Raw genomic sequence first — 53,831 nt, forward strand, 5'->3', positions numbered from 1 at the left:
CGATCATCGACCGGTAGTGCGGGGTGCCCAGGTAGTAGCGCAGCACGATGGGCCGCCACCGCTTGGCCATCTCGGAGACCAGCACCGAATTGCCGAGCGACTTGGACATCTTCTCGCCGCTCATGGTGACCCAGGCGTTGTGCACCCAGTAGCGGGCGAAGTCGTCGCCGTACGCCTTGGCCTGGGCGATCTCGTTCTCGTGGTGCGGGAAGATCAGGTCGATGCCGCCGCCGTGGATGTCGAAGGCGGAGCCCAGGTACTTGTGCGCCATGGCCGAGCACTCCAGGTGCCAGCCGGGGCGGCCGCGTCCCCAGGGCGTCTCCCAGTCGGGCTCGCCGGGCTTGGTGGCCTTCCACATGGCGAAGTCGCGCGGGTCGCGCTTGCCGGTGATGCCTTCCTCGGCGGGCTGGCGCAGGTCGTCGATGTCCTGGTTGGACAGCGACAGGTACTCGGGGAAGGAGCGGACGTCGAAGTAGACGCTGCCGTCGGCCTCGTAGGCGTGGCCGCGCTCGACGAGGCCGCGCATCATCTCGATCATCTCGGGGACGTGGCCGGTGGCGCGCGGCTCGTAGGTGGGCGGGAGGCAGCCGAGGGCCTCGTACCCGTCGTTGAACGCGCGCTCGTTCTCGTACCCGATCGACCACCAGGGGCGGCCCTGGTCGGCGGACTTGACGATGATCTTGTCGTCGATGTCCGTGACGTTGCGGATGAACGTCACGTCGTAGCCGCGGTACGCGAACCAGCGGCGCATGATGTCGAAGTTCAGCCCCGACCGGATGTGCCCGATGTGCGGGGCGGCCTGCACGGTGGCACCACACAGGTAGATCGAGACGCAGCCCGGCGTGAGCGGGATGAAGTCGCGGATCTGCCGGGCGCTGGTGTCGTACAGACGAATAGTCACCACTCCAGGGTAGTGGGCCGGTGCCAGTGCCCCGTGCCTCAGGTGGTACGGACGAGCAGTGCGGTGGCGATGGCGGCGAGGCCCTCCGCGCGGCCGGTCAGCCCGAGGCCGTCCGTCGTGGTGCCGGACACCGACACGGGTGCCCCGGCCGCCGCGCTCAGCACCTTCTGGGCCTCGTCGCGGCGCTTGCCGATCTTCGGGCGTACGCCGATGACCTGGACGGCGATGTTGCCGATCTCGAAGCCCTCGGCGCGGACGAGCCGGGCGGCCTCGGCCAGCAGCGTCACGCCGGAGGCGCCGGACCACTCGGGTCGCGAGGTCCCGAAGTGGGCGCCGAGGTCACCGATACCGGCGGCGGAGAACAGCGCGTCGCAGGCGGCGTGGGCGGCGACGTCACCGTCGGAGTGCCCGGCGAGGCCGTAGCCGTCGGAGTCCTCCCACAGCAGGCCGGCGCACCACAGCTCGCGGCCCTGCTCGAAGGCGTGGACGTCGGTGCCGATGCCGACGAGCGGGATGTTCACGGCGTCAGAAGCCATCGTTGGCCCTCCGGCGGGCGAGGACGGCCTCGGCGAGGACGAGGTCGAGCGGACGGGTCACCTTGAACGCCTCCTCGTGGCCGGGGACGACCACGACCGGCTCGCCGAGCTGCTCGACCATGCTCGCGTCGTCGGTGACGTTGTCGGTGACGGTGGCGTGGGCGCGGACCAGTGTGTCGCGGGCGAAGCCCTGCGGGGTCTGTACGGCGCGGAGGGTGGCGCGGTCGGGCGTGGCGAGGACCGGCTCGGGCTCGCCCTTCTCGCGCGGCTCCACCTGCTTGACGGTGTCGGCGAGGGGTACGGCGGGCACGACGGCGACGGCTCCGTCGCGGACGGCCTCGATGACCGCGTCGACGGTGTCGACGGGCACGAGCGGGCGGGCCGCGTCGTGGACGAGGACGGTGGTGATGTCGCCGGGCAGCGCGTCCAGGCCGAGGCGGACGGACTCCTGGCGGGTCTCGCCGCCGGGTACGACGAGGTAGTCCGTGCGCTCGGGGAGGGCGTGCGCGTCGAGGAGGTTCTTGACCTCGGGCGCGCCGTCGGGCGGTGCGACGACCACGACGAGGGAGACCGCGCGGGAGGCCGCCATGGCGCGGACCGCGTGGATGAGCATGGGCGTCCCGTTCAACGCGCGCAGCGCCTTGGGGGCGCCCGGGCCGAGCCGTACGCCCCGGCCGGCCGCGGGGATCACCGCGGCGGTGCGGACAGGGGGTGCTGCGTCAGACATCGGTTGCACTCCGGCAGGTTTGTTGACTCGGCCGATATGGGTATGGCCTCAGCGGGCGGGCGCAACGCCTTGACCGGACCCTTCCGTGACCACTGGTGGGGCGAGCTGCGCCGGCTGCCCGGGCAGAGCGTGCGTGGGCAGTTCCGGGAGCCGGACATGCCGCAGCGCCCGGCGACGAAGCTGTCTGTCACAGCATGTCAGCGGGCACCGCGGCATCGCTTCACATCAGCTACGCGTTACGCGTCAGGACGCGAGGACCTCGTCGAGCAGGGCCTCGGCCTTGTCTTCGTTGGTGTTCTCCGCGAGGGCGAGCTCGCTCACCAGGATCTGGCGCGCCTTGGCGAGCATGCGCTTCTCGCCGGCGGACAGACCGCGCTCGCGCTCGCGGCGCCACAGGTCACGCACCACTTCGGCGACCTTGATGACGTCGCCGGAGGCGAGCTTCTCGAGATTTGCCTTGTAGCGACGGGACCAGTTCGTCGGCTCCTCGGCATATGGTGCGCGAAGCACCTCGAAGACCCGGTCCAGTCCGTCCTGACCGACCACATCGCGCACGCCGACGAACTCCGCGTTGTCCGCTGGCACACGAACCGTCAAGTCGCCCTGGGCGACCTTGAGCACCAAGTAGGTCTTGTCCACGCCTTTGATCTGGCGAGTTTCGATGGCCTCGATCAGCGCGGCCCCGTGATGGGGATAGACCACGGTGTCGCCAACCTTGAACGTCATGTGACAGGTACCCCTTCCGTGGCTATCCAGGGTAACACGGATACGGCTTCTTCTGAATGGCGTTTTCGCAGGTCAGGGCATATCTCGGGGCTTGACAACAGTAACAGGAACGTGCTGCGGAGGGCTTCCGGAAGGGGGTATTCGCAGGTCGGAGCGGCTGCGCGGGCGGGCGGAAACACGCACGTCGCACCCCCCGACGAGCGACCCGAAGGGGCCGATTGTCCAGTTTTGCCGGGTTCCCGGAGGTGAACTTCCCGTACTCCGTTCGGACGCCGCTCACTCGTACGGACGCTCGCTCGGCCGATTCCCGGAATTGACCGGCCGCGGGTCGCGCGTTGCTCACGGAGTTTGTCCGAGCGGGGCTTTTCGGTAAGGAAATGCGGCACCGGGATGGAATTGATCAAGAGCGGTTATGTGAACGCGGTACGAAGTACGCGGTTCGGCGGGTGCGGGACGGGCGTGGGACGGTCGTACGGCGGACGCGCGGACCGGCGGTCGCCGGGAGCCCGACATGGGACTGGGGCGGGTCGGGTGCGGGGCGGCGAGGAGGGGTCGGTAACCTGAGCGCGCCGACTGATCCTTTGGCCCGTTCCCGGGGTCGGCCGGCCGCAAGCACCACCACGTACCACCCAGACCGTGCCCGTCCTTCCCTCCGTCCGTACGTCCTAGGAGTTGCCGCCGCCGTGAGCCGCAGCCTTCGACGCGGCGCCCTCGCCGCCACCGCCATCGTGTTCTCGATCGCCTCGCTCTCCGCCTGCGGTGCGGGCAACAACGCGCAGACCCTCGGCGTCAAGCCGGACAACGCCGCCACCTCGGTCGGCACCGTCAAGATCCAGAACGCCATGGTGATCACGCAGCCGAAGCCCGGTGCGGAGGGCCCCGCCGTCGTCTCGGCGATGCTCTTCAACAACGGCTCCAAGGCGGAGACGCTGGAGGCGATCGAGCTGCCCGGCACCGACGCCCAGGTCAAGCTCACCGCCGCGGGCGGCTCCGGCCCGATCACCGTCCCGGCGGGCGGCTCCGTCCTCATCGGCGGCCAGGGCAACGCCTCCGCGGTGATCGACAAGGGCCGTGAGGCCGCGCAGAACGGCGACGCGCAGGAAGTCGTCTTCAAGCTCAGCGAGACCGGCGACGTCGGGCTGGAGGCGTTCGTCATCCCGGCGACCAGCTACTTCGCGGGGTACGGCCCCACCGAGGTGCCGCAGCAGCCGGCCGAGCAGTCCCCGGCGTCCACCCCGCCCGCGCCGCCGTCGGGCGCGCCGACCGGCAGCCCCACCGGCTCCCCGGCCGCGCCGGACGCCCCCAACGAGGGCGACGAGGCGCCGGAGGCCCCGTCGGACTCCGCCTCGGCGTCGCACGACGCCGGTCACTGACGTACACGTACGGGAAGGGGCGCCCCACCAGCGGTGGGGCGCCCCTTCCCGTACGTACACCCGCGAGCCGGCGGGCGGGGGCCAGAGCTCTGGCTTGGCCCTCTCCCCCTCTCTGCGCCGGACTCCGTCCGGCGGGGGCCGGGCCTACGGCTCGAGCTTGACCGCCCCTTTGGCGCCCCTCGCACCGCTTCGCGGGCTTCGGAGCGCTGCGCCGGACTCCGTCCGGCGGGCGGGGCCTACGGCTCGAACTTGTAGCCCAGGCCCCGGACCGTGACGAGGTACCTGGGAGCGCCCGGGTCGGGTTCGATCTTGGCGCGGAGGCGCTTGACGTGGACGTCGAGGGTCTTGGTGTCGCCCACGTAGTCCGCGCCCCACACCCGGTCGATCAGCTGCATACGGGTCAGCACCCGGCCCGCGTTGCGCAGCAGCATCTCCAGCAGGTCGAACTCCTTCAGCGGCAGGTCGACCTTGCCGCCCGCGACCGTCACGACATGACGGTCCACGTCCATCCGGACCGGCCCGGCCTCCAGGGCCGCCGGGGCGACCTCCTCGGGCTCGCCGCGGCGGCGCAGCACCGCGCGGATGCGGGCGACCAGCTCGCGGGACGAGAAGGGCTTCGTGACGTAGTCGTCGGCTCCTATCTCCAGTCCGACGACCTTGTCGATCTCGCTGTCCTTGGCGGTCACCATGATGACCGGGACGTTCGACCGGCCGCGCAGCTGGCGGCAGACCTCGGTGCCGGGCAGACCGGGCAGCATGAGGTCGAGCAGGACGAGGTCGGCGCCATTGCGCTCGAATTCGTCCAGCCCCTCGGGCCCGGTGGTCGCCACGGCGACTTCGAAGCCTTCCTTGCGGAGCATGTAGGACAGGGCGTCGCTGAAGGATTCCTCATCCTCGACGACGAGCACTCGGGTCACGGAAGGACCTCCGGGGCTGTGAGCGGTTCGTGGGTGGTGTGGTCGTGGTGGGACCGGGAAGAGCGGTCCCTTACGGCGCCGGCCTCGGGGAGCCGGAGGGTGAAGGTGGAGCCCTGACCCTCGGTGCTCCACACGGTGACCTCCCCGCCGTGGGAGGCGGCCACGTGCTTGACGATGGCGAGGCCCAGCCCCGTACCGCCGGTGGCGCGGGAGCGGGCGGGGTCGACGCGGTAGAAGCGCTCGAAGATGCGCTCCTTGTCCTTGTCGGGGATCCCTATGCCCTGGTCGGTGACGGCTATCTCGATGAGGTCGCCGCCGGGCGCGGTGACGCGGCGGGCGGCGATGCCGACGCGGGTGTGGGCCGGGGAGTAGTTCACGGCGTTCTCGACGAGGTTGCCGAGGGCGGCGGCGAGCTGGCCGCGGTGTCCCCAGACGTGCAGGTCGGCGGTGCCGCCGGCGGCCATGGTGATCTGCTTGGTGGAGGCGGTGTGCCGGGAGCGGTCGACGGCCTCGGCGACCAGTTCGTCGACCCGCACCGGCTCGGCGTCCTCCAGCGGGTCGTCGTTCTGGACGCGGGAGAGGTCGATGAGCTCCTGGACGAGGTTGGTGAGCCGGGTGGCCTCTATCTGCATGCGCCCGGCGAAGCGCATGACGGCCTCGGGGTCGTCGGAGGCGTCCATGACGGCCTCGGAGAGCAGGGACAGGGCGCCGACGGGGGTCTTGAGCTCATGGCTGACGTTGGCGACGAAGTCGCGGCGTACGGCTTCGATACGGCGGGCCTCGGTGAGGTCCTCGACCAGGAGCAGGACGAGGCGGGAACCCAGCGGGGCGACGCGGGCGGAGACGGCGAGGGCCTCGCCTCGGCCGGTGCCGCGCCGGGGCAGGTCCAGCTCCACCTGCCGTATCTCGCCGTCGCGGCGGGTGTCGCGGGCCATGTGGAGCATCGGCTCGACGGCCAGTTTGCCGCCGCGGACGAGCCCGAGCGCGTACGCCGCGGAGCTGGCCTTGACGACGGAGTCGCTCTCGTCGAGGACGACGGCGGAGGAGCGCAGCACGGACAGGACCGTGTCCACACCGGGCGGCAGTACCGCGTCCGTGTGGAGGGAGGTCCGGGTGGGTCTGGCCTGGTCGCGCTCGCTCCAGCGGAACGCCAGCATGGCGATCACGCCGGTGCACGCTCCGGCGATCGCGGCCAATGCGGCGACCGCCGCGTTCACGTCCATGCATCCAGGTTATGCGTGGCCGCCGACACTCTCCCAGCCATCAGGGGCCGTGCTCGAACAGTCGTCGCCCAGAGTTCACCGAGGGGAAAGTGACGGTTCACTTGGGAGGGAGGCCCCGGACTTTTTGGACTCGGACCGTGGGAGCGTAGGGGGCCGAGCCCACCCGGCCCCCTGAGGTCGCACTGAGAGAGGGACATCCATGCGGGACGCGTACCACGAGGAACTGGACTCGATCGGCGAGGGCCTGGTCGAAATGACCCGGCTGGTCGGGTCGGCGGTCGGGCGCGCCACCACGGCGATGCTCGACGCGGATCTGAAGCTGGCGGAGGCCGTGATCGCGGCCGACCAGAAGGTCGACGACCTTCAGCACGAACTGGAGGCCCGGGCCATAGCCCTGCTGGCGCGCCAGCAGCCCGTCGCGACGGATCTGCGGATCGTGGTGACCTCGCTGCGGATGAGCGCGGACCTGGAGCGCTCCGGCGACCTGGCCCAGCACGTCGCCAAGCTGGCGCGGCTGCGCTTCCCGGACCACGCGGTGCCGCAGGACCTGCACGCCACGATCCTGGAGATGGGCCAGCTGGCGCAGCGCCTGATGGCGAAGGCGGCGGAGGTCATCATCACCAAGGACGTCGACCTGGCGCTGCAGCTGGAGCACGACGACGACGAGATGGACCGTCTGCACCGGACGCTGTTCCAGCACCTGATGGACGACCGCTGGAAGCACGGCATCGAGACGGCGGTCGACGTGACCCTGCTGGGCCGCTACTACGAGCGCTTCGCCGACCACGCGGTGTCGGTCGCCAAGCGGGTCGTCTACCTGGTGACGGGTGAGCACGCGGATGAGCTGCAGCAGGCGGAGGCGCCGGTGGAGGGCGCGTAGCCACGCGGTCGCACATCTGTGCGCCGTTGATGCGCCCTGCCGGGCGGGGATGCAATGGGGAGAGGCGACGTACGCCTTGGAACGTACGCCTTCGAGGAGGGACCCATGGCAGATACGCCCATGACCGACCCCGACCAGGAAGTGCCCGTCGAAGTGCTCCGCCTGCCCGTGCTGGGCGCCTGTGGCTGTGGCTCGGGCTGCGGCTGCGGCTGCCAGTCGGGCGCGCCGTGCCAGTGCGGCGGCTGCTGCGGCTGACCCGCCGGGCGTTTCGCGAAGGGCCCCGCCCGTGTCCTGGGCGGGGCCCTTTGGCGGAATATGGTGCGACCACTGTTGAGCGTGGCGCTCCGAGGAGCCGTGCCCGGTACTGGGGGCTGGTTCTGCACGCCATGCACTGCGTGGTGGACTGGCCGGTGGAGCCGACCGGCCGGGAACGCACCCGGACGGCGGTGGCATCCACCCACCCGGCGCCCAGGTTCTGACATTTCTCTGTCACCCGATCTGCAAGGCAGCTAGCCTCTCCGGCCATGGACCTGTCGCTCGGGCTGAATCTGCTGGCCGTGCTGGTCTCAGCCCTCGCCCTGGCAACGTCGCTAGCCGTGTCGCGCCGGCAACTACGACTGGCGCAGAACTCCAATGTGTTGCCGATGGTCACCCAGATGTTCAAGGAGACGCGTGAACCAGAGTTCTCCCAGGCGATCGAGTACATCAGCACCCGCCTCGCGGCTGAGCACTCACCGGAGAACGGGTACCGAAGGCTCCCCCCGGAGGCGAAGGGACACATACGCCGGATCAGTCTCTTCTACGACGACGTGGGAAAACTCGTCGCGCACGGCGTAGTGGAAGAACGTCTCATCATCGGTTCCTACGGCCTCAACATCGTCAACATGTGGGACGTCCTGGCGCCCTACGTCTACCGGGAGCGGATGCTCACTACGAAGGCGATGCTGTACTTCGAAGACCTGGCCGCCCGGGCCAAGGCTCGGCCGATGGCGGAGGTGCACGCTCAGATCGGCCTCTCCGAGTGTCCGCCCTGACGGAAGGCGGCCCACGGACGGGCCGAGGCACGAGAGAGCCCCCGACCGGGAAAACCGCCGATCGGGGGCTTGCTCGCGCTGAGGACTACTTCTTGCCCTGGTTCTTGACCGCCTCGATGGCCGCCTTCGCCGCCTCGGGGTCCAGGTAGGTGCCGCCCGGCTTGAGCGGCTTGAAGTCGGCGTCCAGCTCGTAGACCAGCGGGATGCCCGTGGGGATGTTCAGGCCCGCGATGGCCTCGTCGGAGATGCCGTCCAGGTGCTTGACCAGGGCGCGCAGGCTGTTGCCGTGGGCGGCGACCAGGACGACGCGGCCGGTCAGGAGGTCGGGGACGATGCCGTCGTACCAGTACGGCAGCATGCGGACGACGACGTCCTTGAGGCACTCGGTGCGCGGGCGCAGCTCCGGCGGGATGGTGGCGTACCGCGCGTCGTTGGCCTGCGAGAACTCGTTGTCGTCGGCGAGGACCGGCGGCGGGGTGTCGTAGGAGCGGCGCCACAGCATGAACTGCTCCTCGCCGAACTCGGCGAGCGTCTGCGCCTTGTCCTTGCCCTGCAGCGCGCCGTAGTGGCGCTCGTTCAGGCGCCAGGAGCGGTGGACCGGGATCCAGTGGCGGTCGGCGGCCTCGAGCGCGAGCTGCGCGGTGCGGATGGCGCGCTTCTGGAGGGAGGTGTGCAGCACGTCGGGGAGCAGACCGGCGTCCTTGAGCAGCTCACCGCCGCGGACCGCCTCCTTCTCGCCCTTCTCGGTGAGGTTGACGTCCACCCAGCCGGTGAACAGGTTCTTCGCGTTCCATTCGCTCTCGCCGTGGCGGAGGAGGATCAGCTTGTACGGTGCGTCGGCCATGCGTACGAGATTAATGGACGCCGATGACGCTTGACGGCCCCCGTCAATCGAGTAGGTCCCTGCGGCAGCGCCCTCGTAACGTCCGATCACCGGATCGGCCGCTTACGGGGGTACACATGTCCATCGCCACGCTCAGACGGGCGGCCAAGGAGAGCGTCTCGGGCCTGCCGCGGGCGTTCTGGTGGCTGTGGGCGAGCACCCTGATCAACCGGCTCGGCGCCTTCGTCGCCACCTTCACCGCCCTGTACCTGACCCTGGACCGTGGCTATTCGGCCTCGTACGCGGGTCTCGTGGCGTCCCTCCACGGGCTCGGCGGCGTCGTCTCGTCGCTCGGCGCGGGTGTGATGACCGACCGGCTCGGCCGGCGCCCCACGCTGCTGATCGCCCAGGTGTCGACGGCCGTCTCCGTCGCCGTCCTCGGCTTCATGCAGCACCCCGTCGCCATCGCCGCGGTCGCCTTCGTCGTCGGCGCCGCGTCGAACGCCTCGCGGCCCGCCGTGCAGGCGATGATGGCCGACATCGTGCGGCCCGAGGACCGTGTGCGGGCTTTCTCGCTCAACTACTGGGCGATCAACCTGGGCTTCGCCGTCTCCTCCGCGGGCGCCGGGTTCATCGCCGAGTACAGCTATCTCGCCGGCTTTCTCGGCGAGGCCGTCCTGACGCTGACCTGCGCGGTCCTCATCTACGCCAAGCTCCCGGAGTCCCGCCCCGCCCAGGTCCCGCTCGCCCCCGGCAAGACGGTGGCGCCGGGGACCGGCATGGGGACCGTGCTGCGCGACGGGCGGTTCATGGGGGTGGTGGGCCTCTCCTTCCTCATCTCGCTGATCTTCCAGCAGGGGTACGTGGGCCTCCCCGTCGCCATGGGCACGGACGGGTTCGGCGCGGCGGACTTCGGGCTGGCGATGGCGGTCAACGGTGTCCTCATCGTGACGCTCCAGATCCCGGTCACCCGGTACATCGAGCACCGCGACCCGCGCCGGCTGCTGATCGTCTCCTCGCTGCTGGCCGGGTACGGCTTCGGGCTCACCGCCTTCGCGGGTTCCGTCGCCGCCTACGCGCTGACCGTCTGCGTCTGGACGCTCGCCGAGATCGTCAACGCCCCGACCCAGACGGGACTGGCGGTGCGCCTCTCCCCGGTCCATGGGCGTGGCCGCTACCAGGGCGTGTACACGATGTCGTGGTCGGCCGCCGCGCTGGTCGCCCCGCTGATGTCCGGGTGGACGATCGACCGGTGGGGCGCGCAATGGCTGTGGGGCGCGTGCGCGGTGCTCGGGACGGTGGCCGGGCTCGGCTACTGGCTGCTGATGCGGGGCCTGCCGGCCCAGTCCCCGGAGACGGTCGCCCCGGCGCCGTCCCGCGAGGCGGTCACCGCCTGAGGGGCGCCGCGTGCGCCTCGGCCGGGTTCTGGGGCGTACGGCCACGGGGGTGCCGTACGCCCCGAACTCGCCTTCCTCGCCGGGGTCGTTGCGGGGCCGGGCCGCGAGGCCCCACACCGGCCGTCAGCCGTACGACGGCCCGATTGTCGTGGGGCTGCGCCCCCCACGCCCCCGTGACGCGGCAGCTTGGTGCCGCGCGGCCCGCACACGGGCCAGGCCGATTCGGTCGTCAGCCGTAGGACGGCCGGGGTGGGGCCGTGCAGGGTCGGCCCCGCAGAGGTTGGCGGCTCTGTTACGGCTCCCGACCCGGCGTACCCAAGGCCGCCGACCTCGAGGAGCCGAGCCCGGAGGGGCCACGCCCCCCACCCACCGGCAGGCGCCGAGCCGCACCGCGGCACCGGTGCAAGCGCCCCGCACCGGGCACCGCCCCATGGGGCACCGAGAAAAGGGCACCGCCCCAGTTCCGTTGTGCCCACCCGTTCCTCCCCCTAGGACTTCGTCCTGGGGGACCCCCAGCGGAACGACTGCCCACAACGAGTGGGGCGAGGGCCCGGGGTGGGGGCCCCGGGACGCCGGCCCGGTGGGGGCCGGAACCGGTGGGGTTACTTCTGCGGGCGGGTCAGGTGGGTGAACGCGTCCAGGTTGCGCGTGGATTCGCCGCGGGCGAGGCGCCACGCGTACTCCTTGCGGATCGCCGTCGCGAAGCCCAGCTCCAGGAGCGTGTTGAACGCCCCGTCCGCCGCCTCCAGGACCGAGCCCAGCACGCGGTCCAGTTCCTCCGGGGTGACCGCGGAGAGCGGCAGCTTGCCGGTCAGGTAGATGTCGCCGAGGCTGTCGACCGCGTACGCCACCCCGTACAGCCGGAGGTTCCGCTCCAGCAGCCAGCGGTGGACGCCCGGCTCGTTCTCGTCGGGGTGGCGGATGACGAACGCGTTCAGGGACAGCGAGTGGCGGCCCAGGCGCAGCGACAGCGTGGTGGACAGCTTGCGCGTACCGGGAAGGGTGACGACGTAGGAGCCGGGCTCCGGGGACTCCCAGGTCAGCTCGGCGTCGTTCAGCGCGGACTCGATGATCTTCCGGGCGTCAGCCATGACGCGAGCGTACGCCACGGCGGTGTTCGTGCATGGCCGCGGTGTACACGTCCGCCGTTCCCGCCGCCGCCGTGTCCCAGCCGAACGACCCGGCGTGCCGCGCCGCCGCCTCGCCCAGGCGGCCGGTCAGCGACGGGTCGTCGACGAACCGGCGCAGCGCGGCCGCGTAGTCCGCCGGGTGGTGGCCCTGCACCAGGAAGCCGGTCGAGCCGTCCCGGACCGCCACCGGCAGCCCGCCCACCGACGCGGCGACGACGGGCGTTCCGGCCGCCTGCGCCTCGATGGCGACGAGCCCGAAGGACTCGCTGTACGAGGGCATGACGAGCACGGACGCCGCCCGGAACCAGTCGGCGAGCGCGTCCTGCCGCACGGGCGGGTGGAAGCGTACGACGTCGCCGATGCCGAGGCGCGCGGCGAGTTTCTGCAGGCCCTCTGGCTTGGCGAGGCCGCTGCCGCTGGGCCCGCCGACGACCGGGACGAGCATCCGGGACCGCAGCGACGGGTCCTCGTCCAGCAGCAGCGCGGCGGCCCGCAGCAGGATGTCGGGGGCCTTCAGGGGCTGGATGCGCCCGGCGAACACGGGGATGAACGCGTCGGCCGGCAGCCCGAGCCGGGCGCGGGCGGCGGCCCGCCCGTCGGCCGGCCGGAACCGGTCGAGGTTCACGCCCGGGTGCACGACCGCGACCTTCGACGGCTCGGCCTCGTAGAAGCGGACGAGTTCGTCGGCCTCCTCCGCGGTGTTGGCGATCAGCCGGTCGGCGGCGCGCACGATCTGCGTCTCGCCGATGACCCGCGCCGCGGGCTCGGGGGTGTCGCCCGCCGCGAGGGCGGCGTTCTTGACCTTGGCCATGGTGTGCATGGCGTGCACGAGCGGGACGCCCCACCGCTCGGCGGCGAGCCAGCCGACGTGGCCGGAGAGCCAGTAGTGGGAGTGGACCAGGTCGTAGTGGCCGGGCCGGTGCCCCGCCCAGGCCCGCATCACGCCGTGGGTGAAGGCGCACAGCTGGGCGGGCAGCTCCTCCTTGGCGAGCCCTTCGTACGGGCCGGCGTCCACGTGCCGTACGAGGACGCCCGGGGCCAGCTCGACGGCCGGGGGCAGCCCGCCGGCGGTGGCCCGCGTGAATATCTCGACCTCGATGTTGATCGCGGCGAGGCGCTTGGCGAGCTCGACGATGTAGACGTTCATGCCGCCCGCGTCGCCCGTGCCGGGCTGATGCAGCGGGGAGGTGTGGACGCTGAGCATCGCGATCCGGCGCGGCACCCGCGCCCGGCCGGGCAGCCGCAGCCGGTGCGACCCGGCGGTCCGGTGCGGCCCGGCCAGGGTGCCGGCGAACCGGGACACGTACTGGCTCACGTCGGCGTCCTTCCGCTGTGCGGGCATGGCAAGCGGAGGACACGCGCGCGCCAGTGCGTACGGCCCTCCTGCCAGCCACAACAGCGGGCCGGGCCCCTTCATTTCCGCTTTGCCAATTCATTACACGCACGCGGGAGCCCTTACCCTCGTCCCCATGGCCCCGCGCACCACCCGCCCCGCCGGGACCCGCCCCGTCGGCACACCGACCCGCGGGACCACCAACCCCAACCGCCTGCGCCGTATGGACCGCTGGATCGCCGCCGTCCACGGCGCGGCGCTGCGCCGCGGCGAGCGGGTGCCCACGGCCGTGGATCTCGGGTACGGGGCCGCCCCGTGGACCGCCGTCGAGCTGCTGCACCGGCTGCGTGACGACGCCGACCCCCGCGCCCGGGTGGTGGGCATCGAGATCGACCCGGCCCGAGTGGCGGCCGCCCGGCCGTACGAGCGCGACGGGCTCACCTTCGTGCACGGCGGCTTCGAGATCCCCGTGGACGGCGCCCCGTCGCTGATCCGGGCGGCGAACGTGCTGCGCCAGTACGACGAGGACGAGGTCGCCGAGGTGTGGGCGCGGCTGTGCGCGCGGCTCGCGCCCGGCGGGCTGCTGGTGGAGGGGACGTGCGACGAGATCGGGCGGCGTCATGTGTGGGTGGCGCTGGGGCCGGAGGGGCCGCGGACGGTGACGTTCGCGACCCGGCTCGGCTCCCTGGGCCGCCCCTCCGATCTCGCGGAGCGCCTCCCGAAGGCGCTGATCCACCGGAACGTGCCGGGCGAGCCGGTGCACGCGTTCCTGCGGGACTTCGACCGGGCGTGGGCGGCGGCTGCTCCGTACGCCTCGCTGGGCGCGCGGCAGCGGTGGATCAGGACGGCGGCGGACCTGGCGGGCGACTGGCCGCTGGTGGACGGCCGACGGCGGTGGCGGCAGGGCGAAGTGACGGTCCGATGGGCGGCGCTGGCGCCCGGCTCGTACTGACCCCTCGCACTGAACCGCCCTGCGGGGAACGCACCTGAACGATCTTTCGTCCCCCATGGGTGGGTGTGACTCTGTCGTTTTCGCGAGCCTCATGGCACCATCTCGATCGGCAGCCCGAAGTTACTGACGGTAAATCAGATGGGGAGATGGGGAGTCCGTGAACCGACGCCGTTGCGCCACCGCCGCGATCACCGTGGTCTGCGCTCTGACCGTGCTGGCGTCACCGGTCCAGGCGGCGTACGCCGCGCCCACCCCGCCCCCGCCCCCCGTGACCAGCGCCTCCGGCAAGAGCCTGGAAGAGGTACGCCGCGAGATCGACACCCTCTACCGCCAGGCCGCCTCCGCCACCGACGCGTACAACCTCGCCGAGGAGCGGGCGAAGAAGCAGTCGGCCGAGATCGTGAAGCTGGCGCAGGCCATCGTGGACGGCCAGGCCCGTATCGAGGACCTGAAGATGCGGGCCGGCGCGGCCGCCCGCGCCCAGTACCGCAACGGCGGCATTCCCGACGAGGCGCGGCTGGTCCTCACGGACGACCCGCAGCTCTTCCTCAGTGGCGTCGGCCGGCTCCAGCAGGGCCAGAAGGCCACCAAGGACCTCCTCGCCGAACTGAAGCAGCGGCAGGCGGACTTGGAGGCGTACACCAAGGACGCCAGCGCGCACTGGACCAGGCTGGAGGCGAACCGGGTCCAGCAGGCCAGGACGAAGAAGCAGATCGAGACCAAGATCGCGGCGGCGAAGCGGCTGGAGTCGCAGCTGGAGTCCGAGGAGCGCGAGCGGCTGCTGCAGCTGGAGCGGGACGAGCAGGCCGAGGCACAGACGGCGTGGCTCGGCTCCGGCGTGCTGAAGGAGATCGGCGGCAACGCGAGCCCGCAGGGCAAGAAGGCGGTCGAGTTCGCGACGGCCCAGCTCGGCAAGCCGTACGTGTGGGGCGCGGAGGGCCCGGGGTCGTACGACTGCTCGGGGCTGACGTCGCAGGCGTGGGCGGCGGCCGGCACGGGCATCCCGCGCACGTCGCAGGAGCAGTGGCGGCTGCTGCCCCGGATCGACGTCAAGGACATGCGGCCGGGCGACCTGATCATCTACCACGCGGACGCCAGCCATGTCGGCCTGTACATCGGCGACGGGGCGATCATCCACGCGCCCCGGCCGGGACGGAACGTGACGGTGGCGGGCGCGGGCTCGATGGCGATCCTCGGAGTCGTACGCCCGGACAAGTGAGCCGCCCGTCCCGCTGTCGGATACGTCCCGGGATGTGACCGGGCCAACACGCGGCGCGTGACGTTCGTCATGACCCGGTGCCCAACTACCTCCCGCTGCGCGGCATATGCCATCGGCTCTTCGCTGATCACCATTCCGTTCGGCCACCGCGGACCGCTATGGTCCCCGTCGGGTGGTGTGTCGTCCGACGCGCCACCGTGCCCTCGGGGGGAGGGAAGGAAACCACACCGATGCCCGTACCCGTACCGCGACAGAGGGTGAACGCGGTCGCAGAGACCGCCGCCGTCGGCAGCACGGACCTCACCCTCCTGGTGATCGAGGACGACCCGGCGGGCACCTTCACCGTTCCGGAGCTGGTCGACGCGTCCGGCGGCCGGGTCCGTATCCGTACCGCCCGCAACCTCACCGAGGCGGAGCGGCTGCTCACCGACGACGTGCACTGCGTGCTCGTCGACCTCGCGCTGCCCGCCGGCCGGGCGGGCGACGACGACCGGCTGGCGCCGCTGCACCACGTACTGCGCCTCGCGCCGCGCCACGCCGTCCTGGCGCTGACCGCGCGGGGCGACACGGAGCTGGCGGCCGCGGCGGTACGCGCCGGGGCGCAGGACCACCTGTGCCGCGAGGAGCTGGACGGGCCGCTGCTGAGCCGCGCCATCCGGTACGCCGTGGAACGCAAGCGGGCCGACTCGGTCCAGGTCAAGCTGGCCGAGTCGCGGCTGCGGGCACAGGAGAACGCCCGCCTGGAGCGGGGCCTGCTGCCCACACCGCTGCTCCAGGGCTCCGACCTGCGCTTCGCCGCCCGCTACCGGCCGGGGCGCTCGCGGGCGCTGCTGGGCGGCGACTTCTACGACACTGTCCGCACGCCGGACGGGACCGTGCACGCCATGATCGGGGATGTGTGCGGGCACGGTCCGGACGAGGCGGCGCTCGGCGTGGAGCTGCGCATCGCGTGGCGGGCGCTGACGCTGGCGGGCCTGTGCGGCGACGAGCTCCTCTCGACGCTTCAGCAGGTGCTGGAGCACGAGCGGGAAAACGAGGAGATCTTCGCGACCCTGTGCACGGTGGACATCGCGCCGGACGGGCGCCGGGCCGGGCTGTGCCTGGCGGGCCACCCCTCGCCGCTGATAGCCCGGCACGGCCGGGCGGCGCAGCTCCTTCCGTACGAGGACGGCGGCCCCGCCCTGGGGCTGCTGCCGCGCGCCCGCTGGCCGCGCCGGCAGGTGGAGCTGGGCGGCTCGTGGAGCCTGATGATGTACACCGACGGGCTGATCGAGGGCCGCTCGGCGGGCCCGGGTTCGCCGCGGCTGGGCCAGGACGGCATGGTCGAGATGGTCAACCGCCTGCTGGCGCAGGGCCTGGGCGGCGAGGACCTGCTGGAGGCCGCGGTGGCCCAGGTGCGGGAGCTGAACGGCGGGGAGCTGACGGACGACGTGGCCGTGCTGCTGCTCGCCCGCGAACGCACCTCCCGCGACCGCGACCGGACGGCACCCGACCGGACCCCGTCCCGCCGCTGACGCCCGGCGCGGCGGATCGCGCCCTGCGCGCCGACCGCGTCCGACCCCGCGTCCGGAGCCGTTGGCGTCCGGCGCCGCGGATCGCCGTGCGCGCCGACCGGGCCGACCGCACCCGGCCCGGCCTCCGGCACCGCTGGCGTGCGGCGCCACTGGTGTCCACCGCCGGTGACGCCCACCGCCGCTAGCACCCAGCGCCGCCGACCGCGCCGACCGCGTCCGGCCCGGCTCCGCCCCGCCCGCGACCCGCCCCGGCCGTCGGCGTCCGGTCGAGGCCGGCCGCGTCGGCTAGCGTCCGCCGTTGTAGGGCCCGTACGGCCCGTCGCTGCTGGAGCCGCCGCCGCGGCGGCCGCCACGGCCACCGCCGGACACCTGCTGGAGGGCAGGCCGTACGTCGACCATGAAGACGATCGACGCGACGAGCCCGGCGATCTGCAGGAACAGCATCGGTACGAGCAGGTTCACCGCGACCGTGACGCCCAGGATGATCAGCCAGAACATCTTGGTCTGCTTGTCGGCGGCGCGGTAGGCGTCCTCGCGTGCCGTCGCCGCGATGAACAGGGCGACCACGGCGATCAGGAGCATGGCGAGGTTGAGCAGAAAGAGAAACGTGCTGAATCCTGCGAGCAACATGCTGAGCACCGCCTAGTCAGTGAGTGAAGCGCCTCGCGGCCAAGGTACCGGTACAACGCCCCGGCCACCCCGAACGTGCCCGCGCCCCGCCAGGGGGCCGACGCCCCTCCGCCCCGCCGGGAGCACGGCGCCGAGCGGCCGCGCGCGGGAGGAGAAGGGACCCGGCCCCTGGAACGGCCGGCGTTACTTGTCCGACGCCGTCGTCTTCTTCGCCGCCGGCTTGCGCGGCGCCGGGGCCTTCTTCTCCGGGGCGGCCCTCTTCGCGGCGGGCGCCTTGCTCTCCGCCTGCGCCGCCTTCGCCTCGCCGGTCTTCGACTCGCCCGCCTTCGGCTCCGGGTCCGGCTCGACGGCGATGGCGATCTCGTTGATCTCCTCGGCGGCCTCGCCGCGCCACTGCTTCACGGCATGCTCGCCGTGCTCGGCGACCTTCTCGTACGCCTCGCGTGCCTTGACCGCGTACTCGGCCGCCACGCCGACGCTCCGCAGCGCCAGGTGCTGGGCGTTCTCGCCCAGCTTCTTCAGGTCCGTGTCCAGGGAGCCGAGCACCTCGGTGACCTTGGCCTGCACGGTGGCCTGGGCCTCCTTGGCCTGGGCGCTCACCTTCTCCTGCACGGCCTTGGGGTCGGTGTTGCGCACCGCGTCGATGCGCGCGGGCGCCTCGGCGGCGATCTGCTCGATCAGGCCGGGAACCTTTTTGGCCTGCTGTACGGCGAGGTCGGCCGTACCGGCGGCGAAGTAGAGGGGCGTACGGAGTTCTTCGATGATGGCCACGACTGTGGTCCTCCCGGATCGCAGAGTCAGAGTTCGGGTGAGGTGCCGTCCTCGGTGGTGTATTCGGCACCTTTCGTCTCCGTATCGAGTCCGTTCTCCTTGCGGAACGAGTCGTAGATCTGGAGCAGCACCTGCTTCTGCCGCTCGTTGATCGACGGGTCCGCGAGGATGACGGCACGCGTCTCCAGCTCCTCGCGCTCCCGCTCGTCCAGGATCCCGGCCCGCACGTACAGCGTCTCGGCGGAGATCCGCAGCGCCTTGGCGACCTGCTGGAGCACCTCCGCGCTCGGCTTGCGCAGTCCGCGCTCGATCTGGCTCAGATACGGATTGGACACCCCGGCGGCTTCGGCGAGCTGACGCAGTGACAGCTGCGCGTTGCGCCGCTGCTCGCGCAGGTACTCCCCGAGATTGCCGACGTTGAGTGATGCCATGCCTCGATGGTGCACGCCATTGCTAACTTTTGCAAGCAGCCGCTTGCAAAAGTGTTCCACGCGGCGCGCCGGAACCCCCCTGAGCATCCCGAGCCAAAGTCTCCTTTCAGATAATCCGTTACGGATCCAATGGATACGCTGGCGACATGACCGCCATGTCACCCACCCGCACCAAACCCGACCTCTCCTTCCTCCTCGACCACACCAGCCACGTCCTGCGCACCCGGATGTCGGCCGCCCTCGCCGAGATCGGGCTCACGGCGCGCATGCACTGCGTGCTCGTCCACGCCCTGGAGGAGGAGCGCACCCAGATCCAGCTCGCCGAGATCGGCGACATGGACAAGACCACGATGGTGGTCACGGTCGACGCCCTGGAGAAGGCCGGGCTCGCCGAGCGCCGGCCCTCCAGCAGTGACCGGCGCGCGCGGATCATCGCGGTCACCGAGGAGGGCGCACGGGTCGCGCGACGGAGCCAGGAGATCGTCGACCGCGTACACGCGGAGGCGCTCGCCGCACTCCCCAAGGGTGACCGCGAGGTGTTCCTGCGGGCACTGAACCACTTGGTCGAGGGGCATTTGGCGACTCCGGTCGAGGGGCCGCGGCCGGCCCGGCGAGCCCGGCAGCGGGAGAAGTAGGACCCTGAAGAAAGGTCAGATCGTCTACAACAAAACTATCCGCTACGGTCTCTCCTGTCGGATCCTATGACAGGAGAGACCGCCATGTCCCTCGCTCCACGCACCCTCGCCCTCGGCGTCATCGCCACCGGAATGCTGATGACCGTCCTCGACGGCAGCACCGTGACCGTCGCCATGCCGTCCATCCAGAACGATCTGGGCTTCTCCCCCGCCGCCCTCAGCTGGGTCGTCAACGCGTACCGGATCGCGGGGCTCCTCGTCGCCGCCCTCGCCGTCGCGGCGACCGTGCTCCGCCAGGGAAGCGCCACACCGGCCGCCACCACCGGCGAGGCGCTCAAGCCCGCCGCAACGGTGTAGGCAGCGGCAGGCTGTGCAGCACGTCGAGGCGGGAGACCGCGCGGGTGAGGACCACGTACAGCCGGTTCAGCCCGCGTGGTTCGGCCGACACGATGGCGGCGGGCTCGGCGACGACGACGTGGTCGTACTCCAGGCCCTTGGCGAGCGTGGCGGGCAGCACCGTCACGCGCGGCCCGGCCAGGCCCGCCTCCTCCAGCGCGGCCCGCAGCGCGCCGGCCGCCCCGTCCGTGGCGATCACGCCGATGGAGCCCTCCCGAGTCAGCGCCGTGCGCACCGCGTCCACCACCGCCTCCCGCACGTCCCGCACCTCGCGGACCGTCACCTCGCCGTCCCGGCGCAGTGACCGGCCGGGGGGTACGTCCACGTCGAGGGCGTCCAGCAGCCGGTTGGCGAGCGCCACCACGCCCGCCGGGACGCGGAACCCGGTCGTCAGGGCGACCACGGGTACCGACTTCCGGCCCAGGTGAGCGAGTTGCTCCGCCCAGTCGCGGGCGGCCCACGGGGTGGTGCCCTGCGCGAGGTCGCCGAGGACCGTCAGGGAGCCGAAGTCCGCGCGGCGGGCGATCGCCCGGCACTGCATCGGGGAGAGGTCCTGGGCCTCGTCGATCACGATGTGCCCGTAGCCGGCGGGCCGTTCGACGAGCCCCGCGAGCTCGTCCAGCAGGAGCAGGTCGGCCGCACTCCACGTGGCGGACCGGTACGAGCGCGGCGGCTTCGGCCACCGGATCGCCTCCCGCTCCCGGTCGGTGAGCACGTCACCGAAGGGGTCCGGGTCGGCCAGCACCTCCGCGAGGACCTCCTCCGGCGTGACCTTCGGCCAGCACGCGCCCACGAACGCCGACACCGCCCGCGCCCGCGCGATCTTGTGCGTCCACGCCCCGCTCCTCGGCCCCGCCCGCCGCTCCGCCAGGAGCTGGACCGCCCGCACCGCCCGGCTGCGCACCCGCTCGCGCCCCACCGCGTAGGGCGGCGCCTCCGCCCGTACGTCCGCGACGATCCGCGCCAGCTCCTCCAGCGGCACCCGCCACCGGTAGGAGCCGTCCGGCACGGCCAGCGGCTCGGCGGGCGCGCCGACCCGTGCGTACAGAGCACGGTGCAGGACGTCGGCCATGCGGGCGTCGTGCTTGACCACCTCCGCCTCGGGCGAGTCGTACGCCCGCACCTGGTGGCCCCGGTCGGTCTCGTCCTCGACCGTCGACTGCCGGACGTCCGACTCCCCGAGCGCGGGCAGGACTTCGGAGACGTACGACAGGAACGTGCGGTTCGGGCCGAGGATCAGCAGGCCTCCGCGCCGGATGCGCTGCGGGTGGGTGTAGAGCAGGTACGCGGCCCGGTGCAGGCCGACGGCGGTCTTGCCGGTGCCGGGGGCGCCCTGGACGCAGAGGGATGCGGTGAGTCCGGCCCGTACGAGGTCGTCCTGCTCGGGCTGGATGGTGGCGGCGATGTCCCGCATGGGCCCCACGCGGGGGCGCTCGATCTCGCCGGTGACGATCGCGCTCGGCGCACCGGTCTCCCCGGCGGTCAGGTGCTCGTCCTCCAGCCCGGTCAGGTCCGCCGGGTCGCCGTCGCTGAACGGCGCCCAGCCGAACCGGCGCCGCACGAGGACGCCCTGCGGGTCGCGGGAGCTCGCCTGGTAGAAGGCGCGCGCGACGGGGGCGCGCCAGTCGACGACGAGCGGCGGGGCCGCCGGGTGTTCGGCGATGCGGCGGCGGCCGATGTGGTGGTGCCGGCCGTCCTCGTGGTCGAGGCGGCCGAAGAACAGCGGGCCGCGCGGCTCCTCGCGCAGCTCCTTGGCGCGGCTGCGCAGGTGGTGGCCGAGGGTTTCGGCGTCGGCGCCGGACGCCGAGACGTCCTCTCCGGTGACGACGTGGTGGGCGGCGCCCTCGACCATGCGGTTCAGGGCGGCGCGGCAGGTGTCGTGGAAGGTCCGTTCCTTGCTCAGTTCATGGTCGAGTGACGTCATACCACCCAGAATAATGCAACTGAGTAATGTTTCTTATCGAGTTTAAATATGAACGCTGGATGACACGCAGCGTAAGTCCATGTGTACGGATGCGTAACAACAGGGCCCGCGTTGACACTCTCCGTGTTCGGAAGCTAACTTCTCGGCGTCGTCGCCACACCTGGAGCACGAGGCTCCTCGGGACTAGCGACGCGAAGGACTTCTTCCAGTTGACGACTGAGACCGTCTTCGAGATTCAGCCCTTCACTACTCCGGACACCGCTGCGGGCCTGTTCACGGTCCAGCCCTACACCGCACACTGCCAGGTGATATGCGCCGAAGGCGCCCACGCCGTGATCGGCGTCTCCCCCGGCAACAGCTACTTCTCGGCCCAGCGGGTCATCGACCTGGCCCGCTGGGGCACCGCCCACTTCGAGCAGGTGGACTTCGTCTATACCGACCTCCACGTGGCCGAGATGTACGAGGCCTCCGGCTATACCGCCGACGACGCCCGCCGCAAAGCCGTGAAGAACCTGCGCGGCGTCCGGGCCAAGGTCACCAACGCCGTCGCGACCGTCGACCCCGACGGGCGGCGCCTGCGCGCCCATCCCATGTCGGCGTTCCTGGACAACCCGGCGTACCGGGAGATCCACCGGCACCTGCTGAGCAGGCTCGCGACCGACCCGGACTTCCGCGCGACCTGCGACGCGCTCATCGACGCCTTCCTCTCCTCCAAGGTCCTGGACGGGAAGACGCCCACGGCCCGGCAGCGCGAGGTGTGCGTGGAGTACGTCTGCGCCGAAGCGCCGCTGTTCCTGGACACCCCGGCGATCCTGGGCGTGCCCTCGTCCCTCAACTGCTACCACCAGCTCCTGCCGATGGCCGAGCTGCTCTACTCGCGCGGCTCCGGGCTGCGCGCGTCCCGCAACCAGGGCCACGCGATCGTGACCCCCGCCCGACCCGCGCAGCACCCCGCCGAAGGAGACTCCTCCGATGTCCGTTGAGACGATGTCCGTTGAGACACTGCCCGACGAGCTTCTCGACTTCCCGTTCTCCTGGCGCGGCGACCAGATCCCCGCCGAGGTGGAGCTGTTGCGCAAGAAGCACCCGGTCAAGCGGGTGCGCACCATCGCCGGCGACGAGGCGTGGCTGGTGTCCTCCCACGCCCTGTGCAAGCAGGTGCTGGAAGACCCGCGTTTCAGCCTCAAGGACACCTCGGCGCCCGGCGTGCCCCGGCAGTACGCGCTGACGATCCCGCCCGAAGTCGTCAACAACATGGGCAACATCACCGGGGCCGGGCTGCGCAAGGCCGTGCTCAAGGCGCTCAACCCCAAGGCGCCCGGCCTGGTGGAGTGGATGCGGTCGGCCGCCGCCGACCTGGTCGACCGCATCATCGCCGACGGAGCGCCGGGGGACCTGCGCGGCCAGTTCGCCGACCCGTACTCCGCCGCCATGCACTGCCACATCCTCGGCATCCCGCAGGCGGACGCGCCCCGGCTGATGCGCAGCCTGGACATCGCGTTCATGAACTCGGCCTGCCCGATCGCCGGTGCCAAGCTCAACTGGGACCGCGACATCGCGTACATGGTGGAGCGCCTGGACGACCCGGCCACCACCGGCCTGATGGCCGAGCTGGCGGCGCTGCGCGAGGACCCGGAGTACGACCACCTCACGGACGAGATGCTGGCGACGGTCGGTGTGACCATGTTCGGCGCCGGGGTCATCTCCACTGCCGGCTTCCTGACCATGGCCCTGGTCTCCCTCATCCAGCACCCGGAGCTGCGGGCCGAACTCCTCGCCGACCGCGGCAAGATCCCGGCGGCCGTGGACGAGCTGCTGCGGATCAACCTCTCCATCGGTGACGGCCTGCCGCGCCTGGCCGTGGAGGACGTCATGCTCGGGGACGTGGAGGTGAAGAAGGGCGAGCTGGTCCTGGTCCTGGTCGAGGGCGCCAACTTCGACCCGGAGGCGTTCACCGAACCGCAGACCGTGGACCTCACCCGCGAGAACAACACGGATCACCTCTCCTTCGGCGGCGGGCGGCACTACTGCCCCGCGACCGCGCTCGGCAAGAAGCACGCGGAGATCGCCCTGGAGACCCTGCTCGACCGGATGCCGGACTTCCAACTCGCCGTGCCGATCGCACAGTTGGTGTGGCGGACCGGGTTCATGAAGCGGATCCCGGAGCGGCTGCCCGTGATGTGGTAGCCGGTCAGGGACAAGGACCGCCGCTTTCCTGAGGAGGGAGCGGCGGTCTTGTCGTTCAGAGGGAAAGCCCCTCCGCCAGCTGCCGGAAGGCCAGGTCGGCGGCGGCCAGCGCGTCCGCCGCCACGGCGTCGGCGGTTGCGCCCGCGTCGATCCGGCGCCAGTTCTCCTCGGCCAGGATCCGCTGTACGGCGATGATCTGACCGGCCGCGAGACGGTCCCGGAGACCGCTGTCCCCCAGCGCGGCCGCCAGCGCCCGCTCGGACGCGCCCTGGTACGCGTACAGCCGCGCGACCAGGCTGGGTGTGCCGTACAGCAGCCGGTGGAAGGCGAGCACCTCCGGGTCGTCGCTCAGCCCGGTCACCGGGTCGCGGCGCGCGAGCCCGTCGGTGAAGTGGCGGTGCAGCGCCTGAAGCGGGCCGACGCCCCCGGGCCGCTCGGCGACGACACGCGCCGCCTCCTCGCGGTGGTCGGCGAACCGGTGCAGGACCAGGTCCTCCTTGGCGGGGAAGTACCGGAAGAGCGTCGGCTTGGAGACCTCGGCGGCCGCGGCGACCTCGGCGACCGAGACCCGGTCGAAGCCCTTCTCCAGGAAGAGGGCGATCGCCGTGTCGGAGATCGTCTGGTACGTCCGCCGCTTCTTGCGCTCCCGCAGCCCCATGTCACCGCTCATGCCGCCGAGCCTACGCACCCGTCGGCCGCACCCGTTGACCTCAACCGGACTTGACGTTCCAGACTCGTCTGCGCGGGCGCCGGACAGGCCGGGCCAACGCCCGTGAACGGGAGGGGTGTGAGTGCGATGCGCGTGGCGCAGGCGAGGGCGTTCGGCGGTCCGGAGGTCCTGGTCCCGGCCGATGTTCCGGAACCGGTGGCGGGGCCCGGTCAGGTGCTCGTCGACGTGGCCGCGGTGGACACCATCTTCCTGGAGACGCAGCTGCGGTCCGGCTGGGGCACCCGGTGGTTCCCGCTCGAACCGCCGTACGTGCCGGGCAGCGGCATCGCCGGTACGGTCCGGGCCGTCGGCGCGGGCGTCGACGGGGCGGCGTGGCTCGGCCGCCGGGTGATGGCCTCGATCGGCTTCACGGGCGGGTACGCCGAGCGTGCCGTCGCCGGCGTCGAGGCGCTGGTGCGCATACCGGACGGGCTGGTGTTCACGGACGCGGCGGCCCTCGTCCACGACGGCGTCACCGCGACCGCGCTGCTGGACGCGACGGAGCCGAAGCCCGGCGAGACGGTGCTGGTCGTCGGCGCGTCCGGCGGGATGGGCACGCTGCTGGTCCAGCTGGCGAAGGCGGCGGGCGCCCGAGTCGTCGGCACCGCGCGCGGTGAGCGCAAGGCCGCGCTCGTACGGGAGCTGGGCGCCGACGCGGTGGTCGACACGCGCGCCCCCGACTGGGCGCAGCACGCCCGCGACGCCCTCGGCCCGGCGGGCGCGGACGTCGTGCTGGACGGCGTGGGCGGTCAGGTGGGCCTGGCGGCGTTCGGGCTCGTCGCGGACGGCGGACGGTTCTCCGCGCACGGGGCGCCGACCGGCGGTTTCGCCGAGGTCGACCCGGGCGAGGCGGAGCGGCGCGGCGTACGGCTGCTCGGCATCGGCGACGTACAGCTGTCGGCGGAGGCCCACACCCGGCTGGCGCTCCGGGCCCTCGCGGAGGCGGCGGCCGGGCGGCTGCGGCCGGTGATCGGCGGGACGTTCCCGCTGGACCGGGCGGCCGAGGCGCACGCGGCGATCGAGGACCGGAGTCTGCTGGGCAAGGTGGTGCTCACGGTGTGACCCGGTCGACCAGGACCTGGATGCCGTCCAGCAGACGCTCGAGCCCGAAGCGGAACTCGTAGTCCGGGTCGTCCGGCTCGTCCATCACCCCGGACGCCAGCATCCGCGCGACGGCCGGGTAGCGGCCGGGGTCCGCCAGCCGCTTCAGCGTACGGCCGTAGCGGGCCATGACCTCCTGGGGCGTGTCGCCGGTCGCGCGGATCGCCGCGTCGAGGTCGGCCATAAGCCCGGCCTCGTTGCGCACATAGCCGCTGACCAGCAGGATCACCGAGATCTTCGTCCCCTCGTCGAGCCCGGTGCCTTCGAGGGCGACCATGCCCCACTCCCACCAGGCCACCGAGTTCGGCGTCACCGGCGGTCCCGAGACGGGGACCCGCACGGTCCACAGGTTCCGCTGGAGGGCGGCGCGCTGCTCCCGGGCCCAGGTCGCGAGGGCCTCGCGCCACCCAGTGCCGGGGGCGGGCGGCGGGGGCGGGGCGCCGATGGCGCGGTCCAGCATCAGCACGTACAGCTCGTCCTTGGCGCCGACGTACCGGTACAGCGACATCGTCGAGACGCCCAGTTCCTTGGCGATGCGCCCCATGGAGACGGCCGGCAGACCCTCGGCCGAGGCGAGGCCCACCGCCGCGTCGACGATGCGCTCCAGGCTGAGCCCCGGTTTCGGGCCCTTGCCGGGGCGTTCGCGCAGGCCCCAGGCGGCCTCGATGCTCGCCGGCAGACCCGTACCGCCACTGTCCCTCATCCACCGGCCCCCTTCTTCCGCTTGACGCCCATCCTAGTAATGCGTAACCCTTACGCAGTAGTGCGTATGTCATACGCAGAAGGGGGAGCGTCATGCGTGCATCGCCGGCCATCGAGGCCACCGGCCTCCGCAAGGCCTACAACGACGTACTCGTACTGGACGGCATCGACCTGCGCGTCGAGCGCGGCACCGTCCACGCCCTGCTCGGCCCCAACGGCGCGGGCAAGACCACCACCGTCCGCATCCTCGCCACGCTCACCCGGGCGGACGCCGGACAGGCCCGCGTCGCCGGGTACGACGTGGTCGCCGACCGCCCGCGGGTGCGCCGCGCGATCAGCCTGACCGGGCAGTTCGCGGCGGTCGACGACATGCAGACCGGCGAGGAGAACCTGCGCATGATGGCCCGGCTGTCGGGCCTCTCCCGCGCCGCGGCCGCGCGCCGCACCGACGAACTCCTCGAACGCTTCCGCCTCACCGACGCGCGCAACCGTCTGGCCGCCACCTACTCCGGCTGCATGCGGCGCCGCCTCGACCTCGCGGCCGGACTGGTCGGCGACCCCGACGTGGTCTTCCTCGACGAGCCGACGACCCCCGACACCCTCACCCTCGGCATCCCGACGGACGGCACCGCCGCCCACGTACGCGCCCTGCTCGACGAACTCGACCCGGGCCGCACCGACATCGCCCGTTTCAGCCTGCACAGCGCCACGCTCGACGACGTCTTCCTGGCCCTCACCGCACCCACCCGGCAGGAGCCCACCCGTGTCTGACACCCTCACCCTGACCGGCCGCGGCATCCGCCTCAGCCGCCGCAACGTGGACGCCGTCATCACTTCCCTGGCCCTGCCGGTCATGCTGATGCTGATCTTCGTCTACTTCTTCGGCGGCGCGATCAACACCGGTACCGACTACGTGACGTACGTCGTCCCCGGCGTCCTGCTGCTCTGCGCCGGCTTCGGTTCCTCCGCCACCGCCGTACGCGTCAGCGAGGACATGAAGGAGGGCATCATCGACCGCTTCCGCTCCCTCGACGTCGGCGCCACGCCGTTCCTCGCCTCCCACGTCGCCGCGAGCACCGCCCGCAACGTCCTGTCGACGGCCCTCGTCCTCGGCGTCGCCTTCCTGATCGGCTTCCGCCCCTCCGCCTCCGCCCTCGGCTGGTTCGCCGCGCTCGGCATCCTGCTCGCCTTCGTCCTGGCCATCTCCTGGCTCTCGGCGGCGGTCGGCCTGCTGGCCCGCACCCCGGAGGCGGCGGGCGGCTTCACCTTCTTCATGATGTTCCTCCCCTACCCCAGCAGCGCCTTCGTCCCCATCGACACCATGCCGACCTGGCTCCACGGCTTCGCCGACCACCAGCCGGTCACCCCGGTGATCGAGTCCCTCCGCAGCCTGCTCCTCGACCAGCCGACCGGCACCGCCCCCGCCCTCGCCCTCGCCTGGTGCGCCGGGCTCCTCGCGGTGGCGGTGGGCCTGTCAGGTGCACTGTTCCGTGTACGTACGCGCTGAGCGGTGCGCGGCGGTACGTACGGCGGTGAGCACCGGTTCCAGTGACGTCACCACGCGCTGCGCCCCGGCCCGGCGCAGCAGGTCGACGCGGGCGTCGTCGCGGCCGTACCCCAGGAACGGCACACCCGACTCACGGGCGGCGGTCAGGTCGGCGGGCGTGGCGCCGATCATCAGGGACACCCCGGGCGCCGCGCCGAGCGAGGTGAGGGCCTGGTCGACACGGCCGTGGACGTGCGGGCCGAAACAGCCGGACAGGCCCCGGCCGGCGAGGTAGCGCTCCACCGCCGCCGGAGAGGTGCCGGCGACGACGGCGAGGCCCGTGCCGACCGCGTGCAGGGTGCGGATCAGCGGGTCGGCGTACGGCGTGGGCCATGCGGTCGCCGCATCGCGCAGCCGGCAGAGGGGGCCGTCGAAGCCGAACAGGACGTATTCGGTGCCGCCGATGACGTCGGTCAGGTCGTCGTACACAGCTGCCGCCCGGGGGTCGGGATCAGGGGTGGGACGAGGGTGTCAGATCAGGTCCGCACAGGGCTAGAACACGTCCGGGCACCACGGCCGGAGCGAGGTGCGCAGCAGCGTGTCCGCCACCGCCGCCGCGCCCGGCACCGACTCCTCCACCCTCCCCAGGGCCGCGAGCCGTACCGCCGACTCGTCGCCCAGGTACAGCGTCCCCAGCTCCGCCACGTCCATGGTGAGGTGCGGCTGCGCGGTGCTCGGCGCGCACGACGCGCCCTCCGGTGAGGCGTCCAGCCGGAAGCGGCCGCCCGCCAGGCCCGCCGGATCGCGCAGCTCCAGCACGAGGGTGCCGGACCCCGCGTACGTACGCGCCTCCAGGGCTTGTACGACGTCGAGGATCCGCACCCAGAGGAAGTCGGCGTGCGTCGTGACGCGCGCCGCGCGCGGGTCCGGCAGCAGCAGGGGCAGCAGGTCGTCGGGGGCGCGGTAGCCGGTCGTGACCGTGGTCATCCAGTCGACGGAGCAGACGAAGTGCCACAGCGCGCGCTCGGCGGCCGGGGTCACGGCGATCAGGTCGCGCACGGTCGCGGAGCACAGCGGCCGCTTGGCCTCCCAGGTGTCGTCGGTGGAGTAGCAGACGTACCCCTCCACCTCCCCGTCCGCCCCTCGGTACGTCGCGTAGAAGGGTTCCGTCCACGGCTCGTCGGGCAGGCGCGCGGCGCCCGTGCCGACGTCCCAGACGCGCTGGTCCCGGCTGACCACGCCGTGCCGCACGGCCCGCAGCCGGTCGTGCAGGCCGGGGCCGAGCTTGCGGATGTCGTCCGGCGTGACCAGGTCGACGCGGCCACCGTCGTCCGGCCCGGGCCGGCGCGGGTCGAGGCCCGCGCGCCGTACGTCGACGGTCCACTCGGTGGTCCAGGCGGCCGGGCCGTACCCGTACCGCCCGTAGATCGGGTACTCGGCGGCGATCAGCGTCGAGAGGGCCTCGCCGCGCTCCCCGGCCGCCGCGAGGTCCGTCGCGATCATGCGGCTGAGCAGCCCGCGCCGCCGGTGCGTCGGTGAGACGGTCACAGCGGACACGGCGTTCGCGGTGACCCGGGCGCCTCCGGGGACGGTCAGCTCCTGCGCGAACGAGCGGTAGGTGGCGACGCAGCGCCCGTCGTCGAACGCCCCCTGGGTACGGGCGAGGTCCACGTACGGGATCCTCTGCGCGACCTCTTCGTCCGGGACCGTGGGCGGCTGCATGAACCCGACGCGGCGGGCGCGCAGCCAGTCGGGGAACTCGGACTCGGTGACCGTGCGGACGTCGACGCTCATGGGCGTCACGCTAGGCGGCGCCCCGCGGCGGACGCACCCGGTTTTCCGGCCCCGCGCCCAGGGCTCAGAACGCCGCCCGTATCTCGCCCACCCGCCGCCCGCCGCCCAGCAGCGGGGCGTCGCCGATGCGGCCCACCACCGGCGCGTCCACGTCCAGCATCCGCAGCGCCCGCGCGAGAACCGGGCCCAGGGCGCGCCCGGAACCGTCGTCGATCTTGAAGGCGAGCGCCCGGCCGTCCGCGAGGGCCACCGCCTGGACCGCCTCGGCGCCCATCTTGGACAGCGCCCCCGGCACCTCCCGCATCAGCCAGGTGTCCGGGCGCCGCGTGCCCGCCACGTACTCGGGGTGCGCGCGCATCGCGTCGGCGACCCGCCGCTGCGGCGTCCCCGGCGCGGCGAGCACGTAGGAGCGGAACGCGCGGGCGAGGCCCACCAGGCTGATCGCCATCAGCGGCGCGCCGCACCCGTCCGTGCCGACCACCGGCACCGTCTCGCCCGACGCGGCCTGCACCTCATCGAGGATCAGCCGCTGGAGCGGGTGGAGCGGGTCCAGGTAGGAGGCGGCGTCCCAGCCGTTGAGCGCGCAGGCGGCCAGCATCGCCGCGTGCTTGCCCGAGCAGTTCATGGTGACCCGCTCCCGGACGTTGCCGGCGGCCAGGTACGTCTCCGACTCCACCGGGTCCAGCGGCAGGTCGGGCGGGGTCTGGAGGTCGGCCTCGGCGAGCCCGTGGTCGGCGAGCATCTTGCGGACGAGGTCCAGGTGGAACGGTTCGCCCGAGTGGCTCGCGGCGGCCAGCGCGAGGCGCTCCCCCGACAGGTCCAGGCCGGCCCGCAGCAGCGCCGCGGCCTGCATGGGCTTGTTCGACGAGCGCGGGAAGACCGGCACCGTCGGCTCCCCGGCGGACAGCTCCACGGTGCCGTCCGCGGCCAGCACGACCAGCGACCCCCGGTGATGGCCCTCGACGAAGCCGGAACGGACGACCTCGGCGAGGACCGGGGGTATGACTGCGGTGGCGGAGGAGGTCATGACGGCCGGCCTTCCGGGACGGTGACCTGTCTCCTCGTACTCAGCGGAGCAGGTCGTCTACTTGTGCTTCGCCTTCACGGTACCTGCGCGCGATCTCGGCACTGCAATCGTCGGCCGTCCGCTGGAGCTGCTGCCGGCGCCGTGACACCTGCTGCTCGTAGCGCGCGAGCCGCCCCATCGCGGCGTGCAGCTCTTCGTCCGTTCGGGCCGTCAGGTCCGACAGCTCCACCTCCGCCAGCATGTCGGCGGCCAGCCGCCGGTACTCCTCGCCGCGCGGTGTGGAGAGCGTCACATGGCGGGCCGACGAGCGGTGCCGCGACGGGGTGTCCGCGAGGATCTCCGACAGCCGGTCCACGACCGCCACCTCCGTACCGCCTCGGCGTGCCAGTTCGGCACGCAGGATGTCGATCCGGCCCTGGAGGAGCCTCCGTACGTAGCTCAGGTCGGCCTCGTCGCCGTGCGAGTCCCGGCGCAGCGCGCGCAGCTCCGGCAGCCGCATGGCCTTCAGGTCGTGCTGCCGCGCCTCCGGCAGGACGGCGTCACCGGTCCGCTGGGCCGGAGGCCGCAGCGCCCCTCTGCCACCGGCACATGTCATCGGTACGGGATGTGGCGTCTGCCCGGCGCCAGGTGTACTCATAGGAATCCGTCCCCTCGACCGGTGCGGAACACACCGCCTGAGAGGCATGGTGCCATTTGTGCCAGTGTCAATGCAGGCGCCTGCACCCGTTCGGACGCGGATAGGTTGGTCTGTATGCGTGCAGTGGTACAGAGGGTCGACGGGGCCAGGGTCGTCGTCGCAGGGGAGACGGTCGGCGAAGTCGTCGGTGAAGGACTGTGCGTCCTGGTGGGCGTCACCCATGACGACACGCCCGAGAAGGCGGCACAGCTGGCCCGCAAGCTGTGGTCGGTGCGGATCCTGGAGGGCGAGAAGTCCTGCTCGGACGTGAATGCGCCGTTGCTGGTGATTTCGCAGTTCACCCTCTACGGGGACGCCCGCAAGGGCCGCCGCCCCACCTGGAACGCGGCGGCGCCCGGCGAGGTCGCCGAGCCGCTGGTCGACGAGGTGGTGGCGCGGCTGCGGGAGCTGGGGGCGACGGTGGAGACGGGCCGGTTCGGAGCGGACATGCGGGTCTCGCTGACGAACCACGGCCCGTTCACGATCGTCATCGACGTCTGAGGACGCGGCGCCCTACGGCTCGACAACGACCTCCTGCGCCGCCGCCGTACCTCCCGCGATCAGGTCCGCGTCCACCGGCACATTGCGCTTGACCAGCGCGAGCGCGATCGGGCCGAGCTCATGGTGGCGTACGGAGGTGGTGACGAACCCGAGCTGCCGCCCCTCCTCGCCGTCCGCCTTCAGCCGGACCGGCGTGCCGTGCGGCGGCAGGTGCACCTCGCTGCCGTCGAGGTGCAGGAAGACCAGCCGGCGCGGCGGCTTCCCCAGGTTGTGGACGCGCGCGACGGTCTCCTGGCCCCGGTAGCAGCCCTTCTGGAGGTGGACGGCGCTGCCGATCAGGCCGATCTCGTGCGGGATGGTGCGGTGGTCGGTCTCGAAACCGAGCCGGGGGCGGTGCCCCTCGACGCGCAGCGCCTCGTACGCCCAGATCCCGGCGAGCGGCCCGTGGTCCTCGGCGTACGTCTCCAGGTCGCCGCGCGGCAGGAACAGGTCCCGGCCGTGCGGGGTCTCCCGTACGACGACACCGTCGGGCACCTCGGCGATGGAACCGGCCGGCAGGTGGACGACGGCGATGTCGTCCGTCCGGTCGGCGACCTCGACCCGGTAGAAGAACTTCATCGACTCCAGGTAGCCGATCAGCGCCTCCTGCGTACCCGGCTCGACGTGCGCCCAGACCGTCTCGCCGTCGTCGACGAGGTACAGGGCGTGCTCGATGTGGCCGTTCGCGGAGAGGATCAGCGCTTCGGTGGCGTGGCCGGCCGGGAGGTCGCTGACGGCTTGCGTGAGCAGCAGGTGCAGCCAGCCGAGCCGGTCGTCGCCGGTCACGGTGATGACACCGCGGTGGCTGAGATCGACCAGGCCCTTGCCGGCGGCGAGGGCGCGCTGCTCGCGGAACAGGTCGCCGTAGTGCGCGGCGACACCTTCGTCGCACCCCTCGGCGGGCACGGCGCCGGGCAGGGACAGGAGAGGGCTGGTCGGTGATTGTCGCAGCATGTGATCAGCCTACGACTCGCCGCCGGATGGAGCCTCCGCCTTCCGCCCCTTCGTCCCCTCCTTCTCCTTCGCCGCCTTCTGCGCGCAGTCCTCGCACAGCCCGAAGATCGCGAAGTGCTTCATGTCGGTGTCGAAGCCGAAGGTCCGGCGGAGCTTCGCGGTGAACTCGGCGGCCACCTCGACGTCCGCCTCGATGACGTTCGTGCAGTCCCGGCACACCAGGTGCAGGTGGTGGTGCCGGTCGGCGAGGTGGTAGGTGGGAGCGCCGTGCCCGAGGTGGGCGTGGCTGACCAGGCCCAGTTCCTCCAGCAGCTCCAGCGTCCGGTAGACGGTGGAGATGTTCACGCCGGAGGCGGTTTTGCGCACCTCGCTGAGGATGTCGTCGGGCGTCGCGTGCCCCAGCACGTCCACCGCCTCGAGAACAAGCTGGCGCTGGGGAGTCAGCCGGTAGCCGCGCTGCCTCAGGTCGCTCTTCCAGTCGGTGCTCACCACGCGCTCCAGTGTAGGAGCACCGACCGGGAAAACCGCGGGCTACTTGAAGAACGCGATGCCGTCGTCCGGCAGGTCACCGAGGTCCTTGGCCCATGCCTCGACCTGCTCGGGCGTGACGACCTTCTTCAGGTGGGCCGACATGTAGGGCCGCAGCGGAACCTCGGGCGTCGACTTCTCGCCGACCCACATCAGGTCGCCCTTCACATAGCCGTACAGCCGCTTGCCACCGCTGTAGGGCCCGGAGGCGGCGGTGCGGGCGACGGCGTCCGTGACCAGGTCGATCTGCGGCTTCTGGTCGGCGAGCTCGCCGTACCAGACCTCGACGATGCCCTGGTCGCGCACCATCACGATCTCGACCTTGCGCTCCTTGTCGATGCGCCAGTAGCCGCTCTCGGACTCCAGGGGCTTGACCTTGTTGCCCTCGGCGTCCAGGACCCAGGTGCGGGAGGTGTACTCGATGAAGTCCCGGCCGTCGTGGCTGAAGGTCAGGGACTGGCCGAAGTTGCACTTCTCGGCGCCGGGGAAGTCGGAGACGCCCGCGCCCTCCCACGTGCCCAGGAGGAACGCGAGGGGGACGAGGTCCGGGTTCAGGTCGGACGGGATCTCGATCATGAGCAGCTCTGTCGATCTGTAGGGGTGGCTGGAGGGAAGGTCAGCGCTGGCCCTGGTACAGCTTCTTCACGGTCAGGACGGCGAAGCCGAGCACGCCGACGCAGACCAGGACCAGCAGGGCGGAGAAGAAAGCCTCAAGCACAGGGTGCTCCTCGGTGAGCGGTGTGAGCGAAGAAAGGGCCGGGTCCCAGCGTAATGGGTGGGGCCCCGGCCCTCCGTGTGAGGTTCGGCCCAGGGGCGCGCACTACAGTTCCGGATATGGCGAAGAAGCTCGTGATCAAGGTGACCGCAGGGGCCGACGCCCCCGAGCGCTGCTCGCAGGCCTTCACGGTGGCGGCGGTGGCCGTGGCCAGTGGGGTCGAGGTGTCGCTCTGGCTGACCGGCGAGTCCTCGTGGTTCGCGCTGCCGGGCCGGGCGGCGGAGTTCGAGCTGCCGCACGCGGCGCCGCTGCCGGACCTGATCAACTCGATCCTGGCGGGCGGGCGGATCACGCTGTGCACGCAGTGCGCGGCGCGGCGGGAGATCACGGAGAAGGACGTACTGGAGGGCGTGCGCATCGCGGGGGCGCAGGTCTTCGTCAGCGAGACGATGACGGACGGCACGCAGGCGCTCGTCTACTGACGTTTCCGCTTGCCGTCGAGCTCGTCCCACCACTCGTCGGACTTCGGGTCGCCGGAAGGGTCGTCCCACCAGCGGTCATCCGGCCCCCTCCGGTTGGCGATCATCGCGGCGACCGGCGGGATGACCATGGCGACGAAGCACATCGCGATGGCCGCGGGCACCGACCACAGCCGGACGACGGCCCAGGCGCCCACGAAGAGCACCAGGCAGGCCGTCATCATCCGGAAGTAGGCACGCCGGCGCTGTGCGTACATACGTCCAGCGTACGACCGAAGGGCCGCACCTCGGTCCCGGTAAGCGTCCAACCCCCAGGAGGTGCGGCCCTTCGGCCGGTACAGCGGTGCCGTCAGACGGCGATGGCGACCTCGGCCAGGCCGCCCTGCTGGGCGACGACCGTGCGGTCGGCCGTGCCGCCCGGGACGAGGGCGCGGACGGTCCAGGTGCCCTCGGCCGCGTAGAAGCGGAACTGGCCGGTCGCGGAGGTCGGGACCTCGGCGGTGAACTCACCGGTCGAGTCCAGCAGGCGCACGTAACCGACGACGGGCTCGCCGTCCTTGGTCACCTGGCCCTGGATCGTGGTCTCACCGGGCTTGATCGTCGAAGCGTCCGGGCCGCCGGCCTGTGCTCCACACATGGGTACTCCTGAGGGGTGTGAGGGGTGGACGGGAGGTCCGGGACTACTTGTTGGCGCCGAGCTCGATCGGCACGCCGACGAGGGAGCCGTACTCGGTCCACGAGCCGTCGTAGTTCTTGACGTTCTCCTGGCCGAGCAGCTCGTGCAGGACGAACCAGGTCAGGGCCGAGCGCTCACCGATGCGGCAGTAGGCGATCGTGTCCTTCGCCAGGTCGACCTGCTCCTCGGCGTACAGCGCCTTGAGCTCCTCGTCGGACTTGAACGTGCCGTCGTCGTTGGCGTTCTTCGACCACGGGATGTTGCGGGCGCTCGGCACGTGGCCGGGGCGCTGCGACTGCTCCTGCGGGAGGTGCGCCGGGGCGAGGAGCTTGCCGCTGAACTCGTCGGGAGACCGCACGTCGACCAGGTTCAGGCTGCCGATCGCGGCGACCACGTCGTCACGGAAGGCACGGATGGACGTGTCCTGCGGCTTGGCCTTGTACTGGGTGGCCGGGCGGCTGGGGACCTCGGAGCCGTCGACCAGGTCGCGGGAGTCGAGCTCCCACTTCTTGCGGCCGCCGTCGAGGAGCTTGACGCTCTCGTGGCCGTACAGCTTGAAGTACCAGTAGGCGTACGAGGCGAACCAGTTGTTGTTGCCGCCGTAGAGGACGACGGTGTCGTCGTTGGCGATGCCCTTCGCGGAGAGGAGGTTCTCAAAGCCCTCCTGGTCGACGAAGTCGCGGCGGACCGGGTCCTGGAGGTCCTTCTTCCAGTCGATCCGGACGGCGTTCTTGATGTGGTTCTTGTCGTACGCCGAGGTGTCCTCGTCGACCTCGACGATGACGACCTTCGGGTCGTCGATGTGGGCCTCGACCCAGTCGGCGTCTACCAGGACGTCGCTGCGGCTCATGTGTGTTCTCCTCCGGGGCAGTGTGCGGCGGGGTGCGGCGGGGTGGTGCCGGATGCTCTTCGCGTCTTCGCGTACGGGGGGTACGGGCTCAACGGGTGGGTTCGGCACCGGGTCGGGCCTCGATGGTGGAACGGGCCCTGGAATACGGGAGGTCGGGCTCCCGCTCAGACGGAGCGACAGAGCATGGCGGCGACGCGGCACAGGTCTACTGCCCGCCGCTTCGTGAGATCCGCCTGTCGCTTCATGACGCCGATCGTAGGGACGGACCGGTGGCCGTGTCACCGGCGTGTCGTATCGTGAGACACGATCGTCCGGGATGTGGGACGGGGAGTCACCCGGAAGGGTGATGGCCGACCGCCGCGCGGGGCTTTGCCCCCCGTCAGCTGCGGAGCGGACGACCCCGTCTCACCATGTGGCCGAATAGAGCCGTACGGCGGCGCTTCAGCCGGCCAGCACGACGTCCGTGCCGGTGACCGTGACCACGACACCGTCGGGGGTCGCCTCGACCTTCGTCAGCTTCAGCCCGGCCGGCAGCCCGCCGACCTGCCGGTCGAAGTCGGTGCGCTCGCGGATGCGCTCCTCGACGCCCGGGATGCCCTCGCCGGGCACCTTGTCGGCACGTACGCGGATGGTGTCACCGCCCACGAGGCTGACCGAGGACAGCACGCTGCGCGTGACGCTGCCGAGGACCGGGACGTCGACGCTGCCGGTGACCTTGACTTTGCCGCTGCCGCCGTAGCCGACGGTGACGTCCTCGCCGGACGCCTTGCCGAGGTCGGCGTAGGAGATGCGGGCAGTGCCCGATGCGGAGGCGGCGACGGCGGTGGAGAAGTTGTTCTTCAGCCGTACGTTCTTCAGGGCGGCCTTCATCTCGGTGACGCGGACCTTGCGGCCGCCGGCCGACGCCTCCACGCCCGTGAGGGTGACGTCGACCTGGTCCAGCTCCTTGCCCATGACCTGGGTCAGGAACGGGAAGCCCTTGATCGAGACGTCCGGGGCACCCGCCAGGCCCTGGTTGGCCCGTATGCGCTCGGCGGCCTCGGACTCGGCGTAGTTCACCGCCAAGCGGTCCGCGATGGTGAAGAGACCACCCAGGATCACAGCGGTGATCAGCAGTATTCGCAGTGCTCGCATTGCCCGGTGTTCCCCCACCCTGTTCGCGCGCGTGGTCGCGCCCCGCCCCCCGTCACATCATGATCGACGCGCGAGGCTACTCATTGGTTCCCCGTCAGTCACCTACGCCACTCAGGCCAGCGCGCGCCCCAGCACGTAGACGGCGGGCGCGGCGACGGCGAGCGGCAGCGCCACCCCGGCCGTCATATGGACGAAGCGCGACGGGTAGTCGTAACTGGCCACCCGGTGGCCGATCAGCGCGCACACCCCGGCGCCCAGCCCCAGCAGCGCGCCCTGCGCCCCCATGCCGGTCAGCCCCCCGGCGGCGGCCCCGGCACCGGCGGCCGCGAGCAGCGCCACCACGAGCGACGCGGCGCCCGGCAGCGGCAGCGCGCGGGCCACCACCGTGACGGCGACCGCGAGGCCGCCCACGACGACCGCGTCCGGCGCCGCGGCCAGGTGCCCGGCCGCGACGACGGCGAGCGCGGAGGAGGCGACGGTGGCCATCAGGCCGTACTGGCGCTCGTCGGAACCGGCGTGGCTGCGCAGCTGGAGGACCAGGACGAGGAGCACCCACACGCCGAGCGTGCCGAGGATCGCGGCGGGCGCGTGCTCCTTGCCGGCGGCGAGCAGCGCGATGTCCGCGGTGAGGCCGCCCGCGAAGGCGAGCGCGATGCCCTGGCGGGCGGGCCACATGCCGTTGAGCCGGAACCAGCCGGCTGCGGTGACGGCCTGGAGCAGGACCAGCGGGACGAGCAGTCCGTACGACCCGATGGCGGCGCCCGCCGCCATCAGGATCCCGAGGAGCGCCGTCAGCAGGGCCGGCTGCATGCCCGGCTGGATGACCGGCGAGCGGCCCTCGGCGCGGGCCCGCTGGGCGTCGGTCATCCGCACGTGCCCGGCGGTCGTGGGCGCGCTGTACTCGGGCCCTGGAGCCGGACCGGAAACCGGCCCGGGGGCGGCCGGGTCGGGGGCGACCGGCCGCAGGTGGGTGGTGGGCGCGGGGTCCGGGGCGACCGGCCGCAGGTGGGTGGTCGGGGTGTCGTACGGAACCTCCGGGGGCAGCGGGTACGAGCCGGAGCCCCCGACCGCCCCCTGCGCCGGGAGGTGGGCGGTGTCCGCCGCGTACGGCTGAGCGGGCTGCACGGGCTGCTGGACGGGCGGCTGGTACTGGGTGTCCCAGGTCTGGCCCTCCCACGTCTGCGCGACGTCCGGGTGGTCCTGGTACCCGTGTCCGTACGGATACTGCTGATCGCTGCTCATGCTGTGCGGTTCACCCTCCTGCGAACGGCGGGAGCACCTCGACCGTGCCGCCCTCGGCAAGCCGTACGGTCTCATGGCTCCGGGTCCCGACGGGGTCACCGTCGACCAGGAAAGAACACCGCTGGAGTACTCGGACCAGCTCGCCCGGGTGCCGCTCGCGCACGGCGTCCAGCGCCTCGGCCAGGTTCTCGGCGGTGTACGGCTCCTCGGCGATCCCGGCGGCGGCCTTGGCCGCGGCCCAGTAGCGGATGGTCCCCGCTGCCATAGCGGCACTCCTTTCGTCGGCCTCGTCGGCATCCATCATGAGCTATGGCACCGACAGCCAGTCCGCGATGCGGGCGAGCAGGGCGTCGTCCGCCGCGTTCTCGGCGTGCCCCATGCCCGGCTCGATCCACAGTTCGGCCGGTCCGGCCGCCGCCAGCATCCGCGGGTGGTCGACCGGGAAGTACGGGTCGCGGTCGCCGTGCACGATCAGCAGCGGCGTCGGGGCGATCAGCGGCACCGCCTCGACGGGCGGCATCGGAACCGGGTCCCAGTCCCGGTCGTGGATGCGGGTGCGCAGCCCGTAGCGGCCCACCAGCCGCCCGGCGGGCCGGGTGACCACCCAGTGCAGCCGCCGCATCGGCGCCGTACCCCGGTAGTACCAGCGCGCGGGAGCACTGACGGCGACCACGGCGTCCGTACGCGCCCCGTCCGCCGGGTCCTTGTGGAGCGCCGCGTGCCGCAGTACCACCGACCCGCCCATGGAGAACCCGACCGTCGCCACGCGCGCGTACCCCAGCTCACGCGCCCACGCGACCGCCGCCGCCAGGTCCAGCACCTCCCGGTCACCGACCGTGGAGCGGCCGCCCGACCGGCCGTGCCCGCGGAAGGAGAACGTGACGACCCCGGCACGCCGCCCGAACGCGCGCGCCGCACGCCGCACCGCCGGCCGGTCCACCGAACCCGTGAATCCATGGGCGACAACAATGGCCGTGTCCGTGACACTGTCTGTATGCGGTGCTTTGTACGGCGCGTGAACCGCTTCGACACGGACCCCGTCCGATGTACGCAACGTTGCCCGCAGAGGGCCCGGAGTGATCGAGGGAACATCCACGATGTGAAATGCGCCCTCTTTCTCGGAACTCATGTGGGCTATTGTGCTCGGCAGAGGATCCGGGCAACGCAGCCCCCGGGTCCTTTTGTGTTTTCCGCCCGTTGTTACAGGCAGGTGAACAAAGGCTCTCAGGGCGCGGGGAGCCTCGTACGAAGCAGTGCCGCAACGTCCTCGCAGGGACCGAGGAGGAACCGACGTTATGGGCCGGCGAACCGTGCACGACCATAGGACGACGACACGAGCAGGTGGAGCGCGATGAGCTCTCTGCTGCTCCTGACCAATGCCCTCCAGCCGTCGACGGAGGTGCTTCCCGCCCTCGGACTGCTGCTGCACAACGTGCGCGTGGCCCCCGCCGAGGGCCCGGCCCTCGTGGACACCCCCGGCGCGGACGTGATCCTCGTCGACGGCCGCCGCGACCTGCCGCAGGTGCGGTCGCTGTGCCAACTGCTGCGCTCCACGGGGCCCGGCTGCCCGCTGATCCTGGTCGTCACGGAGGGCGGTCTCGCGGCCGTCACCGCCGACTGGGGCATCGACGACGTCCTGCTGGACACGGCCGGTCCGGCCGAGGTCGAGGCACGGCTCCGGCTCGCGACGGGCCGCCAGCAGATCACCGCCGACGACTCCCCCATGGAGATCCGCAACGGCGACCTGTCGGTCGACGAGGCGACGTACAGCGCCAAGCTCAAGGGCCGGGTCCTGGACCTGACCTTCAAGGAGTTCGAGCTGCTGAAGTACCTGGCCCAGCACCCCGGCCGGGTCTTCACCCGCGCCCAGCTCCTGCAGGAGGTGTGGGGGTACGACTACTTCGGCGGTACGCGCACGGTCGACGTCCACGTACGGCGGCTGCGCGCCAAGCTGGGCCCCGAGCACGAGTCGCTGATCGGGACCGTCCGCAACGTCGGCTACCGCTTCGTGACGCCCGAGAAGGTGGAGCGCGCGGCCGAGGAGGCCCGTACGAAAGAGGCGAAGGCGGCAAAGGCGGCGGCCGCCACCCGTACGGAGGACACCGAAGAGGTGCAGGAAGCAGCCGTACGACCTGCCCAGAGGTAGGTCACCCCGCGTAGACTGCCGCGCGTGGCCAAGGTGACGCGGGACGATGTGGCGCGACTGGCGGGTACTTCTACCGCGGTCGTGAGCTACGTCATCAACAACGGACCCCGGCCGGTCGCCCCGGCCACGCGCGAGCGGGTACTCGCAGCGATCAAGGAGCTGGGCTACCGGCCCGACCGCGTCGCGCAGGCCATGGCCTCGCGGCGCACCGACCTCATAGGCATGATCGTCCCCGACGCTCGGCAGCCGTTCTTCGCGGAGATGGCGCACGCGGTCGAACGGGCCGCCGCCGACCGCGGGAAGATGGTCCTCGTCGGCAACTCCGACTACCGCGACGACCGCGAGGTGCACTACCTGCGCGCCTTCCTCGGCATGCGGGTCGCCGGGCTGATCCTGGTCAGCCAGGGCCCCAGCGAGCGCGCCGCGCAGGAGATCGAGGCGTGGGACGCGCGCGTGGTGCTGCTGCACGAGCGGCCCGAGGCCATCGACGACGTCGCGGTCGTCACGGACGACATCGGCGGCGCGCAGCTCGCCACCCGCCACCTCCTGGAACACGGGCACGCGTACGTCGCCTGCCTCGGCGGCGTGGAGAACACCCCCGCCGTCGGTGACCCGGTGGCCGACCACGAGGAGGGCTGGCGCCGCGCGATGCTGGAGTCCGGCCGCTCGGTGGAGGGCCGGCTGTTCCAGGCCCCGTACAACCGCTACGACGCCTACCAGGTGGCCCTGAAGATCCTCGCGGGCCCCGACCGGCCGCCGGCGATCTTCTGCTCCACCGACGACCAGGCGATCGGCGTCCTGCGCGCGGCGCGCGAGCTGCGCCTGGACGTGCCGGGCGACCTGGCGGTGGCGGGCTTCGACGACGTCAAGGAAGCCGCGCTGACGGACCCGCCGCTGACGACGGTCTCCTCCGACCGCCCGGCGATGGCCCGCGCGGCGGTGGACCTGGTCCTGGACGACGGCCTGCGGGTGGCGGGGTCGCGCCGGGAGCGCGTGAAGCAGTTCCCGTCGGCGCTGATAGTGCGCCGGTCCTGCGGCTGCGACGGCCGGTAACTCTTTACATGGGGCGTACAAGACTTTGCCCGGACTCTTAGGACGCCCTCAGACAGCTCTCATGTACGGCTCCGAAAGTCGTACCCATGACGGACTACACCCAGGGTGACCAGCAGCAGCCGACCTTCGCGTACCCGCCGCCCCCCGCGTACGCGCCGGCGGCGCAGCCCCGCGCCAAGCGCCCCGTCGCGCTGGTGGTGGCGGTCGCCGTAGCCGCCGCCCTGGTCGGCGGAGGCGCCTCCGCGCTGGTCCAGGAGCTCACCGGCGGCGACCCGGCGCCGACCGGCACCGGCGGCGTGACCGGCACCAGCGTGTCGCAGTCCAGCAAGGGCACGGTCGCCGGTGTCGCCCAGGCGGTGTCGCCGAGCATCGTGGAGATCAGCGCGACGTCGGCCTCCGGCAAGTCCACCGGGTCCGGCGTGATCATCACGGGCGACGGCGAGATCGTCACCAACAACCATGTGATCGCGGGCGCCTCGGAGATCAAGGTCCGGCTCAGCGACGGCAAGACGTACGACGCCGAGGTCGTCGGCACCGACCCCGACAAGGACCTGGCGCTGATCAAGCTCCAGGGCGCGTCCGGGCTGAAGGCCGCCACGCTCGGCGACTCCGGCAAGGTCCGCGTCGGCGACCAGGTCGTGGCCATCGGGTCGCCGGAGGGCCTGACCGGCACCGTCACCAGCGGCATCGTCTCCGCGCTCGACCGCGACGTGACGGTGGCCAAGGACGAGGGGCGGCAGCGGCCGGACCCGCGCCAGGGCTGGCCCTTCGAGTTCGGCGGACAGGAGTTCAACGGCGACACGGGCGACTCGAAGACGACGTACAAGGCGATCCAGACCGACGCCTCGCTCAACCCCGGCAACTCCGGCGGCGCGCTGATCAACATGAACGGCGAGATCATCGGCATCAACTCCGCCATGTACTCGCCGAGCGCCGCCACCGGCTCCACGGCCGGCAGCGTCGGCCTCGGCTGCGCCATCCCGGTCAACACGGTCAAGGCCGACCTGGACGCCCTCCGGTCCGGGTCCGGATCCGGAACGTGACGCGTGCGACGCTGGCCCCATGAACACTGACGCCGACCGCATCCTGATCGTCGACGACGAGCCCGCCGTCCGCGAGGCGCTCCAGCGCAGCCTCGCGTTCGAGGGGTACGGGACGGACGTCGCCGTCGACGGCGCCGACGCACTCGCGAAGATGGACGCGTACACCCCCGATCTCGTCGTCCTCGACGTGCAGATGCCCCGCATGGACGGCCTGACCGCCGCCCGCCGCATCCGCGCCGCCGGCTCGACCGTCCCCATCCTGATGCTCACCGCCCGCGACACGGTCGGCGACCGCGTGACCGGGCTGGACGCGGGGGCGGACGACTACCTGGTGAAGCCGTTCGAGCTGGACGAGCTGTTCGCCCGCATCCGGGCGCTGCTGCGGCGCAGCTCGTACGCGGCGGCCTCGGGCGGCGAGGAGCCCGAGGGTGACGTGCTGACGTTCGCGGACCTGCGGATGGACCTGGCGACGCGCGAGGTGACGCGGGGCGGGCGGCCGGTGGAGCTGACCCGTACGGAATTCACGCTCCTGGAGATGTTCCTGTCGCATCCGCGGCAGGTGCTGACGCGGGAGCAGATCCTCAAGTCGGTGTGGGGCTTCGACTTCGAACCGAGCTCCAACTCCCTGGACGTGTACGTGATGTACCTGCGGCGCAAGACGGAGGCGGCGGGCGAGCCGCGCCTGGTGCACACGGTGCGGGGCGTCGGGTACGTGCTGCGCAGCGGAGCCGCCGAGTGACCGGACCGCTCTCCCGCTTCCGCGCGCTGCCGCTGCGCTCGCGCCTGGCCCTGCTGACGGCGACGGCGGTCGCGGTGGCGGTGGCGGCGGTGTCGGTGGCGTGCTGGTTGCTGACCCGGGCGGAGCTGCGGGACGAGCTGGACACGTCGTTGCAGGGCATGGCCGTACAGGAGAGCTATCTGCGGGTGACGGCCCTGGACTGCCGGCAGTCCGGGCCGGTGACCGGGACGAGCACGGCACCGGGGACCGTGTACGTCCAGATCGTCCAGGCGGACGGGACGCGATGCGTGGGACCGAACTCGACGCCGGTGGTGGTCCAGCCCTCCGACACGGCGGTCGCCGCGCGGCTGAGTGACGAGTCCCTGCACGACGCCGTCACCGACAGCGGTCAGCCGGTCAGGGTCCTCACCCGTACGGACCGGACGGGATTCACGGTGTCCGTCGCCCGGCCGCTGGCGGAGATCGACGGCGCCCTCAACCAGCTCGCGCTGGTGCTCACCGCCCTGGCCGGCATCGGGGTCGTCGGCGCGGGCGCGGCCGGGCTGTGGGTGGCGCGGACCGGGCTGAAGCCGGTGGACCGGTTGACCGGGGCGGTGGAGCACGTGGCGCGGACGGAGGACCTGACCGTACGCATCCCCGTCGAGGGCGAGGACGAGATCGCCCGCCTGTCGCGGTCGTTCAACGCGATGACGGCCGCGCTGGCGTCCTCCCGGGACCGGCAGGCGCAGTTGATCGCCGACGCGGGGCACGAGCTGCGTACGCCGCTGACCTCGCTTCGTACGAACATCGAGCTGCTGGCGCGCAGTGAGGAGACCGGCCGGGCGATCCCGCCCGAGGACCGGCGGGCTCTGATGGCGTCCGTGAAGGCGCAGATGACGGAACTGGCGGTGCTGATCGGCGACTTGCAGGAGCTGTCCCGGCCGGACGCGGCGGGCCCCGGGCGCCTTGAGGTGGTCGCGCTGCACGACATCCTCGGCACGGCGCTCGCGCGGGCGCGGCTGCGGGGCCCGGAGCTGACGGTCACGGCGGACGACGTGCGGCCCTGGTACGTGCGGGCCGAGCCGGCCGGGCTGGAGCGCGCATTGGTGAACGTCCTGGACAACGCGGTGAAGTTCTCCCCGCCGGGCGGGACGGTGGAGGTGGCGCTGGTGGACGGCGAGCTGACCGTGCGGGACCACGGCCCGGGCATCGCGCCCGAGGAGCTTCCGCATGTCTTCGAACGGTTCTGGCGCTCGCCGTCGGCGCGCAGCCTGCCCGGGTCGGGGCTCGGCCTGTCGATCGTGGCCCGTACGGTGCGCCAGGCGGGCGGCGAGGTGGCGCTCACGGCGGCGGAGGGCGGCGGCACGCGCGCGGTGATCCGGCTCCCGGGCGCGCCGACGCCGCCGCCGTCGTCCCCGGAGGCGGTCTGATCCCCCGGCCGGGGCCGGTTCCCCCTCGGCCCCGGCCGGGGTGTGCGTCCATAGCTATCCGGCCACGATCTCGTGGCGCAAACCGAAGTGGCCGAAACACGCCATGACGTTTTTCACCGGCCACCGAGGGAACCTCGGGCCGCGAAATCCCATGCGGGGGCGACGCCTCAGGCGTTGTGGCGGATCAGGGCCTCGATGAGCCCGGCGCGGGTGTGGGGAAAGTCCATCGGGACGATGCCGAGCCCCTTCCAGCCGCTTGCCTCCGCGCCGTCGAGGAAGCCGTGCACGCGCGGGTTGAGCCGGTCGGCGTTCCAGCGGGGCGGGAGCAGCGCGGCGGTGGAGACGTAGTTGACGTACAGCTTGCCGGGCTGTGTGGCGGCCTTCCGGAAGTGCGCCTCGATCTTCGGGTACTTGGCGAAGGGCTCGGCCATGTAGTCGTCCTGGATGTCGAACAGCGCGCCGTCGCCGTACCGGACTCCCGGCAGGCCGCCGTTGTCGGCGAGGAGCACGACCTTGCCGCGTGCCTCGCCGAGCGTCGGGAGCCCGTCGCCGATGCGGAAGAGGGGGCGCCAGCCCTTGGCGTCCAGGTAGAGGTCGAAGACGCGCCGGAAGGTGGCGTCGGAGTCCTCGGAGTGCTCCTGCTTCACACGCATCAGGACCGTCTCGGAAGGGTGCGCGGCGAGGAAGGCGCGGCAGGCGATGAGGACGTCGCCGAACATCTGGTTCTGGTAGTAGGCGCCGTGGTGGATCGCGAAGGCGTCGCCGGTGACGCGGCACCGGATGTCCAGGAAGCGGATGCCGCTGTCCAGCTGCTGGGCAATGCTGGTGTTCTGGCAGGCGACCCACAACCCGCCGGCGGGGGCGCCGGAGTTGTGCGTGCCGGGGATGGTCAGGGCCCACAGCGGGGTGTCGCCCGGGAAGCGGGCCATCCAGTCCTGGGTGGAGAGCGCCCGGGAGGCGGGGGCCGCGCCCAGCAGGGCGGTGGCGGATGCGGCGGCAGCACCGGCAAGGAAGCTCCGTCGGCTCAGGTCCATACTCATGGGCGGGAGTATGGCGCGTACACGTCAACCCTGGAACGCCCGGGGCACATTCACAGGCGGCCGGTATGGACCTGCTGGTCACGGTGGGCGCGTGGGCGGCCGCCGGCGTCCGGGGTGAACGCCCCGTTCATGGTGGGCGTGTGGGCCGCCCTCTCTCCGAGTGTGGCGGGCTCCGGCGCCCCCTCAAGGGCGCTTCGCGTCGGCTTCGCCGATGGGCTTCGCCCACCCTTGACCGGCCGCCTCCGCCCGCCTTATCCCACTCGGAGGGCGGCCCGGGGGAACGGGCCCAGGGCGGGCGCCCCGTCCCCCTTCCGTGGTGGCCGGGAGGCGGGCGCCGCAGGGAGCGCGGCAGAGGAATGGGGCGGTGCGGCTTGGCTAAGCGGCGGGCCGCCGTCCTTTGGTTGCGGTACAGGACCTCGCTCCTGCCGGTGGTGGGTGCGCCCCAGTGCAATGGGGCATCCGGGCTCGGCTTGGCGCCTGCGGGTGGGGGTGGGTTGGGGTGCAGGCAGGTGGCTGGCGTGGGCCGGGGGCTGGGCCGGGGTGGAGCCGCCCAGCCGGGACGCGGCAGGGGGCGGGCTGCTGGGGCGGTCCGTGGGGTGGAGGTGGCGCGGTCGGGTCGGCGCCTGGCACCTGCCGGCCTCCTGGGGCTTGCGGGTGTCTCACCGGCTCCGCTTGCCTGTCGGGGATGCCCCACCAGCCTCCTTGACCTCACCGGCGCCGGGATCGGCGAGTTGTGGGCGGAGTAGGACACCTCCCGGCAGTGGGTATCGGGGTCGGGGATGCCCCATCCCGCCCACAACTCCAGTGAGCCGACACGGGTGGGACTGAAGGGACTCAGAGGCGTCCTGGGCGGGGTCGCACTGTGCTGTTCCCAGGCATCCCTACCGCCCCACGACCCCCCGGAGACGCCCCACCAGCCCGTTTCGCCCCACCGGCACCAGCATCAAGCAGTCGTGGGCGGAGTAGGACACCGTCCGGCAGTGGGTCTTGGGACTGGGTGTCTCGTACCACCCACGACTCCCCGAGTCTGATGCTGATGTGACGAGTGGAGCCGGTGAGGCATCCCGGGAGGCGTGGAGCAGCGATGGGACTCCTGCGACCGCCAACGCGGCACCCGTGCCGCGTCCCGGCCGAAGGGCTCCACCCGCCCAAGCCCCCACGCACCCCAGCCACCTGTCTGAACCCCAACCACCGTCGGGCCGCGCCCGCCGAACCCAGCCCGGATGCCCCATGCCACTGCCGCGCACCCACCACCGGCAGAAGCGAGGTCCTGTACCTCAGCCGGGAGACGGCCGCCCGCCGCTGAGCCGGGAGTGAGCACCCCATTCCTCTGCCGCGCCCCCTGCGGCGCCCGCCTCACGGCCAGGGCGCAAGGGGAAAGGCGGGCTCCCCGCGGACCCGTTCCCCCGGGCCGCCCTCCGAGTGGAAAAGGGCGGGCGGAGGTGGCCTGTCAAGGGTGGCCGTAGGCCATCGCGAAGCGACGCGACCGAAGGGAGCGCCCTTTACAGGACACCGGAGCCCGCCACACTCGGAGAGAGGGCGGCCACACGGCCACCGTGACCAGCGCGCCCGCACCGGCGGGCCTGGCGTGAGCGAGCCAGTTGGGCCATTTGCGACCCCTCGATGTAGCTGGCTCATTACGCTCGGCCACCATGACGCACATCCGCGACTTGGACCCGAGCGCGTCGCCGCTGGCCTACTACGGGGCGGAACTGCGCCGCCTGCGGGAGGCGGCGGGGATGAGCCAGAAGCAGCTCGGGGACTGCATCTTCGTCACCGGTTCACTGATCGGCATGATCGAGTGCGCGAGGCGCGTCCCCACGCGGGAGTTCTCGGAACGCGTGGACGCCGCGCTCATGACGGACGGCATACTGACGCGGCTCCACGCGCTGGTGATGCGACACCAGTTGCCGCACTGGTTCCAGCCGTACGCGGAGATGGAGGCCCGGGCGACGTACATCTCCAGCTTCCAGGCCCAGTTGGTGTACGGCCTCCTCCAAACCGAGGGATACGCCCGTGCGCTGCTGGCGGTTGACCACCCGGACAAGGTGGAGGAGATGGTGGCTGCCCGGCTGCACCGCCAGCGGATCCTGGAGCGTGAGCAGGCGCCGGTCTTGTGGGTGGTGATGGACGAAGCGGCGGTGCTTCGGGAGGTCGGCGGCCAGGACGTCATGCACGATCAACTGGCTCACCTGTTGACCTTCCAGGAGCGCCAATGGGTGCAGATCCAGGTGCTGCCGTTCGCCCAGGGGCAACACACGGGCATGATGGGCTCGTTCACCCTGCTGCGCTTCGACCACGACCCGGATCTGTTCTACGCCGAGGGCTACGAATCCGGCGGCGTGATGACGGCCAATCCGCACACCATCAGGGAACGTTCCCTCGGCTACGCTCGCTTGCAGGCCGCTGCCCTCTCCCTGGAGGACTCGGCGGCGCTGATCGCGCGCGTAATGGAGGAGCGTTATGGGCACCGGCCAGGACCTGACGACAGCAGAGTGGCGTAAGTCCAGCTACAGCGGCACGAGCGGCGGCGACTGCGTCGAGTGCGCCCCCCTCGGCGCCGCCGCCTGGCGCAAGTCCTCGTACAGCGGCACGAGCGGCGGCGAGTGCGTCGAGGTCGCCGACCTCACCGCCCACATCGCCGTCCGGGACTCCAAGCGCCCCGAAGGCCCCGTTTTCAGCGTGACGCCGACCGCCTTCGCGGCGTTCGTCGGGGCGGCGGCCGAGGGCACCGTCTAGGACGCCCCGTCCCGCCGACGCGCGGCGCGGGGCGGCGGAGCCGTTTCGCCGGCCCGCCGCCCCGCCCTCGTACCGCGTACCGCGTACGAGGAACTACTTCACGACCGTGATCCGGTCGGCGGCCGGCGGCGCGATGGGGGCGCTCGCCGAGGAGTTGGCCGACAGGTAGGCGTTGAAGACGTCCAGGTCGGACGCGCCGACCAGCTTGTTCTTGCCCTGGGCGAGGGCCGGGAAGCCGTCGCCGCCGCCCGCGAGAAACTCGTTCATCGCGACCCGGTAGGTCTTCGCCGGGTCGATCGGCTCACCGTTCAGCTTCACCGAGCCGGTCACGACCCGGGCCGCGCCCGACTTGGTCATGTCGAGCGTGTAGGTGAAGCCCTTCGAGACCTGGAGGATCTTCGGGGAGGCCTCGTTCGAGCCGCTGACCTGCTGCTGGAGGCCGGTGATCAGCTGTGCGCCGGTCAGGTCGACCACGTTCATCATGTTGGTGAACGGCTGCACGGTGAACGCCTCGCCGTACGTCACCACCCCGTCGCCCTCGCCGCCCGACGCCTTGTAGACCAGATCGGCGCGGATACCGCCCGGGTTCATCAGCGCGATCTGCGCGCCGCCCTTGTCGGCGGGGGAGAGCCCGGCGAGCTGCGCGTCGGCGATCAGGTCGCCGAGCGGCTTCTCGTACGCCGTCGAACCGCGGCCGTTGATGTCGGCGGAGATGAAGCCCTGCGGCTTGTTGGCGATCGGCGCGGCGAGCGTGTTCCACCGCTGGATCAGGGAGGTCATGTCGGCGGCCTTCGGCACGTCACGCGACACGACGTGGTTGGCGGACTCCACCGCCGTACGGACGATGTCCTTCGTCCGCCGGTCGTACGTCAGCGTCGTGTCCGTGTACAGCTTGCCGTACGAGGACGCCGAGGTGACCATGCGCGGCTTGCCGGACGGGTCCGGGACCGTGCACACGTACGCCTGGTGGGTGTGGCCGGTGACCAGGGCGTCGACCTGCGGATTCAGCTTCTTGGCGATGTCGACGATCGGGCCGGAGATCCCGTCGCCTGCGCCCGGGCTGTCGCAGTCGTAGTTGTACGAGGCGGAGGCCGGCGCCCCGCCCTCGTGGATGAGCGCGACGATCGATTTGACGCCCTTGCGCTCCAGGATCTTGGTGTACTTGTCGATCGTCTCGACCTCGTCGCCGAACTTCAGGCCCTTGACGCCCTCGGCGGTGACGATGTTCGGGGTGCCCTCCAGGGTCACCCCGATGAAACCGATCTTGACGCCCTTGCGCTCCCAGATGAAGTACGGGTCGAGGATCGGCCTGCCGGTCTTCTCGTCCGTCACGTTCGCCGCGAGGTAGGGGAAGTTGGCGCCGGGGAAGGTCTTGCCCTCCTCGTAACAGCCGCCGGTGGGGTGGCAGCCGCCGTTCTGCATCCGGGCCAGCTCCCTGGCGCCCTCGTCGAACTCGTGGTTGCCGACGGACGACACGTCGAGCTTCAGCTTGTTCAGCGCCTCGATGGTCGGCTCGTCGTGGAAGAGCCCGGACAGCATCGGCGAGCCGCCGATCATGTCGCCCGCGGCGGCCGTGACGGAGTACGGGTTGCCCTCGCGCGCCGTACGGAGGTGCGTGGCGAGGTACTCGACACCGCCCGCGTCGATCTTCGTGGTCGTACCGTCCTCATGCCGGTGCGTGACCTGCCCGGACGAGCCGGCCGGCGGCTCCAGGTTGCCGTGCAGGTCGTTGAAGGAGAGCAGCTGCACGTCGACGGTGCGGCCGGTGTGCGCGGCGGTCCGCACACCGTCGTCGGCGCCGGCGGGGAGGGCGGCGACCAGGGCGCCGACGGTGGCCAGGCCGGCGGCGGTGGCGAGTATCCGCCGCCCCGCGCGGTTCTTCTTCGGTGTGGCTGACATCTGTCCCCTCGTTGGTCAACAAGTCGTGTACGGCCCAGCGCAGCCTAGGGTCAACGCGCGTAGCGCAACAGGGGGTGGAGGGTTACAAGCCGGTTGCCATCGACCGCCGTAGGCTCGTACGCATGACGACTGACGCCCCCGTACCGGCCCTTGAGCCCGGCCGCCGTATCGAGACCCTCGACGAGCTCACCCGCGAGCAGGCCCAGGCCGTCCTCGCCCTCCTCGCCGACGCGGCCCGTACCGACGGGATGCAGGCCGTCTCCGAACAGGGGCGGCTCCAGCTGCGCGGCCGGCGGCGCGAAGGGGTGTCGCACCTGCTGCTCACCGTCCACGGCGACCTCGTCGGCTACGCACAGCTGGAGGACACCGACCCGGTCGAGGCCCCGGCCGCCGAGCTGGTCGTCCACCCCGCGCACCGGGGCCGCGGCCACGGCCGGGCGCTCGGATCCGCGCTGCTGGCCGCCTCCGGCAAGCGGCTGCGGGTGTGGGCGCACGGCGGCAAGTCGGCCGCCCGCCACCTGTCGCAGGTGCTCGGGCTGACTCTGTTCCGGGAGCTGCGGCAGATGCGCCGGCCGCTCACCGACCTGTCGGACGTCCCCGAGCCGGTGTTCCCGCCCGGCATCACCGTCCGCACGTTCGTGCCCGGCCAGGACGACGCGGCCTGGCTGGCCGTCAACGCCGCCGCGTTCGCGCACCACCCCGAGCAGGGTTCGCTGACCCAGCGGGACCTGGACGACCGCAAGGCCGAGCCGTGGTTCGACCCGAAGGGCTTCTTCCTCGCCGTACGGGAGCCGGACGGCGAGCTCGTGGGCTTCCACTGGACGAAGGTGCACGCCGAGGAGCAGTTGGGCGAGGTGTACGTCGTCGGCGTCAGCCCCGAGGCGCAGGGCGGCGGCCTCGGCAAGGCGCTGACCGCGATCGGGCTGCGGCACCTGGCGGCGGAGGGCGTACCGACGGCGATGCTGTACGTGGACGCGGACAACACGGCGGCGGTGCGGGTGTACGAGGGGATGGGGTTCACGACGCACGAGGTGGACCTGATGTACCGCTCGGAGACGTGACGCGGGGAGCTCGGGGAGGGCGAGGTGTTGACACCTCGCCCTCTCTTGCACCACCCTTTCACTACTTGATTAGTGAAAGGGTGATCCAGGGACGTGGTCGAGTACCGCATCGACCGGCGCAGCGGCGTCGCCACCTACCTCCAGATCGTCCAGCAGACCAAACAGGCCCTCCGCCTGGGCCTGCTGGAACCCGGAGACAGGCTGCCCACGGCACGCGAGGTCGTCGAAGCCACCGCCATCAACCCGAACACGGTGCTCAAGGCCTACCGGGAACTGGAACGGGAGGGCCTCGTCGAGGCCCGCCGCGGCCTCGGCACCTTCGTACGGAAGAGCCTGGGCAGCGCCCCGGCCGACTCCCCCCTGCGCGGCGAACTCGCCGACTGGGCCGCCCGCGCCCGCGCGGCCGGGCTGGAGCGGGACGACGTGACGGCGCTCTTCACTTCCGTACGCGACGAGGTCTACAAGGGGGACGACTCGTGACAAGCACGGCACTTGAGGCTCGCGGCCTCGGCAAACGGTACGGACGGCGGCACGCACCCGCGCTGCGGGACTGCTCGTTCCGGCTGCCCGCCGGCCGCATCTGCGCGCTGGCCGGCCCGAACGGCGCCGGGAAGTCGACGCTCCTGGCGCTGGCGGCCGGGCTGCTGCGGCCCAGCGAGGGCACCATACGCGTGCTCGGCACCGACCCCGCGTCGGCCCGCCACCGGGTGGCGTACGTCGCCCAGGACAAGCCGCTGTACCCACAGCTCACGGTCGCCGACACGCTCCGCATGGGCGCCGAACTCAACCCGGGCCGCTGGGACGCCGACGCGGCGGACCGCATCGTCGCGGCCGGGAAGCTCGACCCGGCGGCCCGCGTCCGCACCCTCTCGGGCGGCCAGCGCACCCGCGTCGCGCTCGCCCTCGCCCTCGGCAAGCGCGCCGAACTGCTCCTGCTCGACGAGCCGATGGCCGACCTCGACCCGCTCGCCCGCCACCAGCTGATGGGCACGCTCATGGCGGACGCGGCCGAACGCGGCACGAGCGTCGTGATGTCGTCGCACATCCTCGGCGAGCTGGAGGGCGCCTGCGACTACCTGTTCCTGGTCGACGGCGGCCGGGTCCGCCTCGGCGGCGGCATCGACGACATCCTCGCCGCCCACACCCTGCTCACCGGCCCGGTCGGCGACCTCGCCCCGCACACGGTGGTCGAATCGCGCGTCACGGGCCGCCAGCTCACCGCACTCGTCCGCCACGACGGCCCCGTCGCCCCCACGCCCTGGCACACCACGGAACCGTCCCTGGAGGACCTGTTGCTCGCCCATCTCCGCTCCCCGGACGCCCCACCGCTCCTCACCCCGAGCGCGGCCGTCGACACGGACGGGGCGGTGGCGGCGTGAGCGCGCAGCTTCTGACGGGTCCCCGCTGGCTCGTCGTACGCCAGCACCGGCGGGCGCTGTGGACGGTACTGGGCCTGGTCGTGGCCGCCGGCGCGATGATGGTCGCCTCCCGCGTCTGGGCGGACAGCGCGGCGGAGGCGCTGCGAGCCGTGGACTGCACCGTCAGCAGCACGGAGCGGCGCTGTTTCCAGCCGGCCCGTGACTACACGGACTCCGTCTGGAGTGCCCGGCACCTCATCGAGTACGCCGCGCTCGGCATGATGGCGCTGCCCGCCGTCGTGGGGGCGTTCGTGGCCGGGCCCATGATCGCCCGGGAGCTGGAGACCGGAACGTACAAGCTGGCGTGGACCCAGTCCCCCAGCCCCGCCCGCTGGCTCGCGGCCAAGCTCACCGTGCCCATGGGCGTCGTCATCGCGGGCACGGCACTGTTGACGCTGCTCTTCTCCTGGTCATGGTCGACCGGGCCCGCCCACGACTTCCCCACGTACTGGTACGAGCCCACGATGTACGCCTCGATCGGCGTCATACCCACGGTCTGTGCGGTGATGGGGCTCGCGCTGGGCACGCTCGTCGGACTGCTCGTACGCCGTACCGTGCTCGCGATGAGCGCGACCGTCCTGCTCACCGGCGGAGTTCTGCTCCTCCTGTCCCAGATGCGCGTGCACCTGTGGCCGATCAGGACCACGACCGGCCTGGGTGAGCCACCCGCCGTCAAGATCTCCCGGACATGGCGCGTCGAGGAAGGCATGCTCACACCCTCCGGCGAGCGCATCGGCCCAGACTTCTGTTTCGTCGGCCCGTCGTCCCAGCCACCCGCTCCGTGCGCGGCCGAGCGCAAAGACGTGACGTACTTCCTCGACTACCACCCGGCCTCGCATTTCTGGCCCATCCAGCTCGTGGAGGCGGGCATCGTCCTCGCATTCACCGCCGCCGCGACGTACGCCGCGTTCCGCGTCCTGCGCCGCCACCACGCGTAAGGCTCCCGCCCCGCGCGCCGGTCCCGGAACCCGCCCCCGGCGCACCGGCCCGCGCACGCACCCGCACGTACCGG

Annotated in this window: 58 protein-coding genes and 1 pseudogene (1 of these 59 only partly in view); 28 read left to right on the top strand and 31 right to left on the bottom strand. The window is 71.9% G+C overall.

The annotated features are described in order from the left end of the window. The 4 genes from cysS to BKD26_RS17030 all read right to left on the bottom strand — a co-directional run. On the bottom strand, positions 1–901 hold the 5' portion of the coding sequence (gene cysS / locus BKD26_RS17015; protein ID WP_084898775.1) for a cysteine--tRNA ligase. The gene continues 497 nt to the left of window position 1, outside the view; only the first 901 of its 1,398 coding nucleotides appear in the window; its start codon is at positions 899–901; the stop codon falls past the left edge of the window. Between the two features lie 38 nt (positions 902–939). Continuing rightward, positions 940–1,437, bottom strand: coding sequence for a 2-C-methyl-D-erythritol 2,4-cyclodiphosphate synthase (gene ispF, locus BKD26_RS17020; RefSeq protein WP_084898776.1), 498 nt, complete (start codon positions 1,435–1,437; stop codon positions 940–942). Further along, positions 1,427–2,164, bottom strand: a complete 738-nt coding sequence (gene ispD / locus BKD26_RS17025) for a 2-C-methyl-D-erythritol 4-phosphate cytidylyltransferase (RefSeq protein WP_084898778.1) — start codon at positions 2,162–2,164, stop codon at positions 1,427–1,429. The genes ispF and ispD overlap by 11 nt, the downstream gene beginning before the upstream one ends. Before the next feature lie 243 nt (positions 2,165–2,407). Then, on the bottom strand, positions 2,408–2,890 hold the full coding sequence (locus tag BKD26_RS17030) for a CarD family transcriptional regulator (RefSeq protein WP_003953493.1): 483 nt from the start codon (positions 2,888–2,890) through the stop codon (positions 2,408–2,410). Positions 2,891–3,573: 683 nt separating this feature from the next. Between BKD26_RS17030 and BKD26_RS17040 the strand changes: the two genes are divergently transcribed. Further along, positions 3,574–4,263, top strand: coding sequence for a DUF461 domain-containing protein (locus BKD26_RS17040; RefSeq protein ID WP_084898781.1), 690 nt, complete (start codon positions 3,574–3,576; stop codon positions 4,261–4,263). Positions 4,264–4,499: 236 nt separating this feature from the next. On the opposite strand, the gene BKD26_RS17045 is transcribed toward BKD26_RS17040, so the two are convergent. Together BKD26_RS17045 and BKD26_RS17050 are read right to left on the bottom strand one after the other, a co-directional pair. Further along, positions 4,500–5,180, bottom strand: a complete 681-nt coding sequence (locus BKD26_RS17045; protein ID WP_064067557.1) for a response regulator transcription factor — start codon at positions 5,178–5,180, stop codon at positions 4,500–4,502. Next, positions 5,177–6,403, bottom strand: a complete 1,227-nt coding sequence (locus BKD26_RS17050; RefSeq protein WP_084898783.1) for an ATP-binding protein — start codon at positions 6,401–6,403, stop codon at positions 5,177–5,179. The genes BKD26_RS17045 and BKD26_RS17050 overlap by 4 nt, the downstream gene beginning before the upstream one ends. Before the next feature lie 199 nt (positions 6,404–6,602). Here BKD26_RS17050 and phoU point away from each other — a divergent pair, with 199 nt between their 5' ends. The 3 genes from phoU to BKD26_RS17060 all read left to right on the top strand — a co-directional run bounded on the left by phoU (position 6,603) and on the right by BKD26_RS17060 (position 8,317). Beyond that, positions 6,603–7,283 carry a phosphate signaling complex protein PhoU gene (phoU, locus tag BKD26_RS17055; protein WP_084898784.1) on the top strand — a complete coding sequence of 227 codons (681 nt, stop codon included), beginning with the start codon at positions 6,603–6,605 and terminating at the stop codon, positions 7,281–7,283. Between the two features lie 105 nt (positions 7,284–7,388). Beyond that, complete coding sequence (locus BKD26_RS40285) at positions 7,389–7,538, top strand: hypothetical protein (RefSeq protein WP_179166567.1); 150 nt, start codon at positions 7,389–7,391, stop codon at positions 7,536–7,538. Positions 7,539–7,807: 269 nt separating this feature from the next. Then, on the top strand, positions 7,808–8,317 hold the full coding sequence (locus tag BKD26_RS17060) for a hypothetical protein (RefSeq protein ID WP_143662663.1): 510 nt from the start codon (positions 7,808–7,810) through the stop codon (positions 8,315–8,317). Between the two features lie 85 nt (positions 8,318–8,402). Here the strand turns inward: BKD26_RS17060 and BKD26_RS17065 are convergent, their stop codons facing one another. After that, the gene (locus tag BKD26_RS17065; RefSeq protein WP_084898788.1) at positions 8,403–9,161 is read right to left on the bottom strand and encodes a phosphoglyceromutase; all 759 of its coding nucleotides are present in this window, start codon (positions 9,159–9,161) and stop codon (positions 8,403–8,405) included. Between the two features lie 116 nt (positions 9,162–9,277). On the opposite strand from BKD26_RS17065, the gene BKD26_RS17070 reads away from it, so the two are divergent. Further along, positions 9,278–10,537 carry an MFS transporter gene (locus BKD26_RS17070; protein WP_084898789.1) on the top strand — a complete coding sequence of 420 codons (1,260 nt, stop codon included), beginning with the start codon at positions 9,278–9,280 and terminating at the stop codon, positions 10,535–10,537. A gap of 602 nt (positions 10,538–11,139) precedes the next feature. Here BKD26_RS17070 and BKD26_RS17075 read toward each other — a convergent pair. Together BKD26_RS17075 and mshA are read right to left on the bottom strand one after the other, a co-directional pair. Beyond that, on the bottom strand, positions 11,140–11,628 hold the full coding sequence (locus BKD26_RS17075) for a YbjN domain-containing protein (RefSeq protein ID WP_084898926.1): 489 nt from the start codon (positions 11,626–11,628) through the stop codon (positions 11,140–11,142). Beyond that, the gene (gene mshA, locus BKD26_RS17080; RefSeq protein ID WP_084898791.1) at positions 11,621–12,982 is read right to left on the bottom strand and encodes a D-inositol-3-phosphate glycosyltransferase; all 1,362 of its coding nucleotides are present in this window, start codon (positions 12,980–12,982) and stop codon (positions 11,621–11,623) included. Before mshA ends, BKD26_RS17075 begins: the two co-directional genes overlap by 8 nt. A gap of 154 nt (positions 12,983–13,136) precedes the next feature. On the opposite strand from mshA, the gene BKD26_RS17085 reads away from it, so the two are divergent. The 3 genes from BKD26_RS17085 to BKD26_RS17095 all read left to right on the top strand — a co-directional run bounded on the left by BKD26_RS17085 (position 13,137) and on the right by BKD26_RS17095 (position 16,685). Continuing rightward, entirely contained in the window at positions 13,137–13,952 is an 816-nt protein-coding gene (locus BKD26_RS17085) for a class I SAM-dependent methyltransferase (RefSeq protein WP_084898793.1), read from the top strand. Between the two features lie 157 nt (positions 13,953–14,109). Beyond that, a complete protein-coding gene (locus BKD26_RS17090) occupies positions 14,110–15,171 on the top strand; it encodes a C40 family peptidase (RefSeq protein ID WP_084898795.1) in 1,062 nt (353 codons plus the stop codon). A gap of 230 nt (positions 15,172–15,401) precedes the next feature. After that, positions 15,402–16,685, top strand: a complete 1,284-nt coding sequence (locus BKD26_RS17095) for a fused response regulator/phosphatase (protein ID WP_084898797.1) — start codon at positions 15,402–15,404, stop codon at positions 16,683–16,685. 285 nt (positions 16,686–16,970) lie between these two features. Here BKD26_RS17095 and BKD26_RS17100 read toward each other — a convergent pair whose 3' ends face one another. From BKD26_RS17100 to BKD26_RS17110, 3 genes are all read right to left on the bottom strand, one after another. Further along, the gene (locus BKD26_RS17100; protein ID WP_073757793.1) at positions 16,971–17,315 is read right to left on the bottom strand and encodes a DUF2516 family protein; all 345 of its coding nucleotides are present in this window, start codon (positions 17,313–17,315) and stop codon (positions 16,971–16,973) included. A 183-nt stretch (positions 17,316–17,498) separates the two neighbouring features. Next, positions 17,499–18,086, bottom strand: a complete 588-nt coding sequence (locus BKD26_RS17105) for a hypothetical protein (RefSeq protein ID WP_084898799.1) — start codon at positions 18,084–18,086, stop codon at positions 17,499–17,501. Positions 18,087–18,112: 26 nt separating this feature from the next. Continuing rightward, complete coding sequence (locus tag BKD26_RS17110) at positions 18,113–18,517, bottom strand: helix-turn-helix transcriptional regulator (protein WP_084898800.1); 405 nt, start codon at positions 18,515–18,517, stop codon at positions 18,113–18,115. 146 nt (positions 18,518–18,663) lie between these two features. Here BKD26_RS17110 and BKD26_RS17115 point away from each other — a divergent pair, with 146 nt between their 5' ends. Then, positions 18,664–19,152, top strand: a complete 489-nt coding sequence (locus BKD26_RS17115; RefSeq protein ID WP_084898802.1) for a MarR family winged helix-turn-helix transcriptional regulator — start codon at positions 18,664–18,666, stop codon at positions 19,150–19,152. A 66-nt stretch (positions 19,153–19,218) separates the two neighbouring features. Continuing rightward, positions 19,219–19,419: pseudogene (locus BKD26_RS17120) on the top strand (MFS transporter); the annotation flags it as partial. Positions 19,420–19,486: 67 nt separating this feature from the next. On the opposite strand, the gene BKD26_RS17125 reads toward BKD26_RS17120, so the two are convergent. Next, a complete protein-coding gene (locus BKD26_RS17125; RefSeq protein ID WP_084898804.1) occupies positions 19,487–21,472 on the bottom strand; it encodes an AAA family ATPase in 1,986 nt (661 codons plus the stop codon). A 209-nt stretch (positions 21,473–21,681) separates the two neighbouring features. Here BKD26_RS17125 and BKD26_RS17130 point away from each other — a divergent pair, with 209 nt between their 5' ends. Further along, positions 21,682–22,455 (top strand): tRNA-dependent cyclodipeptide synthase, encoded by a 774-nt coding sequence (locus BKD26_RS17130; protein ID WP_241518696.1) that lies wholly within the window; start codon positions 21,682–21,684, stop codon positions 22,453–22,455. Then, a complete protein-coding gene (locus tag BKD26_RS17135; RefSeq protein WP_241518697.1) occupies positions 22,445–23,659 on the top strand; it encodes a cytochrome P450 in 1,215 nt (404 codons plus the stop codon). The genes BKD26_RS17130 and BKD26_RS17135 overlap by 11 nt, the downstream gene beginning before the upstream one ends. A 55-nt stretch (positions 23,660–23,714) precedes the next feature. Here BKD26_RS17135 and BKD26_RS17140 read toward each other — a convergent pair whose 3' ends face one another. Continuing rightward, a complete protein-coding gene (locus BKD26_RS17140) occupies positions 23,715–24,329 on the bottom strand; it encodes a TetR family transcriptional regulator (protein ID WP_241518698.1) in 615 nt (204 codons plus the stop codon). 126 nt (positions 24,330–24,455) lie between these two features. Here BKD26_RS17140 and BKD26_RS17145 point away from each other — a divergent pair, with 126 nt between their 5' ends. After that, positions 24,456–25,430, top strand: a complete 975-nt coding sequence (locus BKD26_RS17145) for a zinc-binding dehydrogenase (RefSeq protein WP_084898810.1) — start codon at positions 24,456–24,458, stop codon at positions 25,428–25,430. Here the strand turns inward: BKD26_RS17145 and BKD26_RS17150 are convergent. Continuing rightward, positions 25,420–26,172: a TetR/AcrR family transcriptional regulator gene (locus BKD26_RS17150; protein ID WP_084898812.1), complete on the bottom strand. Its 753-nt coding sequence runs from the start codon at positions 26,170–26,172 to the stop codon at positions 25,420–25,422. The genes BKD26_RS17145 and BKD26_RS17150 overlap by 11 nt on opposite strands. 92 nt (positions 26,173–26,264) lie before the next feature. On the opposite strand from BKD26_RS17150, the gene BKD26_RS17155 reads away from it, so the two are divergent. Both BKD26_RS17155 and BKD26_RS17160 read left to right on the top strand, forming a co-directional pair. Then, positions 26,265–26,942, top strand: coding sequence for an ATP-binding cassette domain-containing protein (locus tag BKD26_RS17155; protein ID WP_084898813.1), 678 nt, complete (start codon positions 26,265–26,267; stop codon positions 26,940–26,942). After that, a complete protein-coding gene (locus BKD26_RS17160) occupies positions 26,935–27,678 on the top strand; it encodes an ABC transporter permease (RefSeq protein ID WP_084898815.1) in 744 nt (247 codons plus the stop codon). The genes BKD26_RS17155 and BKD26_RS17160 overlap by 8 nt, the downstream gene beginning before the upstream one ends. Here BKD26_RS17160 and BKD26_RS17165 read toward each other — a convergent pair. From BKD26_RS17165 to BKD26_RS17180, 4 genes are all read right to left on the bottom strand, one after another. After that, positions 27,646–28,146, bottom strand: coding sequence for a hypothetical protein (locus BKD26_RS17165; RefSeq protein ID WP_084898817.1), 501 nt, complete (start codon positions 28,144–28,146; stop codon positions 27,646–27,648). The two genes, BKD26_RS17160 and BKD26_RS17165, sit on opposite strands and share 33 nt — an antisense overlap. Positions 28,147–28,209: 63 nt before the next feature. Further along, positions 28,210–29,451, bottom strand: a complete 1,242-nt coding sequence (locus BKD26_RS17170) for a GNAT family N-acetyltransferase (protein WP_084898929.1) — start codon at positions 29,449–29,451, stop codon at positions 28,210–28,212. Positions 29,452–29,515: 64 nt separating this feature from the next. After that, a complete protein-coding gene (locus BKD26_RS17175; protein WP_084898819.1) occupies positions 29,516–30,478 on the bottom strand; it encodes an asparaginase in 963 nt (320 codons plus the stop codon). Between the two features lie 40 nt (positions 30,479–30,518). Further along, positions 30,519–31,115 carry an ABC transporter substrate-binding protein gene (locus BKD26_RS17180; RefSeq protein WP_084898820.1) on the bottom strand — a complete coding sequence of 199 codons (597 nt, stop codon included), beginning with the start codon at positions 31,113–31,115 and terminating at the stop codon, positions 30,519–30,521. Positions 31,116–31,229: 114 nt separating this feature from the next. On the opposite strand from BKD26_RS17180, the gene dtd reads away from it, so the two are divergent. Beyond that, entirely contained in the window at positions 31,230–31,655 is a 426-nt protein-coding gene (gene dtd, locus BKD26_RS17185) for a D-aminoacyl-tRNA deacylase (protein ID WP_084898821.1), read from the top strand. 12 nt (positions 31,656–31,667) lie between these two features. Here the strand turns inward: dtd and BKD26_RS17190 are convergent, their stop codons facing one another. From BKD26_RS17190 to BKD26_RS17200, 3 genes are read right to left on the bottom strand one after another with little or no spacing between them, the layout of a single operon-like run. Next, on the bottom strand, positions 31,668–32,648 hold the full coding sequence (locus BKD26_RS17190; protein ID WP_084898822.1) for a glycine cleavage T C-terminal barrel domain-containing protein: 981 nt from the start codon (positions 32,646–32,648) through the stop codon (positions 31,668–31,670). Between the two features lie 9 nt (positions 32,649–32,657). Continuing rightward, positions 32,658–33,140 (bottom strand): Fur family transcriptional regulator, encoded by a 483-nt coding sequence (locus tag BKD26_RS17195; RefSeq protein ID WP_084898824.1) that lies wholly within the window; start codon positions 33,138–33,140, stop codon positions 32,658–32,660. A 39-nt stretch (positions 33,141–33,179) separates the two neighbouring features. Next, positions 33,180–33,752, bottom strand: a complete 573-nt coding sequence (locus BKD26_RS17200; RefSeq protein ID WP_084898825.1) for an FABP family protein — start codon at positions 33,750–33,752, stop codon at positions 33,180–33,182. A gap of 258 nt (positions 33,753–34,010) precedes the next feature. Between BKD26_RS17200 and BKD26_RS17205 the strand changes: the two genes are divergently transcribed. Next, positions 34,011–34,373 carry a DsrE family protein gene (locus BKD26_RS17205; RefSeq protein WP_084898827.1) on the top strand — a complete coding sequence of 121 codons (363 nt, stop codon included), beginning with the start codon at positions 34,011–34,013 and terminating at the stop codon, positions 34,371–34,373. On the opposite strand, the gene BKD26_RS17210 is transcribed toward BKD26_RS17205, so the two are convergent. The 7 genes from BKD26_RS17210 to BKD26_RS17245 form a co-directional block, all read right to left on the bottom strand. Continuing rightward, positions 34,367–34,627 (bottom strand): DUF3099 domain-containing protein, encoded by a 261-nt coding sequence (locus tag BKD26_RS17210; protein ID WP_084898829.1) that lies wholly within the window; start codon positions 34,625–34,627, stop codon positions 34,367–34,369. The two genes, BKD26_RS17205 and BKD26_RS17210, sit on opposite strands and share 7 nt — an antisense overlap. A 92-nt stretch (positions 34,628–34,719) precedes the next feature. Further along, positions 34,720–35,007 carry a DUF1416 domain-containing protein gene (locus tag BKD26_RS17215; protein ID WP_064067594.1) on the bottom strand — a complete coding sequence of 96 codons (288 nt, stop codon included), beginning with the start codon at positions 35,005–35,007 and terminating at the stop codon, positions 34,720–34,722. A 43-nt stretch (positions 35,008–35,050) separates the two neighbouring features. Next, a complete protein-coding gene (locus tag BKD26_RS17220; protein WP_084898831.1) occupies positions 35,051–35,896 on the bottom strand; it encodes a sulfurtransferase in 846 nt (281 codons plus the stop codon). Positions 35,897–36,337: 441 nt separating this feature from the next. Continuing rightward, complete coding sequence (locus tag BKD26_RS17230) at positions 36,338–37,030, bottom strand: DUF2993 domain-containing protein (RefSeq protein WP_084898833.1); 693 nt, start codon at positions 37,028–37,030, stop codon at positions 36,338–36,340. A 111-nt stretch (positions 37,031–37,141) separates the two neighbouring features. Beyond that, positions 37,142–38,272 carry a hypothetical protein gene (locus tag BKD26_RS17235; protein WP_084898835.1) on the bottom strand — a complete coding sequence of 377 codons (1,131 nt, stop codon included), beginning with the start codon at positions 38,270–38,272 and terminating at the stop codon, positions 37,142–37,144. Between the two features lie 10 nt (positions 38,273–38,282). Next, positions 38,283–38,537, bottom strand: coding sequence for a MoaD/ThiS family protein (locus tag BKD26_RS17240; RefSeq protein ID WP_084898837.1), 255 nt, complete (start codon positions 38,535–38,537; stop codon positions 38,283–38,285). Positions 38,538–38,579: 42 nt separating this feature from the next. After that, positions 38,580–39,401, bottom strand: a complete 822-nt coding sequence (locus BKD26_RS17245; protein WP_084898838.1) for an alpha/beta fold hydrolase — start codon at positions 39,399–39,401, stop codon at positions 38,580–38,582. Between the two features lie 222 nt (positions 39,402–39,623). Between BKD26_RS17245 and BKD26_RS17250 the strand changes: the two genes are divergently transcribed. The 5 genes from BKD26_RS17250 to BKD26_RS17270 all read left to right on the top strand — a co-directional run bounded on the left by BKD26_RS17250 (position 39,624) and on the right by BKD26_RS17270 (position 44,662). Next, complete coding sequence (locus BKD26_RS17250) at positions 39,624–40,418, top strand: response regulator transcription factor (RefSeq protein ID WP_073757166.1); 795 nt, start codon at positions 39,624–39,626, stop codon at positions 40,416–40,418. A gap of 24 nt (positions 40,419–40,442) precedes the next feature. Then, entirely contained in the window at positions 40,443–41,471 is a 1,029-nt protein-coding gene (locus BKD26_RS17255; protein WP_084898840.1) for a LacI family DNA-binding transcriptional regulator, read from the top strand. A gap of 86 nt (positions 41,472–41,557) precedes the next feature. Further along, positions 41,558–42,514, top strand: a complete 957-nt coding sequence (locus BKD26_RS17260; RefSeq protein ID WP_084898842.1) for a trypsin-like peptidase domain-containing protein — start codon at positions 41,558–41,560, stop codon at positions 42,512–42,514. A gap of 19 nt (positions 42,515–42,533) precedes the next feature. Then, positions 42,534–43,253, top strand: coding sequence for a response regulator transcription factor (locus tag BKD26_RS17265; RefSeq protein ID WP_084898844.1), 720 nt, complete (start codon positions 42,534–42,536; stop codon positions 43,251–43,253). Beyond that, positions 43,250–44,662 (top strand): HAMP domain-containing sensor histidine kinase, encoded by a 1,413-nt coding sequence (locus BKD26_RS17270; protein ID WP_084898845.1) that lies wholly within the window; start codon positions 43,250–43,252, stop codon positions 44,660–44,662. The genes BKD26_RS17265 and BKD26_RS17270 overlap by 4 nt, the downstream gene beginning before the upstream one ends. Positions 44,663–44,829: 167 nt before the next feature. Here BKD26_RS17270 and BKD26_RS17275 read toward each other — a convergent pair whose 3' ends face one another. After that, a complete protein-coding gene (locus tag BKD26_RS17275) occupies positions 44,830–45,702 on the bottom strand; it encodes a phosphatidylinositol-specific phospholipase C (protein WP_084898847.1) in 873 nt (290 codons plus the stop codon). Between the two features lie 1,652 nt (positions 45,703–47,354). Between BKD26_RS17275 and BKD26_RS17285 the strand changes: the two genes are divergently transcribed. Further along, positions 47,355–48,206, top strand: coding sequence for a helix-turn-helix transcriptional regulator (locus BKD26_RS17285; protein WP_084898851.1), 852 nt, complete (start codon positions 47,355–47,357; stop codon positions 48,204–48,206). After that, the gene (locus tag BKD26_RS17290) at positions 48,166–48,441 is read left to right on the top strand and encodes a DUF397 domain-containing protein (protein ID WP_084898930.1); all 276 of its coding nucleotides are present in this window, start codon (positions 48,166–48,168) and stop codon (positions 48,439–48,441) included. The genes BKD26_RS17285 and BKD26_RS17290 overlap by 41 nt, the downstream gene beginning before the upstream one ends. A gap of 93 nt (positions 48,442–48,534) precedes the next feature. On the opposite strand, the gene BKD26_RS17295 is transcribed toward BKD26_RS17290, so the two are convergent. Next, positions 48,535–50,340 carry a bifunctional metallophosphatase/5'-nucleotidase gene (locus BKD26_RS17295; protein ID WP_084898853.1) on the bottom strand — a complete coding sequence of 602 codons (1,806 nt, stop codon included), beginning with the start codon at positions 50,338–50,340 and terminating at the stop codon, positions 48,535–48,537. 122 nt (positions 50,341–50,462) lie between these two features. On the opposite strand from BKD26_RS17295, the gene mshD reads away from it, so the two are divergent. The 4 genes from mshD (at position 50,463) to BKD26_RS17315 (ending at position 53,757) form a co-directional block, all read left to right on the top strand. Then, positions 50,463–51,401, top strand: coding sequence for a mycothiol synthase (gene mshD, locus BKD26_RS17300; protein WP_084898854.1), 939 nt, complete (start codon positions 50,463–50,465; stop codon positions 51,399–51,401). 93 nt (positions 51,402–51,494) lie between these two features. Beyond that, the gene (locus tag BKD26_RS17305) at positions 51,495–51,881 is read left to right on the top strand and encodes a GntR family transcriptional regulator (RefSeq protein ID WP_084898855.1); all 387 of its coding nucleotides are present in this window, start codon (positions 51,495–51,497) and stop codon (positions 51,879–51,881) included. After that, on the top strand, positions 51,878–52,780 hold the full coding sequence (locus BKD26_RS17310; protein ID WP_084898857.1) for an ABC transporter ATP-binding protein: 903 nt from the start codon (positions 51,878–51,880) through the stop codon (positions 52,778–52,780). The genes BKD26_RS17305 and BKD26_RS17310 overlap by 4 nt, the downstream gene beginning before the upstream one ends. Then, positions 52,777–53,757, top strand: a complete 981-nt coding sequence (locus BKD26_RS17315; RefSeq protein ID WP_241518699.1) for an ABC transporter permease subunit — start codon at positions 52,777–52,779, stop codon at positions 53,755–53,757. Before BKD26_RS17310 ends, BKD26_RS17315 begins: the two co-directional genes overlap by 4 nt. Positions 53,758–53,831: the final 74 nt, after the last annotated feature.

Source organism: Streptomyces sp. CB03238, assembly GCF_002099185.1.
In the GTDB taxonomy this organism is placed as follows: domain Bacteria; phylum Actinomycetota; class Actinomycetes; order Streptomycetales; family Streptomycetaceae; genus Streptomyces.

Excerpts from the sequence above, each read along its gene's own strand:
- BKD26_RS17030 (WP_003953493.1), bottom strand. The coding sequence starts at position 2,890 with ATGACGTTCAAGGTTGGCGACACCGTGGTCTATCCCCATCACGGGGCC.
- ispF (WP_084898776.1), bottom strand. The coding sequence starts at position 1,437 with ATGGCTTCTGACGCCGTGAACATCCCGCTCGTCGGCATCGGCACCGAC.
- BKD26_RS17075 (WP_084898926.1), bottom strand. The coding sequence starts at position 11,628 with ATGGCTGACGCCCGGAAGATCATCGAGTCCGCGCTGAACGACGCCGAG.
- BKD26_RS17220 (WP_084898831.1), bottom strand. The coding sequence starts at position 35,896 with ATGAGCCGCAGCGACGTCCTGGTAGACGCCGACTGGGTCGAGGCCCAC.
- BKD26_RS40285 (WP_179166567.1), top strand. The coding sequence starts at position 7,389 with ATGGCAGATACGCCCATGACCGACCCCGACCAGGAAGTGCCCGTCGAA.
- BKD26_RS17215 (WP_064067594.1), bottom strand. The coding sequence starts at position 35,007 with ATGTGTGGAGCACAGGCCGGCGGCCCGGACGCTTCGACGATCAAGCCC.
- BKD26_RS17125 (WP_084898804.1), bottom strand. The coding sequence starts at position 21,472 with ATGACGTCACTCGACCATGAACTGAGCAAGGAACGGACCTTCCACGAC.
- BKD26_RS17295 (WP_084898853.1), bottom strand. The coding sequence starts at position 50,340 with ATGTCAGCCACACCGAAGAAGAACCGCGCGGGGCGGCGGATACTCGCC.
- BKD26_RS17200 (WP_084898825.1), bottom strand. The coding sequence starts at position 33,752 with ATGATCGAGATCCCGTCCGACCTGAACCCGGACCTCGTCCCCCTCGCG.
- phoU (WP_084898784.1), top strand. The coding sequence starts at position 6,603 with ATGCGGGACGCGTACCACGAGGAACTGGACTCGATCGGCGAGGGCCTG.
- BKD26_RS17245 (WP_084898838.1), bottom strand. The coding sequence starts at position 39,401 with ATGAGTTCCGAGAAAGAGGGCGCATTTCACATCGTGGATGTTCCCTCG.
- BKD26_RS17260 (WP_084898842.1), top strand. The coding sequence starts at position 41,558 with ATGACGGACTACACCCAGGGTGACCAGCAGCAGCCGACCTTCGCGTAC.
- BKD26_RS17115 (WP_084898802.1), top strand. The coding sequence starts at position 18,664 with ATGACCGCCATGTCACCCACCCGCACCAAACCCGACCTCTCCTTCCTC.
- BKD26_RS17265 (WP_084898844.1), top strand. The coding sequence starts at position 42,534 with ATGAACACTGACGCCGACCGCATCCTGATCGTCGACGACGAGCCCGCC.
- BKD26_RS17065 (WP_084898788.1), bottom strand. The coding sequence starts at position 9,161 with ATGGCCGACGCACCGTACAAGCTGATCCTCCTCCGCCACGGCGAGAGC.
- ispD (WP_084898778.1), bottom strand. The coding sequence starts at position 2,164 with ATGTCTGACGCAGCACCCCCTGTCCGCACCGCCGCGGTGATCCCCGCG.
- mshD (WP_084898854.1), top strand. The coding sequence starts at position 50,463 with ATGACGACTGACGCCCCCGTACCGGCCCTTGAGCCCGGCCGCCGTATC.
- BKD26_RS17285 (WP_084898851.1), top strand. The coding sequence starts at position 47,355 with ATGACGCACATCCGCGACTTGGACCCGAGCGCGTCGCCGCTGGCCTAC.
- BKD26_RS17095 (WP_084898797.1), top strand. The coding sequence starts at position 15,402 with ATGCCCGTACCCGTACCGCGACAGAGGGTGAACGCGGTCGCAGAGACC.
- BKD26_RS17180 (WP_084898820.1), bottom strand. The coding sequence starts at position 31,115 with ATGAGTACACCTGGCGCCGGGCAGACGCCACATCCCGTACCGATGACA.
- BKD26_RS17175 (WP_084898819.1), bottom strand. The coding sequence starts at position 30,478 with ATGACCTCCTCCGCCACCGCAGTCATACCCCCGGTCCTCGCCGAGGTC.
- BKD26_RS17110 (WP_084898800.1), bottom strand. The coding sequence starts at position 18,517 with ATGGCATCACTCAACGTCGGCAATCTCGGGGAGTACCTGCGCGAGCAG.
- BKD26_RS17275 (WP_084898847.1), bottom strand. The coding sequence starts at position 45,702 with ATGAGTATGGACCTGAGCCGACGGAGCTTCCTTGCCGGTGCTGCCGCC.
- BKD26_RS17150 (WP_084898812.1), bottom strand. The coding sequence starts at position 26,172 with ATGAGGGACAGTGGCGGTACGGGTCTGCCGGCGAGCATCGAGGCCGCC.
- BKD26_RS17240 (WP_084898837.1), bottom strand. The coding sequence starts at position 38,537 with ATGGCAGCGGGGACCATCCGCTACTGGGCCGCGGCCAAGGCCGCCGCC.
- BKD26_RS17235 (WP_084898835.1), bottom strand. The coding sequence starts at position 38,272 with ATGAGCAGCGATCAGCAGTATCCGTACGGACACGGGTACCAGGACCAC.
- BKD26_RS17250 (WP_073757166.1), top strand. The coding sequence starts at position 39,624 with ATGAGCTCTCTGCTGCTCCTGACCAATGCCCTCCAGCCGTCGACGGAG.
- BKD26_RS17140 (WP_241518698.1), bottom strand. The coding sequence starts at position 24,329 with ATGAGCGGTGACATGGGGCTGCGGGAGCGCAAGAAGCGGCGGACGTAC.
- BKD26_RS17100 (WP_073757793.1), bottom strand. The coding sequence starts at position 17,315 with ATGTTGCTCGCAGGATTCAGCACGTTTCTCTTTCTGCTCAACCTCGCC.
- dtd (WP_084898821.1), top strand. The coding sequence starts at position 31,230 with ATGCGTGCAGTGGTACAGAGGGTCGACGGGGCCAGGGTCGTCGTCGCA.
- BKD26_RS17205 (WP_084898827.1), top strand. The coding sequence starts at position 34,011 with ATGGCGAAGAAGCTCGTGATCAAGGTGACCGCAGGGGCCGACGCCCCC.
- BKD26_RS17060 (WP_143662663.1), top strand. The coding sequence starts at position 7,808 with ATGGACCTGTCGCTCGGGCTGAATCTGCTGGCCGTGCTGGTCTCAGCC.
- BKD26_RS17085 (WP_084898793.1), top strand. The coding sequence starts at position 13,137 with ATGGCCCCGCGCACCACCCGCCCCGCCGGGACCCGCCCCGTCGGCACA.
- BKD26_RS17210 (WP_084898829.1), bottom strand. The coding sequence starts at position 34,627 with ATGTACGCACAGCGCCGGCGTGCCTACTTCCGGATGATGACGGCCTGC.
- BKD26_RS17230 (WP_084898833.1), bottom strand. The coding sequence starts at position 37,030 with ATGCGAGCACTGCGAATACTGCTGATCACCGCTGTGATCCTGGGTGGT.
- BKD26_RS17290 (WP_084898930.1), top strand. The coding sequence starts at position 48,166 with ATGGGCACCGGCCAGGACCTGACGACAGCAGAGTGGCGTAAGTCCAGC.
- BKD26_RS17170 (WP_084898929.1), bottom strand. The coding sequence starts at position 29,451 with ATGAGCGTCGACGTCCGCACGGTCACCGAGTCCGAGTTCCCCGACTGG.
- BKD26_RS17145 (WP_084898810.1), top strand. The coding sequence starts at position 24,456 with ATGCGCGTGGCGCAGGCGAGGGCGTTCGGCGGTCCGGAGGTCCTGGTC.
- BKD26_RS17070 (WP_084898789.1), top strand. The coding sequence starts at position 9,278 with ATGTCCATCGCCACGCTCAGACGGGCGGCCAAGGAGAGCGTCTCGGGC.
- BKD26_RS17155 (WP_084898813.1), top strand. The coding sequence starts at position 26,265 with ATGCGTGCATCGCCGGCCATCGAGGCCACCGGCCTCCGCAAGGCCTAC.
- BKD26_RS17050 (WP_084898783.1), bottom strand. The coding sequence starts at position 6,403 with ATGGACGTGAACGCGGCGGTCGCCGCATTGGCCGCGATCGCCGGAGCG.
- BKD26_RS17135 (WP_241518697.1), top strand. The coding sequence starts at position 22,445 with ATGTCCGTTGAGACGATGTCCGTTGAGACACTGCCCGACGAGCTTCTC.
- BKD26_RS17190 (WP_084898822.1), bottom strand. The coding sequence starts at position 32,648 with ATGCTGCGACAATCACCGACCAGCCCTCTCCTGTCCCTGCCCGGCGCC.